The following is a 57,671-nucleotide window of genomic DNA, read 5'->3' as shown; positions in this document are numbered from 1 at the left end:
TATTGAACTCAGCTCAGCAACTACTTTATCGTACAGACCACTGCGCTTGATACTGCCGCCACCGTACATCAAAAGCACATTTTTACCGTACTTAGGAACCTCCGTCTTCAAGGCTTCAAGGGTACCCTGTCCAAAAATCAGCTTGGTAGGATTATAAAATTCAAATTTACGCATATGTGTAAACCTCCAGTAGTTAATTCATAATGTCTTACTCCTTCGTATTATAAACCTCTGATTACCTGCATTCAAATTAGGTGGCTGCGTTTCGTCATTCCGAATAAAAAAAGATGCCCCAAGCCCATAGGCTTGAGGACATCCTTAAATCCAAACTCACTTACAAAGCGCCGAAGCTTGTTACGAAACGGCGGAAAGCCGCTTGACCTTCTGGAGTCCGTTTGTAAACGCCAGCGTGTTCAAGAATATGCGTAAACTTGATGCCAACTTCGTTCTGCACAATCTTGAGCGCTTCCTCGTGTTGCAGTGCAGTTCCGAATCGCTCCACCAGCTCCTGAATCCAAGCCGCATGCTGCGCAAGAGAATGACTAGGGTCATTCTTCACCGCTTCTAACAGCGCTTGATCTCCTGCAAGAATACCTGCGATGGAATCGAGTTCTTCCTTCAAACGGCCCGGCAGAATCGCCAGTCCCATAACTTCGATCAAGCCGATGTTTTCTTTCTTGATATGATGCATTTCCCGGTGCGGATGAAAAATCCCTTCAGGATATTGCTCATTAGTCCGGTTATTCCGCAGCACAAGATCCATCTCGAAGCTGCCGTCCTCGGCCCGGCGGACGATAGGAGTAACGGTATTATGAGGTTGTACTTCACCGTCAACCTCACTAAAGGCTAGCACTTCAGCCTCTGGATCGCTGTAGGCTTTCCAAGCTTCATAAAGCGCATTTCCGCATTCCAATAGAACCGCAGGATCTTCTCCATTTAAACGTAATACGGACATCGGCCATTTTACGATATTAATGCTGACACCCGGATAAGAAGCATGTGTAAATGTATCTTCCTTAGGCGCTTTTTGAATCGGGAATGTGTGGCGTCCGCCCTGAAAATGGTCATGCGTCAGAATAGAGCCGCCAACAATCGGTAAGTCTGCATTGGAGCCAATAAAATAATGCGGGAATGATTCCACGAAGCTAAGCAGCCGCTTCAAGGTATCCTTGGTAAGCTTCATTGGCACATGATCATGATGGAATACAATACAGTGCTCATTGTAGTAAACATATGGCGAGTATTGGAAGAACCATTTTTCATTATTCAGGTTAAGCGGAATGATACGCAAGTTCTGGCGTGGCGGATGATTGATCCGTCCGGCATAACCTACATTCTCACGGCACAGCAGACATTTCGGATAGACTGGCGGCGGGAGCAGCCGAGCCATTGCGATTTCCTTCGGATTTTTCTCAGGCTTGGACAAATTGATCGTCATTTCAATGTCTCCGTACGGCGAATCCTGCAGCCAGTAGACATTCTTCGAGATCCGATCCATCCGAATATAGTTCGAATCAATGCTCAATTTATAAAAACGATCTGTAGCCGCGGAGATGCCTTTTTCAGCGGTCAGACTATAGAACTCAGCATTTACATCCGAAGGACGGGCCATGAGAAGTCCCATAATCTTGGCATCCAGCAAGTCACGGTAAGTGTCACTATTCTCTGGGATCAATCCGATATCAAAACCATAATCAATCAGTGCATCGAGTGGAGCCTGCGGCCCTTCCAATGGACTTTGATCGATGTCACCTACATGCGGCTCACTGAAACCGAACTGTTCGAGCAGCACATTACGGCTATAATCTTCATCGGATGGAGCTATAAGCTGCTGGCGCAGTGCGAACAGAACAAGCTGCTCAATCGCATGTAATGCTTTCTGGCCAGCAGGTGAAATCTTATTCTCGTTGTGCATTTTAATTCTCCTTAAGTAGGGTCTCAAGTTCAAGATAAGCTAACCTAAAGTCCCTTATTCTCCGTATCCTTGCGGATTGGCAGAGTGCCAGTTCCATGCACTTTGAATGATATCTTCCAAATCTGCATGCTGCGGGTTCCATCCAAGGACGCTACGCGCTTTGTCAGAGGAAGCTACCAGCACAGCCGGATCGCCGGCACGGCGTTCTTGAATGACTACAGGAATTTCAAGTCCAGTAACCTTCTTCGCCGTTTCAATCACCTGTTTTACCGAGAATCCAAGTCCATTGCCCAGGTTGAAAATATTGCTGCTGCTTCCGCTGCGCAGGTAAGTTACCGCACGAACATGGGCGTCAGCCAGATCGCTGACATGGATGTAGTCGCGCACACAAGTACCGTCTTCTGTAGGATAGTCATCTCCGAAAACTGCGATACTGTCACGTTGCTTCAAGGCCGTTTGCAATACCAGCGGCACCAAATGACTTTCTGGACGATGGTCTTCACCGATTTTGCCACTGGCATGTGCACCAGCTGCATTGAAGTAACGCAATGCTACGTATTTGATGCCCAGTACTTTATCAAACCAAGCCATCATCCGTTCCATGGTCAACTTAGTTTCTCCATACACATTGGCTGGTTCAGTGCGGTCTGTTTCTTCAATCGGCACCTTTTCCGGTTCGCCGTAGGTTGCGGCTGTGGACGAGAATACGATCTTGTTCACGCCCGCTTTTTGCATAGCTTCTAGAAGACACTGTGTACCATATACGTTGTTGTCGTAATATTTTACAGGGTCCTTCATGCTTTCTCCGACCAAAGAGCTTGCAGCAAAATGGATAACCGCTTCAATCTCATTTTCAGCGAACAGCTTACCCAGCAGTTCTTTATCACGCAGATCACCTTCGTACAGCTTGCCACCCAGCAACGCCTCACGATGCCCTGTTAGCAGATTGTCGAGGACCACCACTTCTTCGCCACGATCCAGCAGCTCCGCTACAGTATGAGACCCAATATACCCTGCTCCACCTGTTACTAAAATCGCCATCTGATTACACTCCCTTCAATTCTTGGACACCATTACCGATGCCGCAAACGTAGAACTCGCCAACCAAACCAGATCTTGTGGTATAGGCTTCACCAACTTCACGAATAAAACGTTCTATATCATCTTCATGTACCAAAGATACTGTACAGCCTCCGAAACCCGCGCCAGTCATACGGGAACCGAGTGTACCTGGGATGCGCCCAGCTTCTTCAACCATAATATCAAGCTCTGCACAGCTAACTTCATACAAATCGCGCAAGGATGCATGCGAATCATTCATGAACTGTCCAAACTGCTTCAGATCATTGTTTTTTAATACCTCAACGGAATCTAGCACGCGTTGATTCTCTTCCACAACATGGCGAGCGCGGCGTCTTACAATTTCGTCTGTGATTTTATCTTGATGTGCTTCGAACTGTTCACGATTAAGCTGTGCCAGATAAGCTAGTGAAGGCACTTCTTTTTGCAAAATAGCCAATGCCTCATCACACTGCTGACGGCGTTCATTGTACTTGGAATCTACAAGCCCTCTGCGTTTGTTCGTGTTGCCGATAACCAATTTGTATGAACCTGTGATGAACGGTACCAAATTGTACTCAAGTGTGTCGCACATCAGCAGGATCGCATGATCGCGTTTGCCGTTAGCAACTGCGAACTGATCCATAATTCCGGAGTTTACACCTACGTACTGGTTCTCAGCACGCTGGGACAAAAGTGCAATCTCAACAGTGTCTGTATCGCCACCTTCGAGAGTCAGGAACGCATAAGCAGTAACGACTTCAAGAGAGGCCGAGGAGGACAAGCCTGCTCCATTCGGAATATCGCCATGGAACAGCAGATCGTACCCTTTGGATACTGGTGTGCTTTTCTTATCCAGCTCAACCATTACCCCAATCGGATAGTCAATCCATTCACCCGTTTTGGCCTTGCCAATTTCGCTATAATCAATAGAAGCTTCGTAAGGAAAATTAGTTGATGCAAAATTCACTTTGCTGTCACTACGTGGACGCACAATCAGCGTTGTACCGAATTCCAAAGCTGCGGGAAGTACATACCCGCCGTTATAATCCAAGTGCTCTCCGATGAGATTGACACGACCTGGTGCATAAAACACCTTAGCCTCTTCCCCGCTCACCCCATATTTTTCAATAAATTTGTTATTAAGTTCCTGTATGCTCATTAATGCCACTCCATCCTTTCGCTGCTTCAGCCAGTGGGAATTAGTAAAGCGTTCTTTATGTACTCATTATAATAGATTCATTCATCCTCTGATAATGCAATCATGTGTGTAATGTATGGATAAATGTGACTTCCCATAATATAATAATTACATATATTACTGTTACTCTCTAAACTATAAGCCATTAAATGACATTAACACAAGAAAGGCTGTCCCAAATGGAGCATACTTATTCCGTAGGATCCAATCCAGTGTATTACGATAAACAGAACCTTCATGTACTGTTTGCCGGCCAGAGTCAGACCCTGCCCATGCATCAAGCTGGACCCAAGATCTATGATTATTATCTGCTGCATTTCATAGAATCTGGATCGGGCGTTTTCCGTACAGAACATCATAAATATGAGTTGGGTAAAGGGGACTGCTTCTTGATCCATCCGGGACAATTAGTCAGTTACGTCTCGGATAAAGACCAGCCCTGGTGCTATCGCTGGGCAGCTTTTACTGGCAGCGAAGCTGACGATCTGGTGCTGCAGACAGGGTTCACACCACAACAGCCTGTGGTGACTACAACAGGTGAAAGCCTCATTCCAGGTGCCCTGTCCAGCATCATGCAAGCCTTCAACGCCAACAAAGAGAGTGCCCATCTGACTTCGCTTGGCTATCTCTATCTCATTGTCGGCGAAGCAGCTGATTTGCTCTCTTCCTTCTCCCGTCTGCCCGGCGCAGAATCACAGGTTAAGCGTACTGTGAAGCAAATGATCCACTACATGGCTTCTCAATATGCGCACCCGGTCTCTATTGAACAAATGTGTGATACGTTGGGTTATAATCGAGCCTACCTGTCCCGTGTATTTAAGCAAGAGACCGGATTATCTCCGGTGACCTACTTGCTGAAGCTGCGGATTGAAAAGTCCAGACAACTGCTGCGTGAACGACCGGAGCTGTCCGTGGAACAGGTAGCAGCATCTGTGGGGCTCACCGATGCTTTATACTTCTCTCGCCAATTCAAACGGTTTTGTGCCCAGTCACCGACGGCTTACCGGATGACTACAACGAGACAAGCAGAGAAACCTGAACGTTAGTCTGCCCTTTAATCCATAAATCCACTATACAACAACAGCCCGCCTTCCTTAACGTAAGGAACCGGGCTGTTACTGTGTTCAATATGCTATAGTTCTGTCTTTAGAATCGTTTCAATCCGCTCTAACTCCTCCGGACTGAAATCAGGATTAGCTAAAGCAGCTATATTCTCTTCAATCTGATCCACTCTGCTTGCTCCAATTAGGGCAGAAGTAACCTTGCCACCCCGGAGTGTCCAAGCCAGTGCAAACTGAGCCAGACTCTGTCCTCGCGAAACCGCAAGCTGATTAAGTGCGCGAATCCTCCGCTGCACCTCCGGTGTAATCCGGCTCTCATTCAAGGCGGCAGACGGCTTGGCAGCTCTTGACCCTTCTGGAATACCATTCAAATATTTGTTGGTTAACAAGCCTTCAGCCAAGGGTGTAAAAGCGATGCTTCCTACACCACTATGTTCCAGTACATCCTGTAAGCCACCCTCAATCCAACGATCGAGCATAGAATAACTAGGCTGATGGATTAAGAGCGGTGTGCCCAGGCTTTTTAGAATACTGAGGGCTTCAGCCGTCTGCTCCGCATTATAGTTGGATAGTCCTATATATAAAGCTTTGCCAGAACGTACCGCATAATCCAGCGCCTGCATGGTTTCTTCAAGCGGTGTTTCCGGGTCTGGACGATGAGAGTAATAAATATCAACATAATCTAGGCCTAGCCGCTTCAGGCTCTGATCCAGACTAGCCAGCATATATTTACGTGAACCCCATTCCCCATAAGGGCCGGGCCACATGTTATACCCTGCTTTTGTAGAAATCACTATTTCATCACGATAAGGATACATATCATTGGCAAGAACTTTACCGAACAGCTCTTCTGCTGAACCAGCTGGTGGACCATAGTTGTTGGCCAGATCAAAATGGGTAATTCCAAGATCAAAAGCACGAGTGATCATTTCTCTGCCGTTCTCGTAATTATCGATCCCACCAAAATTCTGCCATAATCCTAATGAGATTGCTGGGAGCTTGAGACCTGAGTTCCCGCAACGATTATAACGCATGTTGTCATACCGTTTATCGTCTGCTACATATACCATTGCTTATCCCTGCCTCTCATTACACGCTGTTGTGAGCCTACCTTATCTTTAAACTTCTGAGCGTAATAATAATCTGGCAAGAGAAACCAAAGGACAGCTTTTTCCTTCTAGCTTAATAGATCCTTGACACTGCCCATTACTTTTCCAATTCGATCTGTAATCAGCAGATCCGCCTGATCATCATAAGGTGTGGGATCTCCGTTCAGCAGCACCGTACGTTTGCCCCGGAAGTAAGTCACCAGACTGGCCGCAGGTTGAACCGTTAGCGAGGTTCCACCAATAATAAGCATATCTGCAGAGGCAATCGCTGCTACAGAGCCCATAAGCACGGAGTGATCCAATTCTTCTTCATATAAAACCACATCCGGCTTGATAATTCCGCCACATTCCGGGCAGTGAGGAACGATCTCAGTCATTTCCAGCAGTTGATCCAGCCCGTAATACCGTGAGCAGTCCATACAATAGTTGCGATGGATCGAACCATGCAGCTCAAGGACACTACGGCTACCCGCCTGCTGGTGCAGGCCGTCAATATTTTGCGTAATCACCGCTTTCAGCTTCCCCTGCTGTTCCAACTCCGCTAGTAGCTGATGCGCACCATTCGGACGGGCCTCTGGATGAATCATTTTACTGCGGTAAAAATCAAAAAAAATGTCCGGTGAGGACATAAAAAAAGTGCGGCTCAGCATCACTTCAGGTGGATAAGGTGAATTGTGCTGAGTTTGATATAATCCAGCTGCGGAGCGGAAATCAGGAATTCCACTCTCTGTAGACGTACCCGCCCCTCCGAAAAAAACGATATTGTCACTTTCTTTGATCCAAGAAGCAAGTGTCTGCAATTGATCCATGCTAAGTAGCACATCCTTTCCTTTTATTAGCTGATCAGTAAGTGATCCGAAGCTCATTGAAACCGGAAATGATTACATCTGCATCTATAAGGTGCTCCCCATCACCACTGGCGGAAATCCCAATTGCGAGGCGAAGCCCTGCACCTTTACCTAATTGCATATCGGCATTACTGTCCCCAATAATAATCGTCTCTTCAGGCGAAAGCCCTAACTCCCGGCAGGCCAATTCAGCCATTTCAGGAGCTGGTTTTCCGTTTTTTACTCTGTCCCTAGTAACTACCGAATCAAAATAGCCTGCCACATTAAGCCATTCCAAATGCTCTCCGGTGGTCTTTGCCCCGTCGGAGGTAACCACGCCAAGCTTAAGCGATGCCGCAGAGCATTGCTCCAAAAAAGAATGAAGTCCCGCTAAAGGCTGTGCCATACGGCGTCGGCGTAATTCATACATCGCGTTTTTAGTTATGCTTTTCACACGGGTCAGCGCTTCATTCCAAGGAACTCCTGCTGCATATAGCTGCCATGCGAGTACACCGTAACTTTCTTCTTCTGTAGCCATGGTAAGCGGCCCCGCCGGGTCGTACCCTATTAACTTCCCTTGCGGATCATGTTGCGTACCCAGCACCTTGCTGCGCTCTACAATAAATCCCGCTCCCATGATCGCGAGTTGATCTTCCAGTCCACGCAGCACAAGCTCCGCCCAATTCCCCCAGGTGGCTAATAGATCGAGTAACGTCCCGTCTTTATCAAACAATATTCCGGAGCAGGGAACGCATTCATCGTTAATGTGTAATACTGGCATGAATTGTTTCCTCCCTCTGTTGAATGACCCGTAACTACCTCAGATTTCCCAGCCAATCCAACAGGGCACTTACTGTGCGACTCTGCTGTTCTTCCTCGGATATTGTGGCTTCGCCGTCCCCCTTCTGAGGCCCGTAGCTGCCAAATTGCGCATGATTCCCACCTATAATTGAACTATAAACTGTATTATCTGGCAGATAGGAGCGCCCTTTGTTGTAGCTGTCTCTGTCAATCACTTGATCCTCAGTACCCACAACCGATAACACTGACAAAGTAGTCTCTCGCAGACTTCCCTTTTCATCTGGATAAGAGGCTAAGAAAAATACACCTTCCAGCTGGTCCGTATGCTCAATTGCGTAACGCGAGGCCATGACACCCCCAAGTGAATGTCCACCCAGCACAAAAGATTGCTTCGGATGCACACGAATAATCTCTTCTGCGGCATCCCCCTTCGTTACGGCTAAATTAAACGGCATTTTGGCGATGTAGAAGGGATGCCCTGCAGCAGCGACGCTCTTCGCAAGAGGGGAGTAAGCTTCCGGTTTAACCAAAGCCCCAGGATAAAATATAATCGAGGCGCCCTTAGTAATGGAAGGTTCGAACGAGATCCAATTATCATTCTGTTCGACGGTAACTCCACCACTTGAAATCAGTGCGGTTTCGGCTTCTTGAGCCGGTGCATATGGCGTTAAATACTTCCATATCAGCAACCCGGCTACCACTAAAATAATCAATACAAAAATAGCGACGCGACGCTTAGTTATTCTTCTCTTCAACATGTTCCACTCCCAGATGTTAATGCATATAAAAATTATAGTGGAATCCCTCTATTCTAACAACCTTCAACACATCGCCACATTTCGCACACATGATAACGCTTTCTATTGTGACTTAATTCACAATTAAATCAAAGAAAATCTAGTATTTTAAAATTAAATTAATTTGCATACAGCATAATTTGGAGGCTAAATCATGGTAGGGGAAAACTCGCTGGAAACGCGCGGAGAAACCTTTTTTCTCAACCTGCGTTTTATGCTTATTATCACTGTTTTTGCCGGTAATGCAATTGAACCTCTGATTAACAAAATGAGCGGAATACACGGATTATATATGTGGATTTTCAGCTTTCACATGCCGCTGTTCGTACTGGTGACCGGCTATTTCGCCAGAAAAAGCCTTGCCGGAACTACCGGCCGCAAAATGCTGCTGCAAATTGGATTGCAATACCTCATTTTTCAAAGCTTATATTCCGCACTCGACGTTTCCCTCTTTCATGTAAGCAACATCCAGCATTCCATTTTCGCACCCTATCTGCTCCTATGGTTTCTGGCCAGTCATGCCTGCTGGCGCCTCCTGATGCTCGGTATGAGCAGATGGTCCATAACCGCTAAGCTCCTCTTCGCTGTAACAGCGGGGGTGGCTGTCGGATATCTCCAGTTGGACGGTGTATGGTTTAGCATCAGCCGTACCTTTGTATATTTGCCTTTTTTCATTATCGGCTATCATTTCTCCTTCGAAACCTTCGTCAAGCTCTATCAGAAATATATCAAAATCTTTGCAGCAGCCGCCTCCATTCTACTCCTTGCCATCATGGCCGCATGGGGGGCAGGATTTCCCTTTGGCTGGTTATATGGCAGCATGACCTATATGCAGATTGATGCCAATGTATGGTATGCAGGCGTATACCGTCTGGGACTGTACGGACTACAAATTGTCGCTTCACTCGCTTTCCTCGGCCTCGTACCTTACGGAGCGAGCCGCATGACCGACTGGGGGCGCCGCACGTTGTATGTTTTCCTGCTTCATGGTTTTATCGTTCGTCTGGCTGCCGTTTCCGGGATTTACACCTATATTGGCAATGCTGCTGGGGCAGTAGTCCTGCTGCTCACCGCCGTATTATTCACCGTATTGCTGGCTCAGCCGTCCGTTAAACGGCTCTTTCACCCGCTGGTTGAGCCGTCCGTTGACTGGATGATCACCCTTCAGCGTGCCGCCCTACGGCGCACACTCTAGCTTTACATCCAGAACAAACAAAGCAAGGCGGTTCCTTGGATACGAAGATTCGTTTCCGAGGAACCGCCTTGCTTTGTTCATCTCCTAAGCTAAAGTTCTACTTCATCCTGATCCATGGTATATTTTACCTTCATCATAATATGTTGTTCATAATCGCCAAACTGGCGCCCAAACAGGTTAAGTCCGCCTTGATGAACTGCATCAGGGTTGATTCCAATGCGCAGCCGCAATTTGGGGCTCCGGTTAATCAGAAGATCATTTAAGGAAACATTCGACACCTTCTCCATATCAAGTGTCGTCTTTTCATGGTCAACACGCCAGGTCTTGAGAAACCCGTATTGTGTAGATCCATCCCACCACCAGTTCGGATTCAGCTTGCCCCGCCTGTCACCGAAATCACCGGGACTGGTCCACATGCCGATCTCCGATCCATTCACCCATACAGAGATGTTCGAAGGCCAGTTCTGGTCATAATTCGGAGCTTCCGAACAGATCTCCATGGATAATTCCAGCGATTCAATTTGTGCTCCGGAGGGGATATCCATAGGCAGCAAATATTCCAGAAATCCTTTGCGGAGCCAGATCAGCTGAGCGTTGACATGTTTAGGGTGATAAAAGCTCGACGGTTCATCTTCTTTGATAATAAGACCCTCGCTATTAGCCATTCCGCAAGTAGGAGATACCTCACAGTCGCTATAATGGCCGATCGGCATCTCTACTTCATAGACATGAGTTAATCCCTTTGACATCGGTTCTTTCAAATTCAAGGCAATATGAAGATCATCATAATTCCGGCTGCAAACTTTCATTGCCCCGCGTGAAGCCGGAAGCAATTCTGTATGAATTAACTCTGCTGCTTCTAATACTTTAATATTGCTTGCTACCGTCGACACTGGAAGCTTCAGCCTCTCAGCGATTTCAATAATATTTAAGTTTTTGGAGTTTAAGAGCCGAAGAATATCAACCCTAGAACGAGTTGATAAAGCATGCGTTACTGTGACTAATTTTTCCGGGTCGTTTAAGCTAAGTTCCAGCACAAATCAGCTCTCCTTGTATCCTAATAATTATCCTAATCTTACTTCTTAATGAGATGAAAAACAATTACACCTACAAGCCCTTTCACCTAGAAATGACCTCCGGAAAACCGGAAGCCATTTCATATGTCTCTTAGGTTTGTTCGATTCACAATGGCTTAATATCAATGAAATCAATTTCTCCGTAACCTTCGCCTTTGGTAAAACGAAGCTTGTTCATGCCTGCCTTCAGTTGAACCCGGGCTGTGGACAGCCCCCAATTCTCCCACCCTTTATTGGTGATATAGAATGGGCTGGCAGGTCCTGCATTGACACTAAGCTGAAAATTCGACCAATTCCCGCCAGACGTTCCATTCGCCGTTCGAGCCAAAAGAATATACTCGCCTGCGGCTGCCGCATCAACCGAAAATTCCACGTAACTGTCCGGCGTATCAATATGACCCGCCTTAAGTCCAGCCGAGCCCTTGGGACTCGAAGAGGCATAGGCATCGCCGCCAAATGTCCCTTTTTCCGCTTCGTAGCGGGTATGCATGGTTTCACCTGAAGGCAAAGTTATCGGAAGATTAGGGTCAACGGGAATACCCAGATTAGGTGTATGATCAGCATTCCAGCTGAATTTCTGCATCCGCACCTCGCGGTTCCAGCCAGCGTTATTGTATTTGGCGACATGGTACATGATCCAATCCTCTTGGCCGTCAGGAGACTTTGTAAACGAATGGTGTCCAGGTCCATAAAGTCCATTGCCTGAGGAAAAGATAGGCTGATTGCGTTTATTCCATGATGCCGGATTCAACAGATCACTGGAGATGTCTGCGGTGATCAGTCCCAGACAATAATCATTAGTCCAGCTTCCGCTTGCCGAGTAGACCAAACTAATGACTTCTCCATTTATAATCACCTGTGGTCCTTCATTCACATTTGGGGAATGATTCGTTTCCCAGCTATACGTTGGTCTTGAAATCTCTACGCGTTCGGAATCAATGGTCCAGGGATTACTCATATGCGCGATATAGAGATTCTGCCGCACATTAACATTCCCCTCCCAGCCGGACCAGATAAAATACAGCTCGCCGTTCACTTGCAGCACAGTACCGTCTATAGCCCACTTATTGCTTGAATCTGTGATCTGGCCTTTGTACTGCCAAGTTCCCTGCATCGGGTCTGCCGCTGTGTTCTCCATTACATGCATGCGGTGGTTTACGTTATCTCCGTCGTCCATCGCATAGTAGATATACCAAGCTCCGTTTATATAATGTAGCTCAGGCGCCCAGATGCCGCTACCGCCCGTGTTGACAACTTTAGTAGGCGCTGCATCAATAGTGGTCAACTGGGCTGACTTCCAGAGGGTAACATTGCCACCTGTTGTTTTGGTGAAATAATAGAAGCCATCTGTATGTTTATACACCCATGGGTCCGCCCCGTCCTGCATAACCACATTGTAAAAGTCATTATGATCAGAGACAGCTAGGGTCACCTTCCCCATTGGAAGAATAAGAAGAACACTTAAGGCGACCAGACATTTTTGCTGGAAATTCACTTTCATAATCTATCACATTCCTTTCGAATGAATAGTTACGTAGCGCCTCTAATCTTCAATTGCAGCCTTACGCGCATTGATGCCGCGGATTCGCTCGGGGTCGAACTTCGGCTGTCTGTCATAAGTGTACAGTCCATTGACTTCCTGCTCCACATCGTACAGCTGGGTATAGCAGAATCCAAACATCAGCGGATGATCTAATAAAACATTCGTCAACCCCTCGTAGCGTTCGATAAACATTTGCTCTGAGGTCGGTCTGTCCCCATACCCCCATGATTTTTCATCTTTCTGCTGCGGGTTCCACCAAATTCCGCCATACTCGCTGATGAAGTAAGGTTGACCTTCATACGTTTGGCGATCCGGGAAGGTATTGAATACTTCTCCGCCACTTTTCATCGGTTCATATCTGTCCCGGAACGTCTGCGGATTCTGGTCATAGTCATGAAGATCGAAGATATCTGTAGCCACATGGAAGTTGCCGCTTGTATCAATTACTGGACGTGTTGGATCCATACGTTTTGTTACGTCGTAAACAATCTGGAGCACGGGGTTATGCTGTTTCGCACCGTCCCGGTCCCAGGTCTCATTAAAAGGGCACCAGCCGATCAGCGCGGGATGATTGAAATCACGCTGCATACCTTCGAGCCATTCCGGCAGGAAGTGAGTCAGGCTATCCGCTCCAGTAATATTCAGCCCCCAATTGGCATGCTCTCCCCAGACAAGATAACCTAATTGGTCAGCCCAATAAAGATAACGCGGTTCAAAGATCTTCTCGTGAAGCCTCGCGCCATTGAAGCCAAGCCCTATTGAGATTTCGATGTCTCTGCGCAGATCTTCATCAGTAGGAGCGGTATAGATTCCCTCCGGATAAAAACCTTGATCCAGAACTAACCGCTGAAATACGGATTTCCCATTGATCCGGAATGCCATCCCATCCAGTCGTACCGTGCGGAGTCCAAAATAAGAATGGACCACGTCACTCTCCCGTCCCTGACTATGCAAGGACAACTTCAGGTCATACAATCTGGCGTTTCCAACTTCCCACAAGTGAATCTCTGATAGCGGAATCGTAAGTTTTATAGAGGGTCCGGAAACGATCACACTGCTGTCCCCAACGGGTTTGCCGCCATAAAGAGCAGTGGCCCTAAGCGTGTCCCCCGCAGCGTTCCCTTGTACCTTCATTTCTAGGTGCACACAGCCATTGTCGGGATCAGCGACAACTTTCAGATTAGACAGATAGGTTTCAGGGACTTGCTCAAGCCATACCGTCTGCCAGATTCCTGTAGTGCGTGTATAATCACAGCCGTGCGAATGGAACTGTTCACTCTGCTTGCCCCGTGGCTGTCGTCCCGATCGAACGTCGTCTTCAGCATATACAGTAATCACATTACTTCCCGCTAAAAGATTAGAAGTAATATCAAAGCTAAACGGAGTATATCCTCCGCGGTGCGTACCTACGGATACGCCGTTCACCCAGACCTCCGCCATATAATCAACGGCGCCAAAATGAAGGATAACTCTGCCATTTGTCCAGCTCTCCGGTACGGTAAACTCCCTTTTATACCATACAGCAGCCATAAAATCTTTATATTCTACACCGGACAGCTTGCTTTCCGGACAGAAGGGCACAGTAATTGTCCCTGAGAGATTATGATCGTTAACAGGGTATCCGCGCTCCTTCCCACTTTTGCCATGATCAATTTCGAATTGCCACTGGCCGTTCAGATTGATCCACTCTGGTCGAACAAAGCCAGGGCGGGGATATTCAGGACGCGGAAGCGTTGCTTGTTGTGTCATGGTGTAACTCCTTTTAGTAAATGTTATTTATTGGATATGCATCATGATGTTGCGGATCGCTTCAAGCGGAGCTTTGGGCTGTCTATCATAGGTGAGCAGTCCGTTGATTTCCTGCTCGACATCCGTCAGCTGGGTATAGCAATACCCTTGGATCACCGGGGAAGTGAACATCGGGTCAACCACAGCCTTGAGCTTCATCAGGAAATCCTCTTCATTCTCTGCCCCAGAATAACCCCAGCCCTCCCACTCACTTTTCTTGAAGGCAATTCCACCAAACTCGGATACGAGAATCGGCTGGCCTTGATACGAAGCTCCACCGACAAATATTTTGCGGTTGGCCGGCATCGCATTTACAGAAGATTCTGCCGTGGCATATCTCTCCTCCAGCACTGCCTGATGGCTCTCATAGTCATGAATAGTCACCAAATCTGTAGTCATATGCTCCCACCCATCGTTATACACAACAGGTCTCATCTCATCCAAGGATTTCGTTAAATGATACATAGCCAATCCGTGCTGCTGCTGACGTGTATCAATCTGGACATTGGGAACACCCCAGCTCTCATTAAGCGGAACCCAGGTCACAATACAAGGATGGTTATAGTCGCGCTCGATGATCTCCTGCCATTCCTTCGTGAAGCGGCGGACATACTCCTCGGAATATTCGTAAGCATTGGCTGCCTCACTCCATACCAGCAGGCCGAGCTTATCACACCAATACAGGAACCGGGGATCTTCTGTCTTCTGATGTTTTCTCACCCCGTTAAAGCCCATTTCTTTCGTCAGCTGGGCATCCCGTTTCAGCTCTTCGTCTGTAGGTGCGGTTAGTATCCCGTCAGGGAAGTATCCCTGATCCAGCACCAGTCTCTGGAAATATGGACGGTTATTCAAGCATAGCTTGCCATTTTCAATCGACACCTTGCGCATGCCGAAATAACTCGCCACTTCGTCAATTACTTCCTCATTCCGAAGCAATTGAAATTGAATATCATACAAATTCGGATGCTCAGGGCTCCATAAACGTCCAAGACCATGATCCGCAAAATCACCCAAGCCGATAGTGCGCAGCTGCTCAGCATTCATGACCATATATTGATCTTCCGCAATCACTTCACCGTCATACGATACCGTTATGCGCAGCTTGAGCGGATCAGCAGACTTAAATCCTTGCAGAAAGGTCCGAAGCCGGATTTCATTGCGGTCAATATCTGGTGTCATCATGGTTTTACTCAGATGCACTGCAGACAGCGGTTCAAGCCAGACACTCTGCCAGATTCCGGTTGTGCGGGTATAAAAGATGGCAGCAGACTGCTCCAGCCAATATTGCTTGCCCCGCGGCAAGGTGACATCGCGGCTGAAATCCTCTGCGCGCAGTATGATGGTATTCCTTCCTTTGAGCAGCGAAGGAGTGATATCGACCTGAAATGGTGTATGTCCGCCTTCATGCACGGCCACCAGTTGACCATTCACCCAGACTTTTGCCAAATAATCAACGGCGCCGAAATGGAGGACAATCCGCTTCCCATTCCAACCCTCAGGAACTTCAAAAGTTCTTCTATACCACACAACATCATGAAATGAAGGATCTTCAATCCCGCTAAGCTTGCTCTGAAACGCAAAGGGCACTTGAATAACCCGTGAAAATAAACCCTTTGTGTCCGTCCGATACCATTGTTCTTCCTCACCGACATCTTCATCATCAAACGTAAAATCCCATTCTCCATTTAGGCTAAGCCAATCCTTACGGGCAAATTGGGGTCTTGGATATTCTGGACGTGGAACGGATGTGCTGCTTGCTTCTGTCAACATGGTGTACTTCACTCCTATTAAATAATTTCTATATAAGATGAACTTGTTTTTTTGCCCGCTATCCTTTAATCGAACCTACGTAAACACCTTTAACAAAATATTTTTGCAAGAAAGGATATACCATTAATATAGGAAGCGTAGAAACGACGATCGCACAATACTTAACCAGCTCGCGGAAAGCCGTCTGGCTCTGGGCACTATCGATGACTACCCCGCCTGCACTGCCGATCGAGGTTGCGGTTGCATCATTAGCTACTAATATTTCCTTCATTAATAGCTGCAGTGGGAACAGCTGTCTGTCCTTCAACAACACCATCGCATTAAACCATGAGTTCCAGTTCCCCACTAAATAGTATAAAAAGATTACGGCCAGCGTAGCTTTGGACAGCGGAAGAATCACATTCGTTAAAATATGGGCCTGACTTGCCCCGTCTATGGTAGCCGCTTCTTCCAATTCCTGCGGAATGGCTTGAAAGCTAGTTCGTAGGATAATAATGTTCCATGTGCTTAAAGCACTTGGCAAAATCATGGCCCACAAATTATTGTACAGACCAATATCCTTCATTAATAAGAACCAAGGAATCAACCCGCCGCCAAAAAACATGGTGATTGTAATCAGGATCATGATGAAGTTTTTGAAATACAATCCTCGTCTGGATAATACATAAGCTCCCAGAATGGTCATGATCATGTTGACTAATGTGCCTAATCCTACATATATAATCGTGTTTTTATAGCCGTTGATCAGACTGTTATCTTTAAATACCAGCTTATAGCCATCCAAAGTGAATCCCAGCGGTTTCAGCAAAATGCCTTTATGTGCAATCAACATGCCGGGGTCGCTGACGGAGGCAAACAGGATGTGCAGGATCGGATAAAAACACACCAAGGTTAATGCGGTCAGCAGAGTATAAAGTGTGCCGTCAAATACTCTGTCACCGATGGATTTATGTTTTCGTCTTTTTTTCGCTTTACGCTGCAAATTATCTTTCATAGCTGTCCCTCTTTCTTACCATAAGCTGACCTCGGACCTGCGTTTGGCTATTGTATTGGTCATCCAGAGCAGTCCGAAGTTAACGATTGAGCTGACCAAGCCCACAGCCGTGGAATAACTAAGACTGGCTTCTCTTAAACCGCGACGATACACGTAAGAGGCAATAACATCCGCCGTATCATAGATCAGAGGATTGTACAGCAGGATAATCTTCTCGTACCCGGACGACATCAACCCGCCGATGGCAAAAATAAACAGAATGATGATAACTGGGCTGATCTGCGGCAGCGTAATATGCCACATTTTTTTAATCCGTCCCACTCCGTCAATTTCAGCAGCTTCATATAATGAAGTATCAATGGAACTCATCGCCGCAAGGTAGATGATGCTATCCCAGCCGATGCTCTGCCAAATGCCGGAGAAGGTATAAATCGGCCGGAAGAACGAAGAGTAGCCGAGCAGTGAAGAGTACTCTTTTCCGGTGATAAATTGCAGGATTTGCGTGATAATCCCTTCATCTGCGGCAAAGATATGAATGATCCCGCATACCACCACCAGGGAAATAAAGTGCGGCATATAGGTGATCGTTTGGACCACTTTTTTAAACTTAACCCCACGGATTTCGTTCAGCATCAAGGACAGAATAATCGGAGCTGTAAATCCAAAGGCAATCCCCCAAACATTGAGGAGAAGGGTGTTTTTAACGACCCGCCAGAAATAAGGCCCTTGGAAAAAATCAATAAAGTGCTTAAACCCTACCCACTCGCTCTGGCCAAACCCCAGCAGGGGTTTAAAATCCTTGAAGGCGATCATAACCCCCCACATCGGCCCGTAGCAGAAAATCAGGAACCACGCTACAACAGGGACAGCCAACAGATAGACAAACCAGTTCTTTTTCAAATCCTTCTTAATCACTAACTTGGTATTTTTAGGTTTGGCGTCCTGAGGAATGGGCTTTATCGCTCTGTTTTTTCGTAATATTTCCATAAAACAACCACCTATCGTTTGTTATATCGATCTAAGGCTGCCTGATGGATACTCAAAAACTCTTCCAGTCCCATACTCTGAGCTTCTTTCAAAAATTTATCATAGGCATCTACCGGCAGGTCTCCCATTATGATTTTTGCAAAATACTCTCCGCGCAGTGTCGACAGCTGGTTTCCAAGCTCGGCTTCCCGCGAAGCTTCATCTTTGGTAAAGGAAATAGGTGGCATAGCCATACTGGTGTCCATATTTTCTGTCCAATTCTTGCGAATGTCTCCCGAGTAACTTCCTTTGGCAGCGATCAGCGGGTTGGAATGATGCTCATCCCGGATATCCGGCCAGTTGTGCATCCGGTATTTCCATAAGGTTGTCGATACGGGCTGACCTTCAGGGTCTTTAAAGATATAACTGTTCTCTGGATAATAAGGCATTCCCGTCTCATCAATCAGGTGGACCGTGCCATATTCACCAAAGTTAATCAATTCCCAGCCCTTTTTACTGTAATTAAAATCAAGCCAAGCCATTGCCGCTTCTACATTTTTGCTTTGCGTGGTGATCGCAGCTTCGATACCCGCTCTTTTGAAATTTTTGTACGTGGTTGCGGACTTATCTCCTTTGTTCAGAACCGGGTTCAGTGCGCCCACAAAGTCGATACCGCTTTGCTCTTTCCAATAACTCCACATCGTATCCGGAGAGTCCATCATCATCGCGGTATCTCCCGAAATGGCGCTCGCCATTCTCTGGTTAAAGTCTGCCGTTGCCCAGTCCGGGTTCAATAATCCTTCTTTGTTCCATTGCTGCATGGTGGTCAAATATTCCTTAGCTTTCGGCTGTGCTGGCCCCCAGGCCACTTTGCCATTCTCATCAAGGAACGTCCAATCCCATACTCCATATGCGCCATTTATGATGCCGGTAAAAATCTGGCCGTAAGTAGAGCCGTAATTAAGTGGTGCTTTGTATCCGACTTCCTTTGCTTTTGTCAGGAAGGTATGCCATTCATCAATCGTATTTGGAACTTCAAGCCCTGTTTTGTCCAGCGCTTCCTGCTTAATCAATGTTCCAAACCAAGTCCACTCTGAATATGGGGCGATGCCATAGAAGCCGAGCAGCTTGCCGTCATCCGTGACCGTGGTTTTTCTTCTTGATTCATCCGAATTGCGCCACTTCGTATAGTTCGGAGCATTTTTCTCCATCAGATCTGTCAGATCGATATAAGCACCGTCATTTACGCCCGCTTCAAAACCTCCCGGATAACGTCCCGGCTCAATGATAATGTCAGGCAGTTCACCGGAGGAGATCATCAACGTGAAGGCATCCGCTTCCTGGCCGATTGGCGGCGTGATGAAGTTTACTTTGATTCCCGTTAATTGCTCCACCTGCTTCTGGACAGCATGATTGTTCATATCCGGAATATTGGAATTCGCAGGCATCCATACATCCAGAACCACATCACCTTTAACAGGATAAGCTGAGTAATCATTTGGAATGACTTCATCGAAGACGTCGCCGAGGTATGTATCATTCAAGGAATGATTAACTTCGTCGATTTGCTCTTGCGTTGGGGCTGTATTGCCGCGTATGTCTGCGCTGATATCTGTAAACTCAACCGGGTCTTTGGCTGTGCTCTCGTTCTCTTTGTTGTTGGAGACACCCTTATCAGCCCCATTGTTTGCACTGTTGCCACTACATGCTGTTACAGTCGAAATGATCAGTATTAACACAAATAAAAGACTAAAATAACGCTTTGCATTGTTCTTCATACTTAACCTCCCACTATAAAATATTTGCCACAACGCCTTAAGCAAATCCAAAGCTTGGAACCACGCTCCTTTTTGACCTGTAGATAACTCCCCTTGATTAATACAGTTTTTCTGTATCTCAGATCGAATTATAAGCATCCAAAATTCATATGTCAACGCTTTCATACAATAATTTTGTAATCTTATGAACTTTTCTCAAACAAATATGTGGCTATACCAACTACAAACCTATTAAAAAACCGTACTAACCATCCTGTATTTTGGCGAAAAACCCCTTATAAAACAGGCGTTTTTCGTCAATTATTATCGACAGCGAATAAAAATATCTGCATTACATGAAAAGGCCATTCATTACATTTTTTCTGTAATTAATGGCCTTTTCAGTCTTGATTTCCTGTTTTATTCTTATTCTCCCGACGGTACGGTCTGAGCAAGCGTATCCCTACAAGGAACCCCAAAATCTGGTGTCCCATCCACCTTCCACCCAAATTTCTGGATACGGGTCGCGCGCAAAGACACATCCGCTCCAGCGGAAGGAAGCGCATGATAGACTATCCAATCTTCCTTGCCATCAGGAGAATGTGTGAAGCTATTGTGCCCCGTGGCAAAAATCCCGTTCTCTACACTTTTGCAAAATACAGGCGACATTGATTTTTCCCATGACAGCGGTTGCAAAGGATCTGCCGCTTCGCTCATGGTGAGCATCCCTAGTGCATAATCCTCAGACCAAGTCGTACTTGCCGAATAAACCATGAAAATACGATTGTTTCGCTGCAAAATTACCGGACCTTCGTTAATCGCCATGCCACCTTGCTTCTCCCATGACAGAGTTGGAGCGGTAAGCAGGTGATGCTCCCCTTCCAAGGTCCAAGGATTACTCATTCGCATAATGTAAATAGCCGACCCATAATCAGGAAAATGACCATATCCCGCATACAGAAAATACAGCTGATCCCGCAAAGACATTACTGTTCCATCTAACCCTGGGACAGGTGTCTGCAAAGCACCTCTCCATACCCACTGTCCTTCCAGCGGGTTCGCTGCTTCATTCTCCAGCACACAAATCCGCCGTGAATCGTCGCCTCCTCCGTCATTCGCAGTGTAGTAAATGTACCATCTGTTGTCCAAATGATGAATTTCCGGCGCCCACAGATTGTAACTGTAGCTGCCCCCCGGTTCGGGAGACCAGATCACTTTCTTGTCGCCCTCCGCAAGGCCGGTCAAGGTTCTAGATCTCGTCAGCTCCAGACATTTAGCTTTTGTGGCCATAAAGTAATAATAGCCATCGGTATGTTTGAATACCCATGGGTCTCCTGAGCTTGCTACAATTGGATTTAAAAAAGTTGTACGCTGTGACATTCCCTTTCCCTCCTTAGCTTTTCATCCCCGTAAAAACGATCCACCGCGGCGATAATAATAGACAAATCCCGATTTTCCAGCACCTCCCATAAAATAATAACTCCCATCATACTCAGCTCTCCTAAAGTTGTCTAGAGTGGTAAATAGATACATCCGAACCCTGTTCCATTTTCCAAATAAAGCACTTTCCTTTCGAAAATGAGCTTTTCCTCCACTTCCCACGCTTTGCGTCAATCGACAAACTTCACATTGTCCGGTAGAAAAAACGTGCTCTTTGTGATAGACTCACTAATAACAATGACTTCTCCGTTCATTTTAGGCGGTAACTGTTTATACCAAAACAGCGGCTTTTTTTATAGAAACGGCATCGCTTTTCTTATTGAGGAAGCAGGTCCCCGTTCTTTCTATAAACCGTATATACGCAGGTCTTTGGAGTTCATTGCGTTAATGCGACACTATATTTGATTGAAATTCATTTAGGGGGGAATGTCATTATGGCAGCCAAGAAAATGCGTTCAGACATGATTAAAAAAGGCTTTGACCGTGCTCCACACCGTAGTCTCCTGAGAGCAGCCGGAGTAAAAGAAGAAGATTTCGGAAAGCCGTTTATTGCGGTCTGCAATTCCTATATTGATATTGTTCCAGGGCATGTGCATTTGCAAGAGTTCGGTAAAATCGTTAAGGAAGCGATTCGAGAAGCTGGTGGCGTTCCTTTTGAATTCAATACGATCGGCGTAGATGACGGGATTGCTATGGGACATATCGGCATGCGTTATTCACTGCCAAGCCGCGAGATCATCGCTGACGCCTTGGAAACTGTAGTTTCCGCGCATTGGTTCGATGGCATGGTCTGCATCCCTAACTGTGATAAAATTACACCGGGCATGATGATGGGCGCACTGCGTGTTAACATCCCAACCATGTTCGTAAGCGGCGGCCCAATGAAAGCCGGCGTAGATAGTAAAGGTAATAAGCTCTCTCTGACCTCGGTATTTGAAGGCGTTGGTGCTCACCAAGTCGGCAAAATCAACGATGCAGAGCTGCTTGAATTAGAACAATTCGGTTGTCCAACCTGTGGATCTTGTTCCGGAATGTTCACTGCCAACTCCATGAACTGCCTTGCAGAAGCACTTGGACTGGCATTGCCAGGTAACGGTACAATTTTGGCTGTTGCTGATGAGCGTAGAGAATTTGTTCGCAAATCCGCAACACAACTGATGGAATTGATTAAGCTGGATCTTAAACCAAGAGATATCGTAACTAAAGAATCCCTTGATAACGCATTTGCACTGGATATGGCAATGGGTGGTTCTACTAACACAGTGCTGCACACCCTTGCATTAGCTCAAGAAGCAGGTATCGATTATCCGCTTGAACGCATTAACGAAGTTGCAAACCGTGTTCCCTATCTGGCTAAGCTGGCTCCAGCTTCTGATATCTTTATCGAAGATGTGGACCGTGCGGGCGGCGTTAGTGCTGTATTGAATGAACTGCTGAAGAAACCAGGTGCTCTGTTCGGGGAATGTATGACCGTTACCGGCAAAACATTAGCTGAGAACGTAATCGGACACGAGATCCAAGATACTTCCGTAATTCATACTATCGACAACCCTTACTCCGAAAGAGGCGGTCTTGCCGTACTTTATGGAAACTTGGCTCCAGAGGGTTCTATCATCAAGGTTGGTGCAGTTGATGCTTCAGTAGGTGGATATCATAAAGGTCCTGCGATCTGCTTTGATTCCCAAGAAGCTGCACTGGAAGGTATCGCGAACGGTAAAGTTAAAGAAGGCCATGTAGTCGTTATCCGCTATGAAGGTCCTAAGGGCGGACCAGGAATGCCGGAAATGCTGGCGCCTACTTCACAAATCGTGGGTATGGGGCTAGGTGCTAAGGTCGGTCTGATTACAGACGGTCGTTTCTCGGGGGCTTCCCGCGGAATCAGTATCGGCCATATCTCTCCAGAAGCAGCTGAAGGCGGTCCGATCGCTTTTGTTGAGGATGGAGACATCATTGAGCTGGATCTCAACAACCGGAAGATTGAATTGCTGGTTGAAGAAGAAGTATTAGCAGTTCGTCGTACGGGTTGGAAAGAATTCGAACCTAAAGTTAAAACTGGTTACCTGGCTCGTTACTCCAAAATGGTAACCAATGCAAGTAACGGCGCAGTGCTGAAGATTTAATCCCTTTAGCAAAAAAGAATATTAAAACAAGCAAGAGCAGTCCCACCTTAGTATTTCTACTGGCGGGCTGCTCTTTTTTTAATTATCCCAATAAAAAAATGTTCTACAACCCATCGCTGGATTGTAGAACATCTCTTTACATGTCCACTGTAATACTTATCAATAAGATCATGAATCAATTGGTTACTGTCGCACCTGGCATTTCTACATCTGCAACCGAATCATTAAGTGACAACGATTCTTCCTGTTGCGATTTGCGTTTTTTTGCAGTTTTCGGATGATGAGGCAGCTGTTGATTCATCTTTTTGAGCAGCTCTGAAACAGGCATCAGGATAAGCTTCGGCACAAGGACCTCGCTCCGTTCTTTAAGCCTTGCCCCACCTGCTGGATGAATCACACTTAACAGGATTCTTAAGTAAAATTTGGAGGAACGTGCGAATAAGCCATCCGGCAAATCACGTACGGTAAAGCCGAATTTCTCCGGTCCCCGGTTAATCATGCTGACTCCGTAAAGCGCTTTGGCTTCTGCAAGATCCACATCTTTGGCAATGATCTCAGCAAGAATGGGCAGATCCTTTTCCATTCTGCGGATCATTCGAATCGCTAGTTGAGCGGAAGAACGTGAATGAATTCCTAATTCGAACAACTGTTTATTATCGATGTGCAGCTCAATGACTTTGTCGCCTTTACGCAGCAGCTCTCCACCCTCGAGTTCAACCAGTTCGCCCTGATATTTCCGCATCCGATAATGCAGGAAAGGATCTGACGGAGTAATCGTTTGGAGATGAAAAAGAGCTTGAAATACCTGTTCCCAAGCTAACCAAAGTCCTACAAGCACCCGTTTACCAAAAGATAAGCGCCGGATAGGTGACGTCTCAGCCATCTTAATCATCTCATCAATCCGAATGCTGCGTAGTCCCCGTTTACGGGCTTCCTCCAGAGTCTGCTCAAGAGCCACAAGCATATTCCCTGGAGCATCCGCATCTGCACCCAGCGTTGTGCCGCTATCATGCAACAACATCACTTCCCCGGGATTTAGACGGGCCAGCATCTTCTCAGTGAGTTTTTCGGCGCCGAGCTTCTCACGCCAATCGCCAAACATTGCCGACCAAAGCACAATTTCAACTTGGCGTCGTTTGGAAATATCAAATAAATTGACAATACCCCAAGGTGGACGGTAATACGTACTGCGTTCGCCAATAATATTATAGATAATATCATTCGTACGTTGAATCTGCCGGCGGACGGTTGCTGGCCGCATGAGCCAGTTCGTCTTGTGAACATAATTATGAATTCCGATGAGATGTCCCTCATCATGGATACGCTGAATAAGATCAGGATAACGTTCAGCATTAGAGCCGACTACAAAAAAGGTTGCTTTTGCATCATACCTCTTCAGTAATTCCAGCAGTAATGGTGTAAATCGAGGATCAGGTCCATCATCGAAGGTCAGTGCGAATTCATTTCGCCCAGTTCCTTTACGAAAGACACGGTAACCAAAAATCCGGCTGATCATACCAGGGATAAAAGCATAAAATGATGAGATGTAAAATAACCAGAGCAGCAAAGTCTGCATATTAATTCCCCGCTTTTCCAGAGTTGACTTTGGCTCGCCTAATGTCTGCAAGCAGAACCCGTGAAACGGCCAAGTGAAGTAGAATAAAAAAACGTTACCCCCTATTTTAACACATGTATCAAAGAAATAGACGCTTTTAAAGTAAAATCATGTACAATGTAATCAACCTGGCGTATCCACTTATAAAAAAAGGGAGTTGTTTATATCTATGCTGCCGTTATACAAAAAATATTGGCGCACATTTTTTGACATCGGATTAATTGTCCTCACGGTTTATTTAATTATGTTCTCCTTTAGTAAGCTGTATCAGTTAGCTGCACCTGTATTCCTGTCTTTTTTTGTGTTTTTGCTTATCGAACCCTTGGCCCGCTTCTTGAACCGCCGTGGTCTTGGTAAACCTTTTGCCTCCGCTATTTCAGTGCTGCTCTTTCTGATTGTGCTGTTAGGTACATTATTTGGTGCCGGTCTACTGATTACGATCCAGGCCCTTCACTTCCAAGAGAACCTCCCTAAATATACATATGTGGTGCAGCAGCATTTTGTGGAGACCACGACCTACCTGCAGCAAAAAATAGATAACTTGCCACCCGATATTACGAACAAGGTCAACGGGTACTTTAAAGATGCCACGGATGTCCTAACAGGATGGCTGATCACTTTTCTAAAATACATGGCCGGTATTCTAGGCTCCTTCTCCACCTTCATGGCCAATTTCGGGATAGCCATTATTTTGGCATTTTTCCTTAGCATGGAAATCAAAGATTGGCGTAAAATCGCGCATGACAAAATGCCAAAAACCTTTAAGAACGCCTTCGCCTTTTTGCAAGGCAATGTTTTTAAAGCTATCGGTTCCTATTTAAAAGCACAACTTATTCTGATCAGCATTACTTTTGCCATAGTTCTAGTCGGCTTATTTATTCTGCGAACCGGCAACGAAATCACAATGGCATTAGTCTGCGCGGTATTTGATGTTTTGCCGCTTCTTGGTGTGACGACAATTTTAGTCCCTTGGATCATCTATTTGTTCATCGTGGGCAATACATCACTGGCTATTGGATTAATTATCCTCCTTGCCATTGTACTAATTGTTAGGCAGCTGCTTGAGCCGAAGATTACCGGGAATTCAATTGGCGTATCCTCAGCCTTCCTTATGCTGTCGTTCGTCATTCTGTCCACATCTGCTTTCGGTATGGCTGGTCTGATCCTGTCGCCGATTCTGCTTATTCTGATAAAAGAACTGATTCAACAAGGGTATCTTCAGAGCTGGATCTATCTTCCGCAAGAGGAATTTATCATTTCGCCCTTTGCAGCTAACGGTCCAGCTTCCAATCAGACCAGCTCTGCGCCACCACCTGAACCTCAAGCTCCAGAGGGAACCGATGATAATAAATCCAATATCTGACCGAACAGCTTAACGGCTAGATGTGAGCTGTCCGGAGCGACGTTCTCCACCGCTACCGACACAGCATATCTGGGATGATCCAGCGGCCCATAGCCGATAAACCATTGATTGTTACGCGGCATACCCTTAACAAGGGTTTGTGCCGTACCTGATTTCCCGGCAACCGGCCATTTCGTGCTCTGCAGACTTGTGCCGGTTCCATCCGTAACTACTTTACGCATCCAGGACAGCAGCTGGCGGGCTGTAGATTCTGAGATCCTCCCGGCAGTTGAAGGGGAAAGATGACCCGGCAGATCCTCTAGCTTTTGCCCATTTGCAAAGGTTACACGCTGGAGAATTCTTGGCGCTCTCACTTCCCCGCCATGCAGTAACGTCACCACCAGGTTCGCTGCCTGAAGTGGAGTCACTTGCACATCTCGCTGCCCAATGGCCGTCTGCACTCTGGCGCCTGGATCATCCGGCAGCAAAGAAGTAAAGATCGTCCCCTTCTGCTCACCGGACAGTGGCTTAAGAACTGGAAAACCAAGCGTATTCTCCGCTTGCCAGCTAATATCTCTTCCGAGCCCCAGCGCGAGTGCTGTCGCTTGAAGCTGCGCCCCACTCAAACGTTCTGCCAGCGCAGCAAATACAGTATTACAGGACACGGCGAACCCTTGCGCCAGCGTGAGGGGACCGTGTCCTTTTCCTTTTAGACAAGACAATCCATATTTCTCATATTGCCCTGAACAATAGAAAAGCTCATCCGCTGAGGTGACCCCGGCTTCTAGTGCTGCTGCTGCTGTGACGATTTTGAAAATTGATCCAGGTACGGCAGCCTGCAACGCCCGGTTATTCCACTCTCCCCCTTCAGGGGATATCTTCTCTGGGTCGTAAAAAGGTAAAGATACCATGGCTTCAATATCTCCCGTTCCGGTGTCTAACACCACCACGGCTCCTTCCTTCATTCCAGCTTTGACAGCTAACTCCTCTATTTGTTCCTGAAGCTTTTTATCAATCGTTGTATATAAAGACAGCGGATAATACGGATTACCCGGGGCTCGTACTTGAATGGGAATGCCCGGGACACGTTGCCCGCGCGCATCAACCTGAGCATATGCCTCAGTATGCCCTACACCTCGAAGCAACGGCTCCAGGGTTTTTTCTAACCCGTCCGTTCCTTTCATCGGAATTCTCAGCCCCGATGGGGAAGCCTTCCCACCAGTGTTTGGTACCGCTTCCGATAAATATCCAAGCCACTGCCGACCAGTTGCTTTCCCATCATATCTGCGAGCAAAAGGAAACACGCCTACGCCGTCGATCCCCAATGCACTCACTTCTTCCGCTTGTGCGGATGTAAGTGCGAGCGGTCCTTTTCCCACTGAGGATGGCCAAAGCAATGGTTCTTTAAGGGAAGAGCGCTTGTTTAGCAATTGCTCATAACTCACTCCAAGGATAGCTGCCAACCGGTGCATGGACTCAGCTTCTTCGTATACGACCTGCGTCACGGTATTCCTAGCCTTCGCCTCTTGAGGAAAAAACGCAGCCGTCCAAATGGTTTCCCCGGCAAGGGGTTCACTCTTTCGGTCATACAGACGCCCCCGCCCAGAGTCCAATACCGTCTCCCGTTCGCTTTGAATTTCTGCCATCTTTGCAAGTGTATATTTCGTTCCAGGGACCGTCTGTTCCTTCATAAACAGTTGAATCCACGCCAGCCTAAGGACCAACACGGCTACTACTGAACATAAAATAATCAGTCCGCCGAGTATACGTCTGTGGACATTATTGTGCAATCCCATTCCTCCTGACTGACGTTCATAGCCTTTATTATGTCCCACCCGCTGGATTATTTACACTCATGCTTAGTTAGCTAATTTATAGCCTTTTGAATAGCACAAAGACCAGTCCCAAATAATTGGAGACTGGTCTTTGTAGTTAAAAATATTTACTTAGGTTATGCAAAGTTACAAATTAAATTTGGACAGTTTTTCTTGCAACTGCCGGGACGCATGCTCAAGCTGCTCAGACAGCTCCACTAAATGATCACTCACACTTTGTTGCTCCCCACTAAGCGAAGCCACTTCTTGAGAAGCTGCTGATGATTCTTCTGCAATGGAGCTGATATTGCCCATCGAATTTGACAGCACCTTCTGGGATTGGCTCAAGCTATCCATCGATAAAGCAACAGATTCCAAGCGTGTAATAAAATGACGCATCTGATCCTGTACAGATACGAAGATATCGCTAGTGCTCTCCACTGAAGTCACCTGCTGATTAAAAAGAGGGGCTACTTCCGAGAGAACACCTACGGTCTCGTTCATATCCTTCATAATGGTGTCTGTTATATTAGCCACCACAGCAATGGATTCTTTGGACTGATCTGCAAGCTGACGTATTTCATCGGCCACTACCATAAATCCCCGGCCGGACTCCCCTGCCCTTGCCGCTTCTATCGTTGCATTTAGAGACAAAATATTCGTCTGCTGTGTAATATTCTGCATAACATCAAGCACCTTCATCACTGATGATGTGGTGTCTTGCAGCTCATTCACTTTCAGCACAAGCTTATTCGTCATATCGCCCGTCTTATTGGTCTTGCCAAGCAGCTCTTTTAACTCATTAAAACCTTCTTCACTAAGCACGCCGATACTATGTGCGGTATGATCCATCTCATGCGTAGCTGAGTTCACTTTGTTCATTTGCACCGAAATTTGCCCCGTAAGCTCGTTACCCTGGTCCGCCTCCAAAGCTAGGCTGCCTGAACCTCCGGCAATTTCTTCTGTTGCTGCGGCAATCTCTTTGGCTGCCATCGCTGTCTTACGCGATACTCTACTAAGTTCATCGGCAGTTTCCATTACCTTCCTCGCGGTTTCATTAGTATGGATTACCAGTTCTGTGATCCGTTCCATCATCCTATTAAAGGAACCCGATAACTGACCAATTTCATCTCGTGAGGTAATATCCGTACGTACTCCAAGATTTCCATCTGCCCCTTGAGACATTAGATCCTTAAGTCGGGTCAAGGGCTTAGATACCATTCTGTACATCCAGTAACCAATTAGAATGGCGACAATAGCAGCCACCGCAACAATAATATATGTAGTTTTTAGAATACGAAGTGCGTCTTTCGTAAGATTCTCAGCCGGAACAACACCAAGCAATCTCCAGCTGGAGCTTTCCATCGTCCCGTACACAGCCAGAATGGATTTTCCTTTCTCATCCTTCGTTGGCAATGACCCAGCCTCAAGCTCCAAACCATGAAGAAGAGTCCCTCCCAGACTGAGATAAGTATCTGTTCCCACTTGCTGGGACGATGCGATCAATTCATCCTTATCCGTCAGCAATTGCATGTAAGAGCTGGGTCCGAGATCAACTTTACGAAGCTGATTTTCTAATTCACTAATTCTAATATCACAGATAATTATGTATCCCGGGCTTTGTGTATCCCCAGCTATCGATTGTGCCAAATGAAACATACCCGAAGTATTTCCGGCTTGCCCCTGTTCTGTTCGGGGAATCCACAATGTTTGTGGTTGCTCCTCAAGCTGCTTGAACCATGAGGACTCTCTGAATTCTTTGATAAAAGCGCTGTCTTTTGATCCCGCTGACGAAGTAGGGACTTCCTGATTCATCGGGATGAGGTATACAGCTTCTACCCCCTTTGATGCGGTCAGCCAGGCATTTAGCTCGGCGCTAATCTGGTTGGACTGCAAATTACGCTCCTCATTACTTGTAGTGGGATTATTCCCTTGTTTGAGTGCATCCTGAATCTCATTGTTGTAAAGAATTCTTCCTAGGCCATCCTCATAACGCAATAATTCAACATCAAACTTCTCTGCAGCTTGGACGACTGTCTGTTGATTGGCTGACAGCGCGTTATTCTCGATCGTTTGCTCAGCTACGGAATAGGAAATGTAGCCAAGTGAGAGAACGAGCACCATTGTTGAGATGAAGAAGATGAGAAAAAGCCGCACCCCAATCGATTTGGCAGGGTGCAGCTGGAAATGCGCCTTTTCTTTTTTTACTTGCGACTTCATCAATTGTTCACCACCGTTGTCTTCAGTTATGCCTGCTGGCTTATCTCTTACAAGGTCATGAACAATTCCAACGCCCGATCGGCAAGATATGGTAAATACTCATGACCGTACTCATAATAAACCATAAGCTCTTTGGACGCTAGTATTTTATTGTATGCGGCAAATTGAGTTGAAGGTGGACAAATCGTATCGGATAACCCGGTAACCCACAGTACTTTAGCCTGTATTCTTTCGGCAAGATTCTGAATATCGATATAACCGAGCCTATTAAAAATCTCATCCTCACGCAAATGATGGGGATCAAAAAACCGGAAATAATAGTTGATCTCCTCATAAGCTGAAGTGGTAATATCCAGCTCCCAAGCACGTTTATAATCTGAAAGGAAGGGATATACAGGCAGGGCTATTTTTATACGAGGCTCTAATGCTGCACAAGCCACAGTCAGCGCTCCACCTTGAGATAGTCCAAAGGCACCTACACGTTCAGGATCAACTTCATCCATAGACATCAGAACTCGGGCAGTCTGTGCCGTATCCAAAAACACATTGCGATAATAAAGGTTATCAGGATTAGGATCATCCATCCCTCGAATGATATGTCCGCGTATCGTAGTCCCTTTTACGGTAAGGTTATCTTCGGAGAGGCCACCCTGGCCGCGACAATCCATCGCCAGGACGCTAATCCCGTGAGCAGCATAAGCCACCTTCTCCATCCAATCCCCGCTGTCACAGGAGTATCCATGGAACATCACTACACCGGGACCTTTTTTATGTACGCTGTTCTTCGGTCTTACATATTTGCAATGGATTCTTGCACCGCCAACTCCGGTAAAATACAAATGAAAACATTCCGCAAGTTCACTGACAAACTCCGCTGGTTCCAGTTCATAATCCAGCGGCTGTGCATCCAGATCACGCAATGCCCGCTCCCAAAATCGCTCGAAATCATCCGGTTTTGGACTACTTCCGTTATATTCCTTTAACTGTGACAAATTCATGTCGCTTCCCAAAATATTATTCCTCCTTAAGTTATGTAACGAAATTGTTCGCTTGCTGTTCGTAACCGCGAAGTTCGTTACAGTTACTATGCTAGATAGAAACGGAAAACCCAATATGGGTTTTCCGTTGATGTATGGATATCTACGAGGGGGTAGTTGCGATGGGATAGTGAGATGGGATAGTGAGATGGGATAGTGAGATGGGATAGTTGCGTTTTCTGCGACTGGATAGTTTAGTCGCAGCTCCGAGGCTGGATAGTTGCACTTTGTGCAGCTATTATAGCTGAATATGTGTTTTTTCCCTTTTAGTTGCACTTTGTACAACTAACAAACGGTAAAAGGAGCTTTTGGGGGTTACTTCGCTGATATAGTTGCACGAAGTGCAATTATATCGCCTAGTAACCAAAAAAATGTTAGTTTAAGTGCACATAGTGCAACTATTTACGTCAGAGCCATAGAGTAACTAAGTAACTAAGCAACAGAGTAGCAGAAACGCCAACAGAGCCACATTCACCACTCACTCGCTGCTTGCCTATTACCTCCACAACTAATCATATTCCACGTACCACTACCTTCTTATTACCTCCACAACTAATCACATTCCACGTACCTACTACCTTCTTATTACCTCTACAACCACTCACATTCCACTTGCACCTATCTTCCCATTACCTTCACAACACCCACATTTTCCATCTTGCCTATTAACTTCTTTATAATCGGCACAGTAACAGCTTCTGGCTGGATAGTTGTACTTTGTGCAGCTATTATAGCTGAATATGTGTTTTTTCCCTTTTAGTTGCACTTTGTACAACTAAAAAACGGTAAAAGGAGCTTTTGGTGGTTACTTCGCTGATATAGTTGCACGAAGTGCAATTATATCGCCTAGTAACCAAAGAAATGTTAGTTTAAGTGCACATAGTGCAACTATTTACGTCAGAGCCATAGAGTAACCAAGCCATAGAGTAACTAAGCAACAGAGTAGCAGAAGCGCCAACAGAGCCACATTCACCACTCACTCACTGCTTGCCTATTACCTCCACAACTAATCATATTCCACGTACCTACTACCTTCTTATTACCTCTACAACCACTCACATTCCACTTATCCGCTATCTTCTTATTGCCTTCACAACACCCACATTTCCATTTTGCCTATTAACTTCTTTATAATCGGCACAGTAACAGTTTGCGACTGGATAGTTGCACTTTGTGCAGCTATTACAGCTGAAATATATTTGTTTCTAATCTTAGTTGCACTTTGTACAACTAAAAAACGGTAAAAGGAGCTTTTGGTGGTTACTTCGCTGATATAGTTGCACGAAGTGCAACTATATCGCCTAGTAACCAAAGAAATGTTAGTTTAAGTGCACATAGTGCAACTATTTACGTCAGAGCCATAGAGTTGCACTTTGTGCAGCTATTACAGCTGAAATATATTTGTTCCTAATCTTAGTTGCACTTTGTACAACTAAAAAACGGTAAAAGGAGCTTTTGGTGGTTACTTGGCTGATATAGTTGCACGAAGTGCAACTATATCGCCTAGTAACCAAAGAAATGTTAGTTTAAATGCACAAAGTGCAACTATTTACGTCAGAGCCACAGAGTGACTAAACAACGAAGTGATCAGAATCGCCAACAGAGCCGAATTTCCCCCTCGCCTGCTACTTATCTATTACAGGCGATAATGTGTCGTTCTGTTGTACATTCTGCAACAGAACACGGAGGTCGCACAAGGCAACCTCCGCACTGAGCACACCCAACAACATTCAACACACCAAACCCAACACACTTCTTTCGAACTCTACGCTACGCAATTCTCCGGAACTCTAGCATACTCACTGAAAATATAGGTTATTAAGTCCAATTAGATTTTGCCTAAACCTGCATCATCGCCAACCTCTTCATGGGTTTCGATGACATAGTTGACGATTTCATCAACCGTTGTATAAGCAACGCCTACATAAGTATCAGCCGCGCCATAATAGATGGCGATACGGCCGGTTTCTGCATCATGCAGAGTAGCACATGGGAACAGGACGTTATTCACAAAACCTCTTTCCTCGTACCATTCTTCTGGCGTTAATACAAAGTTCTTCGAGCGATATTTTACTTTCGAGGGCTCATTGATGTCCAAAATAACCGCTCCCATACTATACACAAGACCATTGCACGTTCCAGTTACGCCATGGTAGAACATCAACCAGCCTTCAGTAGTTTCAATCGGCGCTGGTCCGCCACCAATTTTGACACTTTGCCACCAGCCTTGACCACCCTTGGTCATTACATGGCGGTGTTTTCCCCAATATACGAAGTCAGGGCTTTCACTAAGGAATACATCACCAAATGGCGTATGGCCACTGTCACTTGGACGGGACAACATCACGAAGTTGTTGTTGATTTTTCTAGGGAACAGTACACCGTTCCGGTTGAATGGCAGGAATGGGTTTTCCAAGCTGATAAATGTTTTGAAATCTTGTGTTTTTGCTACCCCAATAGCTGCTCCGTAGAAATCTGTACACCAGATAATATAAAATGTATCTTCAACCTTCACCAGACGCGGATCGTAAGCATAACGCGGCTGATAAGCATTACCTTCTTCATCTATAAATCGGATCGGCTCATCATCGATTTTCCAATCCAAACCATCCACACTATGTCCCATACGCAGATGCGGACGAGTAGTGTTATCTTCTACACGAAATACACCAATAAAACTGCCTTCATACGCAGCAACCGCACTATTGAAAATACGGGCTACACCTTTTGCAGGATTTCTTTTGATAACCGGGTTATCATTATGTCTCCAAATCGGATTTTCGTAGCCAGCAGGCTTTTCTTGCCAAGGCATGTTCGGGATGTTAATTGCACTTGCTCCAACCAATTTTACTTCACTCATTAGTTTTCCCTCCAAATGTATGCAACTTTTCAGTATGCTATTTTATCTAGTACTGTTATTAAATTTACTGTCGAGCTCACTTTACAGAACCTTGTGAAAAACCATTGTAGATATATTTTTGCAAGGCGGTAAACACAACCAATGTCGGTATAATTGCGATCATAATCGCCGCACATATTACTTCCCACTGCGATCCATATGGACCTTTAAACTTAAAGAGTGCTGTGGAGATCGTTTGCAGATCTGTTTTCGGCATATAAAGGAAAGGGGTGTAAAAATCGTTATAAATATTAACACCCTTCACGATCACTACAGTTACAATCGCCGGCTTCAACAGTGGCAAAATAATTCTCCAATAAATTGTCCAATACGAAGCTCCGTCCAGCATCGCGGATTCATCCAGTGACTCGGAGATCGAGTCCAAAAACTGCATGAAGATATAAACAGCGATAATATCCGTGCCCAAGTACATAACGATTGGTGCCCATCTGGTATTAAATAATCCCAAGTGATTGATGATTTGGAAAGTAGCTACTTGTGTAGTTACACCTGGAATCAGGGTGGCAATCAGGAACATACTAATTAGGATCTTACTGCCTTTAAATTTGAAGCGCGATAAAATATAAGCCATCATCGAACCCGTCAACGTAGCACCCGCAATAGAAATCACAACGATAATGACAGTATTTTTAAAACCGAGCAGCATTTTTCCGTCTACAAAAGCCTTAGTGTAGTTGGAGAAATTCAACCAATTCTCTGGCAGTGTTAACGGTCCGGTAGAAGCATATTCGGCTCCGGTTTTTAATGAAGCGAAAAACACGACCACGATAGGTATCAAAGCTACAAGTGCTCCCAAAATCAAGGTGAGATATTTGAATATACTAGCAGTGGTATATTTTACAGAATGCATAGTTTATTTCTCCTCCTTGATCAGAACGCGCTGCAAAATAGTAACGATGATAACAATACCCAGCAATACCACGGCCATCGCCGATGCCAAACCAACCTTGCTGTATTTGAAAGCTACATCGACCGTCTGAATTACGAATGTACTACTTCCGTTAGATCCGCCTGTCATGACGTATGGAATTTCGAATACCCCAATGGCGCCACTAACCGCAAGAATCAAGTTCAATTGCAGAATACGTTTAATGCTTGGCAAAATAATATGCATAAACTGATGCCATCTGTTTGCACCGTCAATTTCAGCGGCCTCATAGATATCCTTACCAATAGAAGAAATAGCTCCGAGGAAAATCAGGAAGTTCATTCCCATGTATCTCCACAGTGACGCACCTGCGAGCGAGAAGTTAATCAAATTAGGATTTAGAAGCCACTTCTGCTGCAGACTGCCAAGCCCAATCAGATTGAGAATCGTATCTAACGTTCCATCTGGTTTGAAAAAGAACAGGAAGATAAAACCGATTGCTACACCGTTTAGCAAGGTCGGGAAGAACAAAATCCCTTTAAACAAGTTTTTCATGCGAACACTAAAGCTCAAGATGGTTGCAAAATACAAGGCAAGTGCCATCTGAATAAAGGTGGTAAAGAAATAATACAAACTGACCTTAAACACAGAAAAATACTCAGGTTTCGTAAAAATGGTCTTGTAGTTTTCTAAACCGACATATTCCATATTTTTGCTCAATCCATTCCAACTGGTGAAGCTGTACCGAAACATACTGATGACTGGATAATAAGCGAATGTGAGCAGCAACAATATCGGCACTAATGAGAATAAGATGATGATAGCGATTCTTTGATTTTTATAGCTCAAATTTGAAAACTTAAACACCCGATACACCTCCAGAAAAAGCATCCTCATTTATTTAAGACTCGTTTAAATGTGAAGGGGGAAATGCTTGTTAGCATATCCCCTCCCACATTCACTACCGCCTATAGCATCTAAGAAGCTTATAGTTGTTACTGTGCTGTGACTTTAGCGCGAGCGGCTTTCCACTTGTCGTTCAGGTCTTTCATGATGTCATCATAGGATTCTTTTCTGTTGCCAATCGCTGCTTCAATAATCCGTTTCTTGAAGTCTGGCTGCCAAGCACCGATCTCAGCTTGTTTGTCGATTTCATCAGACCAGCCTTCTTCACCAGCTTTAGCAGGAGCAAGAGTATCAAAGGTTACATCTGTACCTTCATATTGTTTCAGGATTTCTGGAAGCTCTGCACCGATAGCCGGGCTCATACCGCCGCCTTCAGTTGTAGGATAGTTAGATTCGTTGATGAACCAATCCACCCAAGCTCTAGCAGCTTCTTTGTTTTTACTGTGCACGCTGACACCCAGATTGTAGTCCCCAGCAAGCGGCACAAGGATTTTATCCGCATTGGTTGGGAAAGGCATAAATCCAACATCGTCTGGATTTGTAGCCAGGCCTTTGATTTGCCCAATTGCCCAAGATCCAAGCACCATAGTCCCAATTTTTCCGTTGGCCAGATCAGCTTTGGAAGATTCCCAGTCTGTTGTAGTTGGATCTTCTTCAATCAAACCTTTTTGTGCTGCATCGTACAGAATTTTGTACAATTCATAGTGTGGTTGACCCGCTACATAGTTGTCGTCGCTAGCCACTTGAGCAATGTTCACATAATCACGGTCACCAGCTACTGTAGCCAGATCCGCTTCCCATTGTGTCAATGTCCAGCCTGCTGCGTAATTTGTGTAAAGAGGAACAGCTTGTGTTTTGTCTTTAATAGTCTGCAGAGCAGTCAAGAATTGTTCAGGGGTTTTGGGAACCTCTGTAATTCCGGCATCTTTGAAGACTTGTTTGTTATAGATAATCCCGTTAAAGTTGATAGTCATCGGAATACCATAGGCAACTCCGTCTACTGCACGTTCTTCCAACCCTGTGTATTGTTTGCTCATTTCTTCAAGCTTGCCAAGGGGTTCGAAGAAATCAGGAATATCTTTTACAGCTATGCTAGTAGGTAACAAAAGAACGTCGCCATAATCACTAGTGCTCATACGAATTTTAATTTGATCTTCGTAAGTAGCGAGCGCTTCAAAGTTCACCTTTACATCAGGATATTTCTCATTAAATTTAGCCGCATACTCTTTGAATACGGTATCAACAATATCTGTTCTTTGCGTTATGACTGTGATATCCCCTTTGATATCCTTGGCTGCTGTACCATCAGCTGGAGCAGTTGCCTCTGCTGAAGAACCATTGTTTCCTGTGTTTTTAGCAGCTTCATTGTTAGTGTTGTTGTTTGAGGAACAACCGCTAAACAATCCCGCCACAAGTGTTAGTGCCATCAAGCCCATCATTGTTTTGCCTTTTTTCATGCTGTTACGACCCCTCTCTTCAATTCAACTCTAGTTTTAGGTAAATAACAAAAATAATAACTTTTATCATCACTCATAACTTGAAAGAGTAGCCATTAATACCGGATTATCTGAATTACTCTTGAAAACAAGTGATGATATCGCTTACAAACCCATTATAAATCTATTTTCGACGCAAAACGATGGTTTCAATTGCTTTTTCTGGTCTTGTATTTGTTATTTTTGTTTTACTTATAACAATTTTGTTATCTAATTTATAAAAATATCCACAAAAAAAGAGAGCTTTTCGCCCTCCTAATAAATAACTTCCTATATATGCCTAAAACTCACGTTCAATTTTCGGGAATTTACAGCCGCTTTTATAATCCTTAGGTGTCATACCACACATTTTCTTGAACAATTTATTAAAATATACCGGATCGCTATAACCCACCTTCTCGGCAATTTCATAATTTTTCAGGTCAGGATGCTCCATTAACAGTTCCTTTGCTTTAGAAATTCTAATCCGAATCAGATAGTCTGTGATCGTCTGCCCCGTCTTTAATTTGAACAAACGGCTGAGATAACTCGCATTCATGCCCACCATCTCCGCTAGGCGTTCAAGCTCGAAGTTCTGATCATACTCTCTCTCCAGAATACTTTTTGTCTGCTCAACTACATAATGTTCTCCACCATCCGCAGCTTGTGAGAAAATCTCCTCATGCTCCGTCACGGTCTTTTTCTTTACATCCTCTACTCTCTTAAGCAGTTCATATAGCTGAGTCTTATCAATCGGTTTAAGCAAATAATCCATCACCCCATGACGGATCGCTCGACGGGCATATTCAAATTCACTAAAACCGCTAAGGACAGCAATAGGGATATCCTCCATATGGTCTCTAGCCTGTTCAATCAGCTTAAAACCATCCATTCTAGGCATTTTGATATCTGTAATAAGCAGATCTATATCCTCCCGGGATAACTTTTCTAAATGTTCCCAGGCTTCCAACCCGTTGCCGTAAGATCCAATTACATGTACGTCTATTTCCATTCTGGATGTGATTTTTTCGAGCCCCCTGCGAATGACTTCCTCGTCGTCCGCAATCATAACATTTATCATTTGAGTAATTCCCTCCAGTTGTATCCGCCAGTTATTATGATTGCGCTATCATCACGAATAGTATCTCCCCATGTATTACGTCAATGTACGATTGCGCCCTTTTATAGTCTTATATTTACTATAACTAAAGTTATTCAAATTTCCCAGCTTCAACTACAAATTGTCCTTGAAATCATCTGCGAAAAAGTATATAACTAAATTAAGTTGTTATTATAAACTAACAAAACAATAATAACTATCTAACAAAATGAAGATTGCTAATTTTTCTATTTTTGTGTGTAAAGTGAGGATTCTCGATGATGTTAAACAACGAATACATTGCAGGCGTAACCTGGGGTTTCTCGGGTAGACGTGGTTCATGGACAACAGAAGAAGCTGAGTGTTCGCTGGAATTAATGTCCTCTGTCACCGGAGCGAACTGGACGGCCATTGCGCTCAGCGCGCTTCAAGCTACCGCTCATTCTACGGAAATTCCCTACTGGGAGGCTCCAACCGTTAGCGACGAAGAAGTGAAATGGGCTATCAGCAAAGCGAAGTCACTGCAGCTAAAAGTATGCCTGAAGCCGATTGTTAATTGTGCTGACGGAACTTGGCGTGCCCATATTAACTTTTTTGATAAGGATGTCCCTTGCGAGCCTAAATGGTCTGAGTGGTTCAGCTCTTATACTAAATTTATTCTGCACTATGCCGCTATCGCTGAGGAAACAGGCTGTGAAATGTTCTGTATTGGCTGTGAGCTTGTACAGACGGATAGACGCGAAGCCGAATGGCGTTCGCTTATTGCCGAGGTGCGGAAGGTCTACTCAGGTATTCTTACTTATAATTGCGATAAGTATCAGGAGGATAACGTAACCTGGTGGGATGCGCTCGATGTGATTTCTTCAAGTGGGTATTATCCAGCTAGTGATTGGGAGGCTCAGCTGGACCGGATTGAGCAAGTAGTGCGCTCACAGAATAAGCCGTTCTTTTTCATGGAAGCAGGTTGCCCAAGCCGGAGCGGGAGCGCTGCGATTCCCAATGATTGGACCTTAAAGGGCGAACCAAGTCAAGAAGAACAAAGTAAATTCTATCAGGCAATGTTTCAAGGCTGTGAGCACAGAGATTGGGTTCAGGGCTTTATGCTCTGGGATTGGCCTACTCATCTTTATCCAATTGAAGAAGCAGCACAGAATGATGATTACTGTATGTACGGTAAGCAAGCCGCTGGGATCATCAACGAATATTTCACCTCAAAAATCACCAAATAATGTGAGGAGTGACTGATTACAATGATTAATTCACCAGAATTATGGTTGACCCAACTTGAGGATGAACTGCAGGATAATATTCTTAGTTTTTGGATGAAACAGACGAAGGATGAAGTAAACGGCGGTTTTGTAGGTGAAATCGACAATCAGCTGAACATTACTCCTAACGCAGAGAAAAGCCTTGTGCTTAATGCCCGGATCCTTTGGTCCTTTGCGAGCGCTTACCGGATCTACGGTAAACCGGAATATCTGGCGATGGCAGAACGTGCTTATACCTACCTGATGGAACACTTCATTGATAAAGAGTATGGCGGATTATACTGGATGGTGGATGCTGAGGGCAGACCTTCTCAAGAGAAAAAGCAGATCTATGGCCAATCCTTTGCTATCTACGCACTTGCTGAATTCTACCATGCGACCGGACGTCCAGAGGTCTTAGAGGATGCGATTCAATTATTCCAGCTAGTTGAGAAATACGGCTATGATTCTATTTATAAAGGTTATGTCGAAGCTTTATCACGGGAATGGCAAATCACTGATAACCTCAGTCTCAGCAGCAAGGATATGAATGAAAAAAAATCTATGAATACCCATCTGCATGTTCTGGAAGCGTATACCGGTCTCTATCGAGTATGGAAGTCGGAGGAACTAAAGAGCACGCTAACTGAGCTAATCGAAACGATGCTGGATCATATCATTGATCAGGAAGGCCAGCATTTTCATCTTTTCTTAGATGAAGCATGGAATGTGAAATCAGATATTATCTCCTACGGACATGACATCGAAGGAAGCTGGCTGCTGGTGGAAGCTGCTGAAACCCTTGGAGAAGAGCAGCTGCTGCAGCGTGTGCGAACAGTCGCTGTCTCCATGGCAGAAGCCGTTCTTGCGGAAGGTATAGATAGCGATGGAGGGATATGGAATGAAGCTGACCCAAGCGGGCTGCTGAGCAAAGATAAAGATTGGTGGCCGCAAGCTGAGGCGGTTGTTGGATTCTATAATGCTTATCAGCTGACTGGTGACAGCAAATTTAATGAGGCTGCCCAAGCCTCCTGGACTTTTATCGATAAATACATGGTGGATCACAAGCTGGGTGAATGGTACTGGGGCGTGGACGAGAACCTTCAGCCCCTGCCTCACGGATCAAAGGTTAGCGCCTGGAAATGTCCTTATCATAACAGCAGAGCCTGCTTCGAAATGATCGCACGACTGAAATCAACTATAAAGGAGACTGTCTAATGTCATCATTATTCCAAGAACGCAAACAACAATTAACAGAACGTTATGAAGCCCTGATCGCTCGCAAGAACGAAAAGCTTCCTTATGGAAACGGCATTTATGACCGATATGCTCATCCACTGCTAACTGCTGAACATGCGCCCTTAATCTGGCGTTATGATTTTAACCCAGATACCAACCCTTATTTTGCCGAAAGAATTGGCGTCAACGGCGTCTTCAACCCGGGTGCTATTGCACTGAATGGCAAATTCTATCTTGTTGCTCGCGTGGAAGGCAATGACCGCAAATCTTTTTTCGCTGTAGCAGAAAGCGACAATGGCGTGGACGGTTTCCGCTTCTGGGATCATCCAGTTGTGCTGCCGGAGACAGAAGTTCCTGATATCAACGTCTACGACATGCGCCTCGTTAGCCATGAAGATGGCTGGATCTACGGCCTCTTCTGTACAGAACGCAAAGATCCAGAAGCCCCACAGGGTGACCTTTCTAGCGCAGTAGCACAGTGTGGTATTGTTCGCACCAAAGATCTGAAGACCTGGGAACGTCTGGCGGATCTCAAAACAGGCTCTGCTCAGCAGCGTAATGTCGTGCTACACCCTGAATTTGTAGATGGAAAATACGCTTTCTACACTCGCCCACAAGATGGCTTTATCGATGCAGGTTCCGGTGGCGGTATTGGCTGGGGACTCTCGGATACAATTGAAGATGCCGTAATTACCAGCGAGACTATCATGGACGAACGCTACTACCATACCATCAAGGAAGTTAAAAATGGCCAAGGTCCAGCTCCAATCAAAACTGCAAAAGGCTGGCTGCATATTGCTCATGGTGTACGCAACACAGCTGCTGGACTCCGATACGTGCTATATGCTTTCTTATCTGACCTGGATGAGCCAAACAAAGTTACTCATTCACCTGGCGGTCATTTCATCGCACCAGACGGTGAAGAACGTGTCGGTGATGTCTCCAATGTCGTGTTCTGTAATGGCGTGATTGCACGTGATAACGGTGAAATCTATATTTACTACGCCTCCTCCGACACTCGTATCCATGTGGCTACAACTACCGTTGACCAAATGTTAGATTATGTGCTGAACACTCCAGAGGATCCCCTTCGTTCTTATGCTTGTGTACAGCAACGTATTGCTCTTATTGATCGTAATTTAGCATTGTAAAAAAAGTTCATAAACCCTAAAAATCAACAGAGCAGCGATTCTCCTATATTAGGAGGATCGCTGCTCTGCGTTTTGATCATTCACTGTTTGCTTCAAGCGAATATCAATCATCCAGAGTAACTTAAGGACTCAGATGACGCTATTCACATGTATTTAGCCTTCAAAGTAAGTTTTCGGACTCCAGGGGCGCTATTCCCTGAAAAGAGTCCCATTTGGGGCGTTTTCTAGGCCGATAGCTGCGCTGGAGTCCGTTAGCATTGTAAATATCGGATAATACTGCATATAGGGTCTGCTGTGTCCGTTAGCGGGTTACTTTGCGTATTTGATTGTGTTTTTGATTGCGTATTTGATAGTATTTGCAGTTTGCCTTTCGACACAAAAAGCCATTTACATGACGCACATCCATACTTTCCAGCCCATTCATGAGTAATTCCTATAGATTAAGCTCAAAATAGGTCAGTAACCCCTAACTCCAAGGAGGCTGAGATATTAATGTTCAAACGTATGGATGAAATCATGATTGAGATTCCTGAAGTTGAGAAGCCCGATCCCAATGCTGCTGCCGCTGTTCAGGAATTACTTGGCGGAAAGTTCGGTGAAATGTCGACCCTTAACAATTACCTCTTTCAATCCTTTAATTTCCGTTCAAAAGACAAGCTGAAGCCTTTTTATGATTTGGTGATGAGCATAACAGCGGAAGAGCTTGGCCATGTCGAGCTGGTTTCGCATGCCATCAACAAATGTCTTCGAGGGTCAACAAGTTATAAAGAGCCCGATTCCACCCCTCTAGGGTCCGCAAAAGATGCGCGTCTATCCTATCACTTTCTGGCTGGTGCACAAGGGGCTATGCCTTTTGATTCAACGGGGAACCCGTGGACGGGTGCAAACGTCTTTAATAGCGGAAACCTAGTGGAAGATCTGCTACATAACTTCTTCCTCGAATGCGGAGCCAGAACACATAAAATGAAGGTCTACGAAATGACTGACCATCCAGCTGCACGCGCTGTAGTCGGATTCCTTTTAGTCCGTGGTGGTGTCCACGTGGTCGCTTATGCCAAAGCCATCGAAGTGGCAACAGGTGTTAATGTAACTAAGCTCGTACCGATTCCTTCGTTAAATAATAAATCATTCAGTGAAGCAAAAAAATATGAAGAAAAAGGCGTGCATACCAAGCTATACACCTGGAGTGAAAGTGACTTCGGCGCCATCGATCAGATTTGGAAGGGAACCCACCCAGAGGATAATCTTCCGCTTGAAGTTATTCAAGGAGCCCCTAAAGGCTTTCCGATCCCCGTTGCTCCGGCAGTCGAAGAGGAATTCGCTCCCGGAATCTCCCCCGAAGACTTTAAAGAAATTGCCAAACGCCTCAAAATGGCTGGAAATATTACAGACTAATATTCATAGTGAATCTGGTGAGGAAGTTACCTACAATCTTCCTTACCCTAGATTCACTTTTTTTAATTGTACAAACTGCGGAACTCCTCTTCAAGCATGGACATCATAATCATGTTATGAAACTCTCCGTCTACATAAAGAGCATCCCGCTCCACACCGTCGCGTTGAAAACCAAGCTTCTCATAGACATGAACGGCTCTGGGGTTAAAAGTATATACGCCGAGATGGATGCGGTGCAGCTTCAAAGTTTCAAAGCCATATCGTAGCATTTGAATCATAGCTTCAGTACCGTAACCTTTACCCCGATGTTCATGCCCACAAATGCCGATCCGGATATTTGCACTACGATTGTCCGGATCTATTTCATTTAGTACCACTTCTCCAATGAGTTCACCCGTGTCCTTTACTATAATCATAAGATCCACACGATCCTCGGCTGGAACACTAATCTTACGAATCCAAGCTGCCGTCTGCTCACGGGAGAAATCTTCTTGCGATCCTGTTAATTGCCCCATCTCAACATCAAGCAAAAAATTATAATAAGCCTCCAGATCGGATGCTTGCACACCGCGTAGTTGAATCTGTTCGCCTTCAATCTTTGGCATGGCAACTGATTCTGTCATAACTAAACTCCCCCTTACTCAAGCAAAACTAGATTCCATGGCTTTTATATACTTTTTAGATCAACATAGTTCTAGTCTCGCGGCTTATCCACGGAATCACGATGTACAATATCCGCTGCAATAAGAATTTTCTCAAGCGGTGCAGAAGGATTATGAATACGGCTCAGAAGTTTCTCCACTGCGGCTCGGCCCATCGCTTCTTTAGGAACATGAACAGTTGTAAGCGGTGGAACGCCTCTTAAGGCATCCTCAATATTATCAAAGCCAGTAACCGAGATATCCTCCGGAATATTAAACCCTTCTTCCTTGAGGATGTCACTGACCGAAAGGGCTGTGGAGTCGTTAGCGCAAACCAAGGCTGTCGGGAGTGTTTTGACTTTTTTACGCTTATTCACCCAGTTTTTAAAATCCTCCTGAAATAAGTCTTCCTCCACCCCTTCCAGAAAAAGATTCGCATCATCTTCCAAAGGCAGTCTTATTCCGCTCTCCTCCAGCGCACTCCGGAAGCCAATCCACCGGTCGCGGAAACTGCGTGAGAATCCAATATTGCCGATAAAATGCATTTGGGTATGGCCTGTGCCCATCAAATGATTCGTAAGTCGAGCCATAGAATCCACATTATTCGCAAACACGGTATCACTTGGAATTAGCGGATCTTCATGGTCAATCAACACCATCGGCAAACCAATACGGTGTACCTCAAGCAGCAAGGAAGTAGAGATTTGGCCCACACCTATCAAACCAAGGATTCCATTGGGATTCAAAATATTAACGAAATTATCCGCACGGTTCTCGGAGATAATGACCATCCCAAGCCCTTCCTGATCCAGCGCAATCGCAATACCATCCACAATTTTTCCCCAATACAAGGAATCCTGCGTCTGAGAACGAATATTCGGCATTAACACCAGCACGGATTGCTTATTCCGATCCCCGCCACCTACCGGGGGGGTGCGTTTTATGCCTTGGACAAAAGCATTTTTCTGCGTAAAATAACCCAGCTGCGATGCCGCTTGAATCACTCGTTCTCTTGTCGTCTCATTAACGCCGCCCTTACCCGAAAGTGACTTGGAGACAACGAATTTGGATACGCCGAGATGATCAGCGATTTTTTGCATGGTGACCTTTTTAGCCATATATAACCCTCCAGAGAATGTCATCAAATTTATGTAGTACTAACTTTAAGGCTGAGAAGTTTGTGACGCTCCTGCCCGCGCTTCCTTCCATTTTGCATTTAATTCGTCAAAAGCCTTTTGTAAATCAGGCGCAGCCAGTAACTCCTGAATATAATCCCCGGACCAAAAGGACAGCTTGGCTCTATTCGCCAGCTCGATGAACGCATCACTTTGTACAGTAGCATCGAGTAGCTTAGGCTTATAAGATAAAAACTCACGGTACTGCGACATAGAGGGATTCAAGCTTCCATCTGCCGGAAGGAATCCCCAATCATCTCGATAGGAAGTCTCCTTCACAAAAAAACTCAACCACGCCATAGCAAGCTCTTTGTTCTTGGTATATTTACTAACCCCCATGAACCAATCTGGATTGATCGGCGCATAATGAGCGCTGCCATTATCATACGGAAACGGGAAGAATCCAATATCATCCGGGGCAGCCCCCACATCAAGGACTTGTCCAATCGTCCAATTTCCAAGTAAATACATCCCTGCTTGACCTTTAGCTAGCTTAGTCTTCGATATCTCCCAATTGTTCGAGAATAGTTCATCTTCAACATAGCCTTTACCAATTAAGGTTCGAGCAATGGAAATTGATTTCCCCCACTCATTATCAAGCTGCCACGGGTTATCCTCATTTACCATATTATTTAGATACTCTGGATTACCTGTCATATAGTTAACCAAACTGTTTCCCCATTCACGTAAAGGCCAGACGGCTCCATAATTCATATATAGGGGGATAATACCCGCTTGTTTTAATTTCGCACAAGCTTCGTAGAATTCATCCAGCGTCTTAGGAACAGTAGCTATTCCTGCTTTTTCGAATGCCTTTTTATTATAGACAATCCCAACCGTAGTAGTCCCCGTGGACAGCCCATAACGTTTCCCGTTATACGTAGCAAAAGAGGTGAAACGCTCACTAGCGGCGGTTTCTTCATCCAGCGGCTCGAAAAAATAATCCAGCTCCTTTGACGGAAGATTCACCGGAAGCAACAGTACATCACCGGCATCTTTCGTGGACAGCCGTACCAGAATATCCGTTGCATAATTGGACAAACCTTCAAATTCCACATTGGCTTCGGGGTATCTCTGTTTAAATTGGTCCGCGTATCCTTGAAAAGTTCCGTTCTCAATCAGATCTATTCGATTGGTCATCATGACTATGGTGCCGGACAAGTCAGACTTCACCTCGTCTCCAACTGGAGGCGGGGTGGATTCCGTCTGCTTATTGTTATTGGCACAGCTACTACTCAATAACACTAAGAGAAGTAACAGTATGGTCCGCATAGTCCATTCTAATTTCAACCCCTTCAACGGACAGCCCCCTCTTATTTCGTTACTCAGGTAAGCCAATTAATTCCTGCTCCAGTAATGGCAGCGACAAAATAACATCGGTCCCTCGTCCAAGCTCACTATATACCTGGATCCCAAATGCCGCTCCATAATGAAGACGCACTCGCTGCTGTACATTTTTCATGCCTATCCCCCCGTTAATGCTTTTCTTAGGAGGACTTTCGTTCTGCAGCCCATCATTCAATTTCTCCAAAGTCTTCTCATCCATTCCGATCCCGTCGTCTTTAATATGAAACAACAGCATTTGCTCTGTAATCTCGCAGCGGATGCTTAAATGCATTTGCGGCTTATTATCATCTAAGCCATGGTAAGCTGCATTCTCAATGATAGGCTGGAAGACCAGCTTGATAATAGAGTAATTATCTAACGACTTCGGCACATCGATATCCAGTAAAAAACGGTTAGGATAACGATAGTTCAGCAGCTCGACGTAATTACGCACATACCCAAGCTCTTGCTTCAATGTCGTATTGCCACTCAGATCACTTGTACTGTACCGTAGCAGTTTGCCCAGAATAGAGATCATATCCGCAGCTTCGACATCATCATTCAGCTCGGCGGTCATTCGGATGGACTCCAGTGTGTTATAGATAAAATGAGGATTGATTTGACTCTGCAGCGCATGAAGCTCTGCTTCCTTTTTCTGTTCTTCTATGCGGTAAATATCCTGAATTAGCTGCCTGATTCGGGCTAACATACGATTAAATTGATGCCCCAGCAGACCAATTTCGTCACGCCGTTTAACTCTGAACATCACATCCAGATCGCCGCCCTGAACTTTTTTCATCAATTGAATCATTTGAGTCAGCGATTTAGTAAGGGCAACGGAAAGAATAATCGAAATAATTAACGCTAGTACTATGATACTTAATGTAGCAGCAAGTGTTGTATTACGGGTCAGCTTCACATCACGCATCAGTACATCAACAGGAATAGAGATAATTACCTTCCAATTGGTTTTGGTAGAGCCAGAGTAAATATTCAACCGCTCTTTTCCGTTGACTGTATCATAAAAGCTTCCAGAAATGCCTCCAACTCTTTTGAACAAGTCTGAATCAGAAATATCTGTGGCCAGCAGCTTCTTGTCGCTGTCGTAGATGACCATTCCCTTCTCATCCACAATCAACGACTTCCCATGGGTGACTTTATCCAGTTCCTTAACTTGATTCTCCAAATTGCTAATATTCGCTTCAACCGCAATCAGCCCGATTGGATTTAACAAGCCATCCACGATTTTGCGAACAACGGTAAAAGCATATCGGGTGCTCTGCAGATTACTTGTATACGCTTGAGTACCGAACAATAATGCTTCTCCGCTGGAATCCTTAGTCTGCTGGCTCCAGTATTTATAGCTTTGCTCGAGATCGAGTCGTACGCCACCATCCTTCGCAGAATAATAACCATTTCCGTAAGCGTCAAAAATATAAACCGAGTTCGCACCTCGCTTAATATTGTTAATAAACGAAATGTTGCCCTCTATCCCCCGTTGAATGGACAACAGAAGATCAAAATCACCGGGCGACAAAGCAGCACTCCCAGTTGCGCCTCCCATAATCTTTTTCTGCTCATGGTAGTTGTTCGAACGTATTAAATTCTGTTTGATATCATTCACATAGGCGGGCATAGATGAAATACGCTTCATATCTTCGATATAATCGTCTACTCCATCCATCATTTGATCGATTAATTTCTCAGAATAAGCAATGGTGTTCCCCTGAATAGATTCTGAGTAGCTCTTGAAGGTAAATACACTGATGAAGGATAGCGGGAGGGTAATGATAATTAAAAAGACGAGGAGCAGCTTGCGTTCCATGCTCATGTCCCCGATAACGGACCACCAGCCAGAGATGCGTCTACCTTTCATTTGGTCCTTCTCCTTAATACTTTTTACCTAACTTGTTATTAAATTATAACAAATACCTAACAAAGTTATTATACGGTGTAGTTCTTCATTACACAACAACAAACCGCCTCTTCATGTTGAAGAAGCGGTTTTGTTAGGTAAACAATTTAGAAATTAGTGATGAATCCACTCATTTTATAGTGAATAATGACAGCTTGTCCTTCAATTGACCTGAAGCACTTTCCAGCTTGCCAGATAATGAAACGAGTTGATCACTTACATTTTGCTGTTCATTACTGAGTGAAGCTACTTCTTGGGAAGTTGCTGAAGATTGCTCAGCTACGGCGCTAACGTTCCCCATAGCCTCTGACAACACACCTTGCGAATGATTCAGACTGCTAATCGCTGTCGTCACCGATTCCAGGCTTGTTATGAATTCATCCATCTGTCCTTTTACGGACAGGAAGATATCACTTGTACTCTTCACGGAGCTTACTTGTTCTTTAAACAGTGGTGCTACTTCGGATAATACAGCTTCCGTTTCGTTCATTTCCGCCATGATCTTATCCGTAATTCCAGCAACAAGGGCAATAGATTGTTTCGATTGGTCAGCAAGCTGCCGCACTTCACCCGCAACTACCATGAAGCCCTTACCAGCTTCTCCTGCACGAGCGGCTTCTATTGTCGCATTTAATGATAAAATATTCGTCTGTTGCGTGATACTCTTCATCACATCCAACACCTTAATTACGGAGAATACTGTCTCCTTCAGGTGGTTGACACGTTCGACAAGTGCACTTGTTTTTTCTCCAGTGCGGCTAGTCTGATCCAGCAGGTCAGTTAATTGCTTAGCACCTTGAGCACTAGCTTCACCAACCCCACGTGCTGCTTCATCCATCTCAGTGTTGGCGTATATTACAGTCTGCATTTGCGTAGCTATCACATCTGTAAGCTCATTACCTCGTTCAGCTTCAAGCGCCAGACTGCCTGCCCCACCGGCAATTTCTTCCGTAGCGGCTGCGATTTCCTTCGCAGAAATAGCTGTCTTCCGTGAGGCTTCACCAAGCTCGCCAGCGGTCTCCAGCACATCCCGAGCGGTTTCTGTCGTTTGCGATACAAGCTCAGTAATACGCTCCATCATCACGTTAAAGGAAGCTGATAGCTGGCCAATTTCATCTTTAGAGACATATTCTGTACGTACACTTAGATCACCACCTGCACCTTGTACCATAAGATCCTTCAAGCGTGCTAGAGGGCGAGCAATCATACGCACCATCCAGATCCCGATTACTATGGCTAGCAGAGCCGCACCAGCAGCCGCAATAAAAGTAGTCAACAGAATCGGACGTGCTTCTTTTACTAGCTCATCTGTTGGGACTACCCCTGCCAACTTCCAATCCGCCCGGATCATTGGATTAAAGACAGCAAGGATCTCTTTCCCGTTTGTATCCTTCTCATCCAAACTTTTGTTATCCTTTTTACTTGCCTGAATAAAAGCGAACTCTGAAGGTTTACCATCGTCTTTTGAATCCGAAGAAGCTACTACGGTTCCATCAGGAGTGACAAGTTGAATTCGAGAGCCATCTCCCAGCTGTACACTTGCGAATGATTCCTCCAGCAATGTATTCTTCAACACAAGGATGACTATGTATCCTGTACCTGAGCCCAGGGTTTTGAGAGATCTTGCCATAGCAATATTTTTGTCTCCATCACCTTGAACAGCTGTCGAGAACCATATGTTCTTGGCTGCATCACCATCACCTTTAGAATAGTAGGATTCATAAGATGCAGTGTTGTCGACAATCTTCTTATACCATTCTTGTTCTCTTATGTTATCTAACTTAATGCCGCCACTGCCACTTGTAACAATATCTTGATCAGGCGACTCCGGGATCAAAGAAACACTAAGAATATTAGAATCCGTTGTAATCTGACTGGATAACTTTTTACTTACTGCGCTTGTAGCTTCAAATTTCTCATAGGAAGATTGTGCAGTCACTAAAGACTTCAAATCTTCTTGCATCTGCGCATCAAAATAAAGCTGTAAAGCCAAGTTCTCGTACTGTTTCAAAGTAATATCTAACTTCTCTGAGGTCTGAATAATAGTCTGACGGTAGGCTTCCGATACGTTGTTCTTAATTGTCTTCTTGGCTTTTGAATAAGATAGCAGTCCAAGTGCCATTACCACAATTACAATTGCACACAAAAATATCAGGAATATCTTCACGCCAACAGATTCCATAGGATTAACTCTTTTGATCTGTCCCCGCAAATCTATCCCATTCTTCAAATTAAACTTAGGTGTCTTAACTGCCCCTTCAATCTTGCTTGTTTCCTTGTTTCCTGTGATCGCCGATTTCTTATTCTTTTTATTCATGCTAAACCTTCTCTCATTATGCTTTTCACTAATACTATCTTGATCAGGATCCCCCATCTTGATCACCTACCCGCTAATATTAGAATACGCATGAAAGCGTTAACCAATATATATATCGGCGTATTAGGTCTTTTTCCTTAGCTTTACGAGACTTTTTTTACAACTTTTAACCTATGTATGTTTAAACATAATAAATAGCTTGCTGCACCTCCTCTCTTGGAGATATTTGTTAATCCCTAATATATATAACTTATTGTTTGCTTTGTCAAAAAGAAAAACAGGGAGGCTCTTGGATGACCAAAGGCTTCCCTGTTTTTTATTAAAACTTCTTCTTACGCATCATATCAAAGTATGCAACCGGTTGATCTACCTTCATGCGAATAGGTTGCAGTGGATGACGGGCGGCATCAAGCGAATTGCCTTTCTCATCCCATATTTCGCCAACCGTTTGCTTGAAGAACGTATCGTTAGGTCCAAAGAATTCTACTTCCTGACCTGGCTTAAAGTGATTGCGCTGTTGAACTAGTGCCGTACCACTTTCAGCATCGTATTCAATTACAAGTCCGGCAAAATCATACGGAGCTGCTTTTTCTTCAGGCTCATAGATATGATCTTCATGATCCGGAGTATCATAGAAGAATCCTGTGTTTAGCGGACGGTTAGCGGCTTTATTAAGCTCATCCAGCCATTCCTGCTTCAATTCATACCCTTCCGGATCTGCCATATAAGCATCAATGGCTTTACGATATGCATTAACGACAGTAGCCACATAGTGGATTGACTTCATTCGTCCTTCGATCTTGAAGCTGTCGATACCCACTTCAATCAGTTCAGGTATACTTTCCAGCATACACAAATCCTTAGAGCCCATGGAGAAGGGATTATCTCCTTGCTGATGCAGTGGAATCTGAGTTACACCTGGAAGCAAAGGAGCTGGAGATTTCGCTTCAGCCTGCTCTTCCTCAGACACCCAAGTCCCTTCCGGACGTGCATCCTCAAACAAATCATATTTCCAGCGGCAAGACTGGCAACAGCCCCCGCGATTGGAATCACGGTCGGTGAAATGGTTGGACAATACACAACGGCCCGAATACGAGGAACACATTGCACCATGGATGAAGCTTTCGATTTCAATGTCGACATGTTTTTTAATCTCAGCGATCTCTTCCAGGCTTGTCTCACGGCCCAAAACAACACGCGGAAGCCCCTCTTCCTTCCAGAAGGACACCGCTTGCCAGTTCAACGTAGACTGCTGTGTACTCAAATGCACTTCAAGACCAGGCACTAACCGGCGTGCTGTATCTACAATGATTGGATCAGCTACGATAATAGCAGCAATCCCAGCTTCATATAAGTTACGCAGGTATTCTTCAATTCCCGCGACATCTTCATTGTGAGCATAAATGTTTGTTGCAACAAATACCTTAGCGCCATATTTCTTGGCGAATTCAACACCTTCGCGCATTTCCTCGAAGCTGAAATTATCTGCGCCGGAACGCAAGCCGTATTGTTGTCCTCCGATATAAACAGCATCCGCACCATAGTGTACTGCGAACTTCAATTTTTCCAAATTACCAGCCGGAGCGAGGAGCTCCGGTTTGTCCAGACGGTAACGTTTGCCCTTATATTGCGGCTTTGTCATGGTTCCCATTCCTGTTCTCCCCTCCATCGCCCACAAAGCTAAGTCACATGCTATAAATGCTGTACCTAATCTTCGTGGGGACCTATAACCTCTTTATTTTTATCAAACTTAATATACTTGCTCTTTATAGAAAAATCCGAAGCTTAACTCCCGTTCAGGGTCCTGCACCGTTCTGATTACATCCATCCATTCCTCATTGAAGGCATAACCTTCTGGATCAGCCGCATAAAGATCTATAGCTTTACGATAAGTCTTCACAACCGTTACATTATACGCTATCGATTTCAAGAGTCCCTCAATCTTAAGGCTGTGTATACCTGCAGCCATCAGAATATGCAGATCCTCCAAAATACAAATATCATCCGAGCTCATAATATGAGTGCCGTTCTCGTCTTCATAAATCGGGAATTTCTGGTCATCTCGTTCTTCCTCAATCAGAAATAGTCCGCGTTCCTTCCCGAGACTTCCTCCATCACTAGGACGGCCTTGATGTGACATATAGCTTTCAACAAGCTTCCGCTTGGAATGGTATATATTGGTCATTCCATGAACCTGCACCTGTGCCTCAATCTCCAAAAGCGGAACCATTTCCGTCATTTCATCCATATTCAGCTCACGGGCCAGCACAACGCGAGAAGCCCCCTTGCGTCCCCAATAATTCGCGGTCGCATAGTTGGTGGAAGTCATTTCCGCATTCCAGTGCAGCTTCATTGCTGGCGCTTCTTTCTTCACAGTGGTTAACACTGCTGGATCCCCGAATTCAACACCATCAATGCCAAGCTCACCTAAAGCCTTCACATAGGCAGGAAGCTCATCCAGCAGACGGTTGGACATCAGCCCACCCAAGCTTGCATACACTTTGCAGCCTCGCGAATGTGCCATTTCTACGACAGTCGCTGTATCCTCCAGAGAGAAATGTCCAGCAAGCCGCATCCCAAAACGGTCATCCCCAATGAGCAACGCATCTGCTCCGGCATCCAGCAGAGCAGCGGCTTCCTCCAAGGACGCTGCCGTTACCAGCAATTCCGGTTTGTTAGTCATGTTGTACCTCCTACTTGTACAGTTATTTCAACCGCACCACTCTTCATTTTAATAGTTTATTTCGATTCTTGCTTACTTTTTTCGATATTGGCTAAATGTTCCTTGTAGGTCTTAGCAAATAAATGGCCCTGTGTACCATCTTTTTTGGTCACATAGAAGTAATATTCAGAAGCTTCTGGTTCGAGTGCCGCTTGAATGGACTCCAGCCCCGGATTACTAATAGGTCCCGGAGGAAGTCCAATATTCTTATACGTATTATATGGACTATCAACTTCCAAATCTTTATACAAAAGTCTTTCCTTCTGCTTATTGAGTAAATATTGAACGGTAGCGTCGATCTCCAGCTTCTGCTCTTTCTTTAGGCGGTTATAAATAACACCAGCCACAAGCGGACGTTCACTATCCACCACAACTTCCCGCTCAACCAGCGAAGCTACGGTCAACAGTTCATGCAGAGACAATCCACGCGTTTCTAGCTTTTGCTGCCAGTTAGGAATCGTATCTAGCTTCTTCTGGAACTGATCCAAAAGCGCTTCTACAACTTCCTGGGGCGTGCTATCTTTGGCCAGTTCATAGGTTTCGGGGAATAAATATCCTTCAAGACGGTGGCGTAGATTCTTATCCTGCGGGATACCCAGAATATCAATCCCCTTCAAACCTGCACCAGTATCCATAATTTCAAGAAAAGTAGCCGCATCCTGATTCCAGGCTTCAGCGAGCTTCTTAGCGATCTGCTCAGCAGTATATCCTTCGGGGATAGTAAAGACCACAGTTTCTTCCTTAACTACATCACCTGCATTTAATCTTGCAATGAGTTCATCATAGCTGTCACCGGGCTTAGCGATATAAGTACCTGCTTTGAAGCTAGAGCCTTCTTTAGTCCATTTCAAATATCCCTTAAAAAAAAGACTCTTACGGATAATGCCATTTTGCTCAAGCAGATCAGCAATCTCCGCACTTCCCATGCCCTTCTCTATCGTAAATGTTACAGCAGGACCTGCAGGCTCTACCGGCTGCATCCCGTTCCAAATGTACCATGCGCCCCCACCTCCTGCTGCTACCAGCAAAAGAATAATGATTAACACAGTACGGATTGCGGATTTCAAGTCTGGTTCCTCACTTTCCGACTATAAAGTATAAAAGTGTATTGCCTAAAATTCAATATATATTTCCTTAGATTGATGTATATAGGATATTGCTCGCATTTCAAGCAAAAAGAGCGCGGAATTCTCCGCCCTCTTCCGTGCCCATCATAAATGTAACGTACATGTTTAAGTTTTATTCAGCGCCATCTGCTGGAAAAGTCATCTCATCGTATAGCTCAGAGATGTCTTCCCACTCTTCATCGTCCATAATGCTCTCTAATTCCGGAAGTCCGTCAGAAGAGACAACGATACGCAGGATTTCATACTCCACGTCTTTGCCAGAGCCTTTCAGCACTGCATATCCGCGATCACCGACTTCAAATTCGGCGATAATATCGTAAATGGAAGATTTGCCTTGCTCATCTTCCAGTTCTACAGTTTCTCCGTAGGCTTCTTTAAGCCGTGAAGTCCATACCGCTTGATCAGCGGATATCTCAGTCATTCTCCGATCCTCCGTCCAACTCGTCGACCAGTGTGTTGAAAGTCTCTTCGACAATCGCCCACTCCTCGTCATTATCGATCATGAACAATTGAAGATCGTCGCCTTCTTCCACATAACGGAACGCGTATACCTCATCGGTTTCCTCGTCCTCGGAGTCTAGCGGAACCACCATCATATACTTAGCGTCCGAGCCATCAACCTCAAACTTCATAATGACCTCGAATTCCTCTTCATTACCTTCCTCATCGGGAATATAGATAATTTCCGGTTCTTCCTCTTGGCCAATCTGTTCGTTTGTCATATCCTCGCACCCCTCACCTTTTACTGTTAGCATCCAAAAAATTTTGCAAAATCAGGGCTGCAGCCATTTTATCCACAATCCCCTTGCGTTTCTTCCGGCTGACGTCCCCTTCAATCAGCACCCGCTCTGCGGATACCGTCGTCAGACGCTCATCCCAAAGGTGTACGGGCATTTCTAACTCTTCCCGTAGCTTATCAGCGAACTCTATACAGATTTCGCCCCGGGGTCCTACTGAGCCGTTCATATTCTTCGGTAGACCAACTACAATCTCTCCAATTTCGTGCTCTGCAACAAGTTCACGAATGCGTTCGAACTCATTACCCGTACCTCGGCGCTCAATCGTTTCAAGAGCTTGTGCCGTCCAGCCAAAAACATCACTTGTGGCTACACCGATTCTACGGTCGCCGTAATCTAAACCTAACTTCTTCTTCATTTCGGATTGTCCACCCTGTGATTGACGAGATAGAATCTAACCAGCTCTTCAATCAGCTCATCACGTTCTTTTCTCCGGACCAAACTTCTCGCATTGTTATGGCGCGGAATGTAAGCCGGATCTCCGGAAAGAAGATACCCTACGATCTGATTGATCGGATGATACTCTTTCTCCACCAGTGCATCGTATACTGCTAGCAATATTTCCTGGGGAGAAGCTTCCTTTTCGTCGCCCTTCACATTGAATTTGACCGTTTTGTCCATGGAGTCCATTTGTGACACCTTCCTTCTGCAAAATCGCCTTTTGGGACGGCTTCGCAAAGTTGCTACTGTGCAGCTCGCTTGCTTCCTTTATCATAACATATTCATGCCCCAACGAGGAAATCCTGCCCGTTATTAACGCTTTTTTTGGCATTTTCTCTACAAAAATTATGATATTTTTGGCTTTTAAGCTATTGTCAAGCACAATTATTCATGAATATCTAACATCCTGCTAATAAAGAGTAGCGGTACTGATATCAAACTCTCAGTACCGCTATGTTTTCTCGTAATACGTTTAGTTAGAGAAATGGTTTCGTAATTTTAACTTAGGCTAAGGAAGCTACCAATTCTTCAGCCTTTGCCAATGCTTCGTTTAGCTTAGAAGCATCTTTACCGCCGGCTTGCGCCATATCTGGACGCCCACCGCCACCACCGCCGCAAACCGCTGCAATTTCTTTAACGAGTTTACCAGCGTGGAAACCTTTCTTCACCAGGTCTTGCGGTACAGATACTACAAAGTTCACCTTATCATCCATCGCCGCACCTAGTACAAGCACTGCATCCGGAAGCTTGGATTTCAATTCATCCGCTGTGGAACGCAAAGCATCCATATTGCCTGCTTGAACAGCAACAGCCAGGAGCTGCGTACCTGCGCCAACTGTCTTCACGCTGCTTGTAAGTTCAGCAGCAAAAGTAGCACTCAGCTTGGATTGCAAGGACTCATTCTCACGCGAAAGCTCACGCACCTGGTTATGCAGCGCTTCGATCCGTTTCGGAACGTCATTCAGAGAAGACTTAAGAAGGCCTGCTGATTGTTTGAGCAAATCTAGCTGACTTTCAGTGAACTGGTAAGCGTAACGTCCGGTAACCGCCTCGATGCGGCGCACTCCGGAACCAATGCCACTTTCGCTAAGCAGCTTGAAAATTCCGATTTGCGACGTGTTGGATACATGACAACCACCGCAAAGCTCAAGGCTGTAATCACCCACTTGAACGACACGGACGATATTACCGTATTTTTCACCAAAGAGTGCCATTGCTCCCATTGCTTTAGCTTCATCAATCGGCTTGTTCTCAATCACTACATCTAGACCGCGCCAGATTTGTGCATTTACGCGATGTTCGATATCGCTCAATTCTTCTGGAGTAATCGCTCCAAAATGGGAGAAGTCAAACCGCAAACGAGCACCTTCCACTAAAGATCCCGCTTGATTAACATGCCCGCCAAGAACTTCTTTAAGCGCTTTGTGCAATAAATGGGTAGCTGTGTGGTTCTTCACGATATC

At 45.2% G+C, this 57,671-nt stretch carries 46 protein-coding genes (2 of these 46 cut by a window edge); 8 read left to right on the top strand and 38 right to left on the bottom strand.

The features are described from left to right. The 4 genes from NST25_RS08115 to NST25_RS08100 form a co-directional block, all read right to left on the bottom strand. Positions 1 to 174 carry the start of an iron-containing alcohol dehydrogenase gene (locus tag NST25_RS08115; protein WP_076184697.1) on the bottom strand. 990 nt of this gene lie to the left of the window's left edge, so only the first 174 of its 1,164 coding nucleotides appear in the window; the start codon lies at positions 172 to 174; the stop codon falls past the left edge of the window. Between the two features lie 160 nt (positions 175 to 334). Then, positions 335 to 1,915, bottom strand: coding sequence for a UDP-glucose--hexose-1-phosphate uridylyltransferase (locus tag NST25_RS08110; protein ID WP_340393739.1), 1,581 nt, complete (start codon positions 1,913 to 1,915; stop codon positions 335 to 337). 54 nt (positions 1,916 to 1,969) lie between these two features. Further along, on the bottom strand, positions 1,970 to 2,956 hold the full coding sequence (galE, locus tag NST25_RS08105) for a UDP-glucose 4-epimerase GalE (protein ID WP_076126362.1): 987 nt from the start codon (positions 2,954 to 2,956) through the stop codon (positions 1,970 to 1,972). A gap of 4 nt (positions 2,957 to 2,960) precedes the next feature. Continuing rightward, positions 2,961 to 4,136 carry a galactokinase gene (locus tag NST25_RS08100; protein ID WP_076126360.1) on the bottom strand — a complete coding sequence of 392 codons (1,176 nt, stop codon included), beginning with the start codon at positions 4,134 to 4,136 and terminating at the stop codon, positions 2,961 to 2,963. A 218-nt stretch (positions 4,137 to 4,354) separates the two neighbouring features. Here NST25_RS08100 and NST25_RS08095 point away from each other — a divergent pair, with 218 nt between their 5' ends. After that, positions 4,355 to 5,221 (top strand): AraC family transcriptional regulator, encoded by an 867-nt coding sequence (locus NST25_RS08095; protein WP_076126358.1) that lies wholly within the window; start codon positions 4,355 to 4,357, stop codon positions 5,219 to 5,221. Between the two features lie 86 nt (positions 5,222 to 5,307). On the opposite strand, the gene mgrA is transcribed toward NST25_RS08095, so the two are convergent. The 4 genes from mgrA to NST25_RS08075 all read right to left on the bottom strand — a co-directional run bounded on the left by mgrA (position 5,308) and on the right by NST25_RS08075 (position 8,731). After that, positions 5,308 to 6,306, bottom strand: coding sequence for an L-glyceraldehyde 3-phosphate reductase (mgrA, locus tag NST25_RS08090; protein ID WP_076126356.1), 999 nt, complete (start codon positions 6,304 to 6,306; stop codon positions 5,308 to 5,310). 107 nt (positions 6,307 to 6,413) lie between these two features. Further along, entirely contained in the window at positions 6,414 to 7,154 is a 741-nt protein-coding gene (locus tag NST25_RS08085; RefSeq protein ID WP_076192851.1) for an NAD-dependent protein deacylase, read from the bottom strand. A gap of 34 nt (positions 7,155 to 7,188) precedes the next feature. Then, complete coding sequence (locus NST25_RS08080) at positions 7,189 to 7,953, bottom strand: HAD-IA family hydrolase (RefSeq protein ID WP_036680986.1); 765 nt, start codon at positions 7,951 to 7,953, stop codon at positions 7,189 to 7,191. A 34-nt stretch (positions 7,954 to 7,987) separates the two neighbouring features. After that, positions 7,988 to 8,731, bottom strand: coding sequence for an alpha/beta hydrolase (locus NST25_RS08075; RefSeq protein ID WP_076126350.1), 744 nt, complete (start codon positions 8,729 to 8,731; stop codon positions 7,988 to 7,990). 193 nt (positions 8,732 to 8,924) lie between these two features. Here NST25_RS08075 and NST25_RS08070 point away from each other — a divergent pair, with 193 nt between their 5' ends. After that, positions 8,925 to 9,965 carry a fucose 4-O-acetylase gene (locus NST25_RS08070; protein ID WP_339190213.1) on the top strand — a complete coding sequence of 347 codons (1,041 nt, stop codon included), beginning with the start codon at positions 8,925 to 8,927 and terminating at the stop codon, positions 9,963 to 9,965. 89 nt (positions 9,966 to 10,054) lie between these two features. Here the strand turns inward: NST25_RS08070 and NST25_RS08065 are convergent, their stop codons facing one another. The 8 genes from NST25_RS08065 to NST25_RS08030 form a co-directional block, all read right to left on the bottom strand. Then, positions 10,055 to 11,002, bottom strand: a complete 948-nt coding sequence (locus tag NST25_RS08065; protein ID WP_076126345.1) for an ArsR family transcriptional regulator — start codon at positions 11,000 to 11,002, stop codon at positions 10,055 to 10,057. A gap of 145 nt (positions 11,003 to 11,147) precedes the next feature. Then, positions 11,148 to 12,542, bottom strand: coding sequence for a family 43 glycosylhydrolase (locus tag NST25_RS08060; RefSeq protein ID WP_339190212.1), 1,395 nt, complete (start codon positions 12,540 to 12,542; stop codon positions 11,148 to 11,150). Between the two features lie 42 nt (positions 12,543 to 12,584). Continuing rightward, complete coding sequence (locus NST25_RS08055) at positions 12,585 to 14,333, bottom strand: sugar-binding domain-containing protein (RefSeq protein ID WP_076141371.1); 1,749 nt, start codon at positions 14,331 to 14,333, stop codon at positions 12,585 to 12,587. Positions 14,334 to 14,360: 27 nt separating this feature from the next. Continuing rightward, positions 14,361 to 16,142: a sugar-binding domain-containing protein gene (locus tag NST25_RS08050; RefSeq protein ID WP_339190210.1), complete on the bottom strand. Its 1,782-nt coding sequence runs from the start codon at positions 16,140 to 16,142 to the stop codon at positions 14,361 to 14,363. Between the two features lie 58 nt (positions 16,143 to 16,200). Next, entirely contained in the window at positions 16,201 to 17,136 is a 936-nt protein-coding gene (locus NST25_RS08045) for a carbohydrate ABC transporter permease (protein ID WP_076126337.1), read from the bottom strand. Positions 17,137 to 17,151: 15 nt separating this feature from the next. Continuing rightward, positions 17,152 to 18,123 (bottom strand): ABC transporter permease subunit, encoded by a 972-nt coding sequence (locus tag NST25_RS08040; protein WP_036680973.1) that lies wholly within the window; start codon positions 18,121 to 18,123, stop codon positions 17,152 to 17,154. Positions 18,124 to 18,134: 11 nt separating this feature from the next. Continuing rightward, positions 18,135 to 19,880: an extracellular solute-binding protein gene (locus NST25_RS08035; RefSeq protein ID WP_076126335.1), complete on the bottom strand. Its 1,746-nt coding sequence runs from the start codon at positions 19,878 to 19,880 to the stop codon at positions 18,135 to 18,137. 405 nt (positions 19,881 to 20,285) lie between these two features. Beyond that, positions 20,286 to 21,239, bottom strand: a complete 954-nt coding sequence (locus NST25_RS08030) for a glycoside hydrolase family 43 protein (protein WP_076184706.1) — start codon at positions 21,237 to 21,239, stop codon at positions 20,286 to 20,288. Positions 21,240 to 21,733: 494 nt separating this feature from the next. Between NST25_RS08030 and ilvD the strand changes: the two genes are divergently transcribed. Further along, positions 21,734 to 23,419 (top strand): dihydroxy-acid dehydratase, encoded by a 1,686-nt coding sequence (gene ilvD, locus NST25_RS08025; RefSeq protein WP_339172495.1) that lies wholly within the window; start codon positions 21,734 to 21,736, stop codon positions 23,417 to 23,419. A gap of 175 nt (positions 23,420 to 23,594) precedes the next feature. Here the strand turns inward: ilvD and NST25_RS08020 are convergent, their stop codons facing one another. Then, positions 23,595 to 24,995, bottom strand: coding sequence for a polysaccharide deacetylase family protein (locus tag NST25_RS08020; RefSeq protein ID WP_076303411.1), 1,401 nt, complete (start codon positions 24,993 to 24,995; stop codon positions 23,595 to 23,597). A 208-nt stretch (positions 24,996 to 25,203) separates the two neighbouring features. On the opposite strand from NST25_RS08020, the gene NST25_RS08015 reads away from it, so the two are divergent. Further along, positions 25,204 to 26,397, top strand: coding sequence for an AI-2E family transporter (locus NST25_RS08015; RefSeq protein ID WP_339190207.1), 1,194 nt, complete (start codon positions 25,204 to 25,206; stop codon positions 26,395 to 26,397). On the opposite strand, the gene NST25_RS08010 is transcribed toward NST25_RS08015, so the two are convergent. The 8 genes from NST25_RS08010 to NST25_RS07975 form a co-directional block, all read right to left on the bottom strand. After that, entirely contained in the window at positions 26,355 to 28,172 is a 1,818-nt protein-coding gene (locus NST25_RS08010) for a penicillin-binding protein 2 (RefSeq protein ID WP_340393736.1), read from the bottom strand. The genes NST25_RS08015 and NST25_RS08010 overlap by 43 nt on opposite strands. A 165-nt stretch (positions 28,173 to 28,337) precedes the next feature. Further along, entirely contained in the window at positions 28,338 to 30,410 is a 2,073-nt protein-coding gene (locus NST25_RS08005; protein WP_339190204.1) for a methyl-accepting chemotaxis protein, read from the bottom strand. A gap of 47 nt (positions 30,411 to 30,457) precedes the next feature. Then, positions 30,458 to 31,420: an alpha/beta fold hydrolase gene (locus tag NST25_RS08000; RefSeq protein ID WP_339190202.1), complete on the bottom strand. Its 963-nt coding sequence runs from the start codon at positions 31,418 to 31,420 to the stop codon at positions 30,458 to 30,460. Between the two features lie 1,855 nt (positions 31,421 to 33,275). Then, the gene (locus NST25_RS07995) at positions 33,276 to 34,307 is read right to left on the bottom strand and encodes a glycoside hydrolase family 130 protein (RefSeq protein ID WP_339190200.1); all 1,032 of its coding nucleotides are present in this window, start codon (positions 34,305 to 34,307) and stop codon (positions 33,276 to 33,278) included. Positions 34,308 to 34,383: 76 nt separating this feature from the next. Further along, positions 34,384 to 35,217: a carbohydrate ABC transporter permease gene (locus NST25_RS07990; RefSeq protein ID WP_076126321.1), complete on the bottom strand. Its 834-nt coding sequence runs from the start codon at positions 35,215 to 35,217 to the stop codon at positions 34,384 to 34,386. Between the two features lie 3 nt (positions 35,218 to 35,220). Beyond that, positions 35,221 to 36,102 (bottom strand): sugar ABC transporter permease, encoded by an 882-nt coding sequence (locus tag NST25_RS07985; protein ID WP_036675555.1) that lies wholly within the window; start codon positions 36,100 to 36,102, stop codon positions 35,221 to 35,223. Positions 36,103 to 36,230: 128 nt separating this feature from the next. Then, complete coding sequence (locus NST25_RS07980; RefSeq protein WP_076134055.1) at positions 36,231 to 37,598, bottom strand: extracellular solute-binding protein; 1,368 nt, start codon at positions 37,596 to 37,598, stop codon at positions 36,231 to 36,233. Positions 37,599 to 37,917: 319 nt separating this feature from the next. Next, a complete protein-coding gene (locus tag NST25_RS07975) occupies positions 37,918 to 38,697 on the bottom strand; it encodes a response regulator (RefSeq protein ID WP_076126317.1) in 780 nt (259 codons plus the stop codon). A gap of 296 nt (positions 38,698 to 38,993) precedes the next feature. Here NST25_RS07975 and NST25_RS07970 point away from each other — a divergent pair, with 296 nt between their 5' ends. The 4 genes from NST25_RS07970 (at position 38,994) to NST25_RS07955 (ending at position 43,747) form a co-directional block, all read left to right on the top strand. Beyond that, positions 38,994 to 39,944, top strand: a complete 951-nt coding sequence (locus NST25_RS07970) for a 1,4-beta-xylanase (RefSeq protein ID WP_076308695.1) — start codon at positions 38,994 to 38,996, stop codon at positions 39,942 to 39,944. A gap of 21 nt (positions 39,945 to 39,965) precedes the next feature. Beyond that, positions 39,966 to 41,180 carry an AGE family epimerase/isomerase gene (locus NST25_RS07965; protein ID WP_339190198.1) on the top strand — a complete coding sequence of 405 codons (1,215 nt, stop codon included), beginning with the start codon at positions 39,966 to 39,968 and terminating at the stop codon, positions 41,178 to 41,180. Continuing rightward, positions 41,180 to 42,352, top strand: a complete 1,173-nt coding sequence (locus tag NST25_RS07960) for a glycosidase (RefSeq protein WP_340393734.1) — start codon at positions 41,180 to 41,182, stop codon at positions 42,350 to 42,352. The genes NST25_RS07965 and NST25_RS07960 overlap by 1 nt, the downstream gene beginning before the upstream one ends. Before the next feature lie 492 nt (positions 42,353 to 42,844). Next, the gene (locus NST25_RS07955) at positions 42,845 to 43,747 is read left to right on the top strand and encodes a manganese catalase family protein (RefSeq protein WP_036675571.1); all 903 of its coding nucleotides are present in this window, start codon (positions 42,845 to 42,847) and stop codon (positions 43,745 to 43,747) included. Between the two features lie 62 nt (positions 43,748 to 43,809). Here the strand turns inward: NST25_RS07955 and NST25_RS07950 are convergent, their stop codons facing one another. The 13 genes from NST25_RS07950 to alaS form a co-directional block, all read right to left on the bottom strand. After that, entirely contained in the window at positions 43,810 to 44,370 is a 561-nt protein-coding gene (locus NST25_RS07950) for a GNAT family protein (RefSeq protein ID WP_339190194.1), read from the bottom strand. Positions 44,371 to 44,441: 71 nt separating this feature from the next. Continuing rightward, a complete protein-coding gene (locus tag NST25_RS07945; protein WP_339190192.1) occupies positions 44,442 to 45,506 on the bottom strand; it encodes a LacI family DNA-binding transcriptional regulator in 1,065 nt (354 codons plus the stop codon). A 45-nt stretch (positions 45,507 to 45,551) separates the two neighbouring features. Beyond that, a complete protein-coding gene (locus NST25_RS07940) occupies positions 45,552 to 46,862 on the bottom strand; it encodes an extracellular solute-binding protein (RefSeq protein WP_339190190.1) in 1,311 nt (436 codons plus the stop codon). A gap of 22 nt (positions 46,863 to 46,884) precedes the next feature. Continuing rightward, positions 46,885 to 48,765, bottom strand: a complete 1,881-nt coding sequence (locus NST25_RS07935) for a sensor histidine kinase (protein ID WP_076279762.1) — start codon at positions 48,763 to 48,765, stop codon at positions 46,885 to 46,887. A gap of 169 nt (positions 48,766 to 48,934) precedes the next feature. After that, entirely contained in the window at positions 48,935 to 51,121 is a 2,187-nt protein-coding gene (locus NST25_RS07930) for a methyl-accepting chemotaxis protein (RefSeq protein ID WP_248547696.1), read from the bottom strand. A 319-nt stretch (positions 51,122 to 51,440) separates the two neighbouring features. After that, positions 51,441 to 52,772 (bottom strand): U32 family peptidase, encoded by a 1,332-nt coding sequence (locus tag NST25_RS07925; RefSeq protein WP_036675585.1) that lies wholly within the window; start codon positions 52,770 to 52,772, stop codon positions 51,441 to 51,443. Positions 52,773 to 52,871: 99 nt separating this feature from the next. Continuing rightward, positions 52,872 to 53,804: a peptidase U32 family protein gene (locus tag NST25_RS07920; RefSeq protein WP_076126299.1), complete on the bottom strand. Its 933-nt coding sequence runs from the start codon at positions 53,802 to 53,804 to the stop codon at positions 52,872 to 52,874. A 56-nt stretch (positions 53,805 to 53,860) separates the two neighbouring features. Continuing rightward, the gene (gene mltG / locus NST25_RS07915) at positions 53,861 to 54,910 is read right to left on the bottom strand and encodes an endolytic transglycosylase MltG (protein ID WP_248547697.1); all 1,050 of its coding nucleotides are present in this window, start codon (positions 54,908 to 54,910) and stop codon (positions 53,861 to 53,863) included. Between the two features lie 172 nt (positions 54,911 to 55,082). Continuing rightward, positions 55,083 to 55,391 (bottom strand): DUF1292 domain-containing protein, encoded by a 309-nt coding sequence (locus tag NST25_RS07910; protein WP_076104918.1) that lies wholly within the window; start codon positions 55,389 to 55,391, stop codon positions 55,083 to 55,085. Further along, positions 55,384 to 55,692, bottom strand: coding sequence for a DUF1292 domain-containing protein (locus NST25_RS07905; RefSeq protein ID WP_038569507.1), 309 nt, complete (start codon positions 55,690 to 55,692; stop codon positions 55,384 to 55,386). Before NST25_RS07905 ends, NST25_RS07910 begins: the two co-directional genes overlap by 8 nt. 13 nt (positions 55,693 to 55,705) lie before the next feature. Beyond that, the gene (gene ruvX / locus NST25_RS07900; protein ID WP_036675598.1) at positions 55,706 to 56,125 is read right to left on the bottom strand and encodes a Holliday junction resolvase RuvX; all 420 of its coding nucleotides are present in this window, start codon (positions 56,123 to 56,125) and stop codon (positions 55,706 to 55,708) included. Further along, entirely contained in the window at positions 56,122 to 56,397 is a 276-nt protein-coding gene (locus tag NST25_RS07895) for an IreB family regulatory phosphoprotein (protein WP_036675601.1), read from the bottom strand. Before NST25_RS07895 ends, ruvX begins: the two co-directional genes overlap by 4 nt. Positions 56,398 to 56,711: 314 nt before the next feature. Further along, on the bottom strand, positions 56,712 to 57,671 hold the 3' portion of the coding sequence (gene alaS, locus NST25_RS07890; RefSeq protein ID WP_339190188.1) for an alanine--tRNA ligase. 1,674 nt of this gene lie beyond the right edge of the window; 960 of the gene's 2,634 nt are visible here — the last part of the coding sequence; its start codon lies off the right edge, out of view; it ends in the stop codon at positions 56,712 to 56,714.

The sequence above is a fragment of the Paenibacillus sp. FSL E2-0190 genome, assembly GCF_037992965.1.
GTDB lineage: Bacteria > Bacillota > Bacilli > Paenibacillales > Paenibacillaceae > Paenibacillus_AQ > Paenibacillus_AQ odorifer.
This window is presented reverse-complemented; position numbering and strand designations above follow the sequence as displayed.

Bases quoted from the DNA above. Each gene is read 5' to 3' on its own strand.
- NST25_RS07955 (WP_036675571.1), top strand. From the start codon at position 42,845: ATGTTCAAACGTATGGATGAAATCATGATTGAGATTCCTGAAGTTGAG.
- NST25_RS07965 (WP_339190198.1), top strand. From the start codon at position 39,966: ATGATTAATTCACCAGAATTATGGTTGACCCAACTTGAGGATGAACTG.
- NST25_RS07995 (WP_339190200.1), bottom strand. From the start codon at position 34,307: ATGAGTGAAGTAAAATTGGTTGGAGCAAGTGCAATTAACATCCCGAAC.
- NST25_RS08010 (WP_340393736.1), bottom strand. From the start codon at position 28,172: ATGGGATTGCACAATAATGTCCACAGACGTATACTCGGCGGACTGATT.
- NST25_RS08100 (WP_076126360.1), bottom strand. From the start codon at position 4,136: ATGAGCATACAGGAACTTAATAACAAATTTATTGAAAAATATGGGGTG.
- NST25_RS07920 (WP_076126299.1), bottom strand. From the start codon at position 53,804: ATGACTAACAAACCGGAATTGCTGGTAACGGCAGCGTCCTTGGAGGAA.
- NST25_RS08075 (WP_076126350.1), bottom strand. From the start codon at position 8,731: ATGTTGAAGAGAAGAATAACTAAGCGTCGCGTCGCTATTTTTGTATTG.
- NST25_RS08070 (WP_339190213.1), top strand. From the start codon at position 8,925: ATGGTAGGGGAAAACTCGCTGGAAACGCGCGGAGAAACCTTTTTTCTC.
- NST25_RS07950 (WP_339190194.1), bottom strand. From the start codon at position 44,370: ATGACAGAATCAGTTGCCATGCCAAAGATTGAAGGCGAACAGATTCAA.
- mgrA (WP_076126356.1), bottom strand. From the start codon at position 6,306: ATGGTATATGTAGCAGACGATAAACGGTATGACAACATGCGTTATAAT.
- NST25_RS08060 (WP_339190212.1), bottom strand. From the start codon at position 12,542: ATGAAAGTGAATTTCCAGCAAAAATGTCTGGTCGCCTTAAGTGTTCTT.
- NST25_RS08045 (WP_076126337.1), bottom strand. From the start codon at position 17,136: ATGAAAGATAATTTGCAGCGTAAAGCGAAAAAAAGACGAAAACATAAA.
- NST25_RS08110 (WP_340393739.1), bottom strand. From the start codon at position 1,915: ATGCACAACGAGAATAAGATTTCACCTGCTGGCCAGAAAGCATTACAT.
- NST25_RS07980 (WP_076134055.1), bottom strand. From the start codon at position 37,598: ATGAAAAAAGGCAAAACAATGATGGGCTTGATGGCACTAACACTTGTG.
- NST25_RS08080 (WP_036680986.1), bottom strand. From the start codon at position 7,953: ATGCCAGTATTACACATTAACGATGAATGCGTTCCCTGCTCCGGAATA.
- ilvD (WP_339172495.1), top strand. From the start codon at position 21,734: ATGGCAGCCAAGAAAATGCGTTCAGACATGATTAAAAAAGGCTTTGAC.
- NST25_RS08020 (WP_076303411.1), bottom strand. From the start codon at position 24,995: ATGCAGACTTTGCTGCTCTGGTTATTTTACATCTCATCATTTTATGCT.
- NST25_RS08035 (WP_076126335.1), bottom strand. From the start codon at position 19,880: ATGAAGAACAATGCAAAGCGTTATTTTAGTCTTTTATTTGTGTTAATA.
- NST25_RS07905 (WP_038569507.1), bottom strand. From the start codon at position 55,692: ATGACAAACGAACAGATTGGCCAAGAGGAAGAACCGGAAATTATCTAT.
- NST25_RS08095 (WP_076126358.1), top strand. From the start codon at position 4,355: ATGGAGCATACTTATTCCGTAGGATCCAATCCAGTGTATTACGATAAA.
- NST25_RS08085 (WP_076192851.1), bottom strand. From the start codon at position 7,154: ATGGATCAATTGCAGACACTTGCTTCTTGGATCAAAGAAAGTGACAAT.
- NST25_RS07930 (WP_248547696.1), bottom strand. From the start codon at position 51,121: ATGAATAAAAAGAATAAGAAATCGGCGATCACAGGAAACAAGGAAACA.
- NST25_RS08040 (WP_036680973.1), bottom strand. From the start codon at position 18,123: ATGGAAATATTACGAAAAAACAGAGCGATAAAGCCCATTCCTCAGGAC.
- NST25_RS07970 (WP_076308695.1), top strand. From the start codon at position 38,994: ATGATGTTAAACAACGAATACATTGCAGGCGTAACCTGGGGTTTCTCG.
- NST25_RS07935 (WP_076279762.1), bottom strand. From the start codon at position 48,765: ATGAAAGGTAGACGCATCTCTGGCTGGTGGTCCGTTATCGGGGACATG.
- NST25_RS07945 (WP_339190192.1), bottom strand. From the start codon at position 45,506: ATGGCTAAAAAGGTCACCATGCAAAAAATCGCTGATCATCTCGGCGTA.
- NST25_RS08005 (WP_339190204.1), bottom strand. From the start codon at position 30,410: ATGAAGTCGCAAGTAAAAAAAGAAAAGGCGCATTTCCAGCTGCACCCT.
- NST25_RS07960 (WP_340393734.1), top strand. From the start codon at position 41,180: ATGTCATCATTATTCCAAGAACGCAAACAACAATTAACAGAACGTTAT.
- NST25_RS07975 (WP_076126317.1), bottom strand. From the start codon at position 38,697: ATGATAAATGTTATGATTGCGGACGACGAGGAAGTCATTCGCAGGGGG.
- NST25_RS08055 (WP_076141371.1), bottom strand. From the start codon at position 14,333: ATGACACAACAAGCAACGCTTCCGCGTCCTGAATATCCCCGCCCTGGC.
- NST25_RS07925 (WP_036675585.1), bottom strand. From the start codon at position 52,772: ATGGGAACCATGACAAAGCCGCAATATAAGGGCAAACGTTACCGTCTG.
- NST25_RS08030 (WP_076184706.1), bottom strand. From the start codon at position 21,239: ATGTCACAGCGTACAACTTTTTTAAATCCAATTGTAGCAAGCTCAGGA.
- NST25_RS07895 (WP_036675601.1), bottom strand. From the start codon at position 56,397: ATGGACTCCATGGACAAAACGGTCAAATTCAATGTGAAGGGCGACGAA.
- galE (WP_076126362.1), bottom strand. From the start codon at position 2,956: ATGGCGATTTTAGTAACAGGTGGAGCAGGGTATATTGGGTCTCATACT.
- NST25_RS08050 (WP_339190210.1), bottom strand. From the start codon at position 16,142: ATGTTGACAGAAGCAAGCAGCACATCCGTTCCACGTCCAGAATATCCA.
- NST25_RS07990 (WP_076126321.1), bottom strand. From the start codon at position 35,217: ATGCATTCTGTAAAATATACCACTGCTAGTATATTCAAATATCTCACC.
- NST25_RS07910 (WP_076104918.1), bottom strand. From the start codon at position 55,391: ATGACTGAGATATCCGCTGATCAAGCGGTATGGACTTCACGGCTTAAA.
- ruvX (WP_036675598.1), bottom strand. From the start codon at position 56,125: ATGAAGAAGAAGTTAGGTTTAGATTACGGCGACCGTAGAATCGGTGTA.
- NST25_RS08015 (WP_339190207.1), top strand. From the start codon at position 25,204: ATGCTGCCGTTATACAAAAAATATTGGCGCACATTTTTTGACATCGGA.